The 57671-nt window shown below is 43.3% G+C and carries 48 protein-coding genes and 1 other annotated feature (1 of these 49 running past the window's edge); of the genes, 43 read left to right on the forward strand and 5 right to left on the reverse strand.

Annotated elements, in window-relative coordinates; all coding sequences use genetic code 11:
- The 5 genes from O3644_RS03485 to O3644_RS03505 form a co-directional block, all read left to right on the forward strand.
- The coding region (locus O3644_RS03485) for an SHIRT domain-containing protein (RefSeq protein ID WP_371595076.1) at positions 1-516 on the forward strand (516 nt) is incomplete at its 5' end.
- A gap of 185 nt (positions 517-701) precedes the next feature.
- Positions 702-1535 carry a DegV family protein gene (locus O3644_RS03490; RefSeq protein ID WP_371595077.1) on the forward strand — a complete coding sequence of 278 codons (834 nt, stop codon included), beginning with the start codon at positions 702-704 and terminating at the stop codon, positions 1533-1535.
- A 110-nt stretch (positions 1536-1645) separates the two neighbouring features.
- The gene (locus tag O3644_RS03495) at positions 1646-1921 is read left to right on the forward strand and encodes an HU family DNA-binding protein (protein WP_005589527.1); all 276 of its coding nucleotides are present in this window, start codon (positions 1646-1648) and stop codon (positions 1919-1921) included.
- A gap of 199 nt (positions 1922-2120) precedes the next feature.
- Positions 2121-2822 (forward strand): DUF4947 domain-containing protein, encoded by a 702-nt coding sequence (locus O3644_RS03500; protein WP_048766325.1) that lies wholly within the window; start codon positions 2121-2123, stop codon positions 2820-2822.
- 70 nt (positions 2823-2892) lie between these two features.
- Positions 2893-4164, forward strand: a complete 1272-nt coding sequence (locus O3644_RS03505) for a TRZ/ATZ family protein (RefSeq protein ID WP_371595078.1) — start codon at positions 2893-2895, stop codon at positions 4162-4164.
- A gap of 119 nt (positions 4165-4283) precedes the next feature.
- Here the strand turns inward: O3644_RS03505 and O3644_RS03510 are convergent, their stop codons facing one another.
- Complete coding sequence (locus tag O3644_RS03510; protein ID WP_371595079.1) at positions 4284-5477, reverse strand: OFA family MFS transporter; 1194 nt, start codon at positions 5475-5477, stop codon at positions 4284-4286.
- Between the two features lie 341 nt (positions 5478-5818).
- Here O3644_RS03510 and O3644_RS03515 point away from each other — a divergent pair, with 341 nt between their 5' ends.
- The 18 genes from O3644_RS03515 to O3644_RS03600 all read left to right on the forward strand — a co-directional run bounded on the left by O3644_RS03515 (position 5819) and on the right by O3644_RS03600 (position 24252).
- Positions 5819-6271 (forward strand): Fur family transcriptional regulator, encoded by a 453-nt coding sequence (locus O3644_RS03515; RefSeq protein WP_048766318.1) that lies wholly within the window; start codon positions 5819-5821, stop codon positions 6269-6271.
- A 152-nt stretch (positions 6272-6423) separates the two neighbouring features.
- Positions 6424-7116 (forward strand): phosphoglycerate mutase, encoded by a 693-nt coding sequence (locus O3644_RS03520; RefSeq protein WP_006596758.1) that lies wholly within the window; start codon positions 6424-6426, stop codon positions 7114-7116.
- A 129-nt stretch (positions 7117-7245) separates the two neighbouring features.
- Positions 7246-9303 (forward strand): penicillin-binding protein PBP2B, encoded by a 2058-nt coding sequence (gene pbp2b, locus O3644_RS03525; RefSeq protein ID WP_371595080.1) that lies wholly within the window; start codon positions 7246-7248, stop codon positions 9301-9303.
- A 53-nt stretch (positions 9304-9356) separates the two neighbouring features.
- On the forward strand, positions 9357-9953 hold the full coding sequence (recR, locus tag O3644_RS03530) for a recombination mediator RecR (RefSeq protein ID WP_045496451.1): 597 nt from the start codon (positions 9357-9359) through the stop codon (positions 9951-9953).
- A 148-nt stretch (positions 9954-10101) separates the two neighbouring features.
- A complete protein-coding gene (locus tag O3644_RS03535) occupies positions 10102-11148 on the forward strand; it encodes a D-alanine--D-alanine ligase (RefSeq protein WP_371595081.1) in 1047 nt (348 codons plus the stop codon).
- A gap of 104 nt (positions 11149-11252) precedes the next feature.
- Positions 11253-12626 (forward strand): UDP-N-acetylmuramoyl-tripeptide--D-alanyl-D-alanine ligase, encoded by a 1374-nt coding sequence (gene murF, locus O3644_RS03540; RefSeq protein ID WP_048766304.1) that lies wholly within the window; start codon positions 11253-11255, stop codon positions 12624-12626.
- Positions 12613-13224, forward strand: a complete 612-nt coding sequence (locus O3644_RS03545) for an NUDIX hydrolase N-terminal domain-containing protein (RefSeq protein WP_048766302.1) — start codon at positions 12613-12615, stop codon at positions 13222-13224. The genes murF and O3644_RS03545 overlap by 14 nt, the downstream gene beginning before the upstream one ends.
- Positions 13225-13416: 192 nt before the next feature.
- Positions 13417-14109, forward strand: a complete 693-nt coding sequence (locus O3644_RS03550) for a TIGR02206 family membrane protein (protein ID WP_048766299.1) — start codon at positions 13417-13419, stop codon at positions 14107-14109.
- Between the two features lie 108 nt (positions 14110-14217).
- Positions 14218-14898, forward strand: coding sequence for a TIGR02206 family membrane protein (locus O3644_RS03555; RefSeq protein ID WP_048766297.1), 681 nt, complete (start codon positions 14218-14220; stop codon positions 14896-14898).
- 450 nt (positions 14899-15348) lie between these two features.
- Positions 15349-16893, forward strand: a complete 1545-nt coding sequence (locus O3644_RS03560; RefSeq protein WP_048764804.1) for a peptide chain release factor 3 — start codon at positions 15349-15351, stop codon at positions 16891-16893.
- Between the two features lie 471 nt (positions 16894-17364).
- Positions 17365-18276: a magnesium transporter CorA family protein gene (locus O3644_RS03565; RefSeq protein ID WP_048764808.1), complete on the forward strand. Its 912-nt coding sequence runs from the start codon at positions 17365-17367 to the stop codon at positions 18274-18276.
- A gap of 180 nt (positions 18277-18456) precedes the next feature.
- Positions 18457-19350 carry an ABC transporter ATP-binding protein gene (locus O3644_RS03570; protein WP_048764812.1) on the forward strand — a complete coding sequence of 298 codons (894 nt, stop codon included), beginning with the start codon at positions 18457-18459 and terminating at the stop codon, positions 19348-19350.
- Complete coding sequence (locus tag O3644_RS03575) at positions 19347-20561, forward strand: ABC transporter permease (protein WP_048764815.1); 1215 nt, start codon at positions 19347-19349, stop codon at positions 20559-20561. Before O3644_RS03570 ends, O3644_RS03575 begins: the two co-directional genes overlap by 4 nt.
- Before the next feature lie 129 nt (positions 20562-20690).
- Complete coding sequence (pyrH, locus tag O3644_RS03580; RefSeq protein WP_005589574.1) at positions 20691-21416, forward strand: UMP kinase; 726 nt, start codon at positions 20691-20693, stop codon at positions 21414-21416.
- Between the two features lie 19 nt (positions 21417-21435).
- Positions 21436-21993, forward strand: coding sequence for a ribosome recycling factor (gene frr / locus O3644_RS03585; RefSeq protein ID WP_048764819.1), 558 nt, complete (start codon positions 21436-21438; stop codon positions 21991-21993).
- 99 nt (positions 21994-22092) lie between these two features.
- Positions 22093-22947 (forward strand): RNA-binding virulence regulatory protein CvfB, encoded by an 855-nt coding sequence (gene cvfB / locus O3644_RS03590; RefSeq protein WP_125373533.1) that lies wholly within the window; start codon positions 22093-22095, stop codon positions 22945-22947.
- Complete coding sequence (locus O3644_RS03595; RefSeq protein ID WP_371595082.1) at positions 22948-23163, forward strand: YozE family protein; 216 nt, start codon at positions 22948-22950, stop codon at positions 23161-23163.
- A gap of 90 nt (positions 23164-23253) precedes the next feature.
- Positions 23254-24252 (forward strand): PhoH family protein, encoded by a 999-nt coding sequence (locus O3644_RS03600; protein ID WP_371595083.1) that lies wholly within the window; start codon positions 23254-23256, stop codon positions 24250-24252.
- 53 nt (positions 24253-24305) lie between these two features.
- On the opposite strand, the gene nrdF is transcribed toward O3644_RS03600, so the two are convergent.
- The 3 genes from nrdF to nrdH all read right to left on the reverse strand — a co-directional run bounded on the left by nrdF (position 24306) and on the right by nrdH (position 27878).
- Positions 24306-25271 carry a class 1b ribonucleoside-diphosphate reductase subunit beta gene (nrdF, locus tag O3644_RS03605; protein ID WP_062004188.1) on the reverse strand — a complete coding sequence of 322 codons (966 nt, stop codon included), beginning with the start codon at positions 25269-25271 and terminating at the stop codon, positions 24306-24308.
- Positions 25272-25405: 134 nt separating this feature from the next.
- Positions 25406-27565 (reverse strand): class 1b ribonucleoside-diphosphate reductase subunit alpha, encoded by a 2160-nt coding sequence (gene nrdE / locus O3644_RS03610; protein WP_048764827.1) that lies wholly within the window; start codon positions 27563-27565, stop codon positions 25406-25408.
- Positions 27566-27659: 94 nt separating this feature from the next.
- On the reverse strand, positions 27660-27878 hold the full coding sequence (gene nrdH, locus O3644_RS03615) for a glutaredoxin-like protein NrdH (protein ID WP_048764828.1): 219 nt from the start codon (positions 27876-27878) through the stop codon (positions 27660-27662).
- 442 nt (positions 27879-28320) lie between these two features.
- Here nrdH and O3644_RS03620 point away from each other — a divergent pair, with 442 nt between their 5' ends.
- The 15 genes from O3644_RS03620 (at position 28321) to budA (ending at position 47123) form a co-directional block, all read left to right on the forward strand.
- Positions 28321-28584, forward strand: coding sequence for a phosphocarrier protein HPr (locus tag O3644_RS03620; RefSeq protein ID WP_005589589.1), 264 nt, complete (start codon positions 28321-28323; stop codon positions 28582-28584).
- A gap of 4 nt (positions 28585-28588) precedes the next feature.
- Complete coding sequence (ptsP, locus tag O3644_RS03625) at positions 28589-30322, forward strand: phosphoenolpyruvate--protein phosphotransferase (RefSeq protein WP_048764830.1); 1734 nt, start codon at positions 28589-28591, stop codon at positions 30320-30322.
- Positions 30323-30557: 235 nt separating this feature from the next.
- The gene (locus O3644_RS03630; RefSeq protein WP_371595085.1) at positions 30558-31982 is read left to right on the forward strand and encodes an NADP-dependent glyceraldehyde-3-phosphate dehydrogenase; all 1425 of its coding nucleotides are present in this window, start codon (positions 30558-30560) and stop codon (positions 31980-31982) included.
- A gap of 378 nt (positions 31983-32360) precedes the next feature.
- Positions 32361-34274, forward strand: a complete 1914-nt coding sequence (gene glgB / locus O3644_RS03635; RefSeq protein WP_371595086.1) for a 1,4-alpha-glucan branching protein GlgB — start codon at positions 32361-32363, stop codon at positions 34272-34274.
- Positions 34275-34277: 3 nt separating this feature from the next.
- Complete coding sequence (locus O3644_RS03640) at positions 34278-35420, forward strand: glucose-1-phosphate adenylyltransferase (RefSeq protein ID WP_005589595.1); 1143 nt, start codon at positions 34278-34280, stop codon at positions 35418-35420.
- Positions 35410-36549 (forward strand): glucose-1-phosphate adenylyltransferase subunit GlgD, encoded by a 1140-nt coding sequence (gene glgD, locus O3644_RS03645; RefSeq protein WP_045496500.1) that lies wholly within the window; start codon positions 35410-35412, stop codon positions 36547-36549. Before O3644_RS03640 ends, glgD begins: the two co-directional genes overlap by 11 nt.
- Positions 36546-37976 (forward strand): glycogen synthase GlgA, encoded by a 1431-nt coding sequence (glgA, locus tag O3644_RS03650; RefSeq protein ID WP_371595087.1) that lies wholly within the window; start codon positions 36546-36548, stop codon positions 37974-37976. The genes glgD and glgA overlap by 4 nt, the downstream gene beginning before the upstream one ends.
- Before the next feature lie 133 nt (positions 37977-38109).
- Positions 38110-40506 (forward strand): glycogen/starch/alpha-glucan phosphorylase, encoded by a 2397-nt coding sequence (locus tag O3644_RS03655; protein ID WP_048764842.1) that lies wholly within the window; start codon positions 38110-38112, stop codon positions 40504-40506.
- A 142-nt stretch (positions 40507-40648) separates the two neighbouring features.
- Positions 40649-41149: a phosphatase PAP2 family protein gene (locus O3644_RS03660; protein WP_048764844.1), complete on the forward strand. Its 501-nt coding sequence runs from the start codon at positions 40649-40651 to the stop codon at positions 41147-41149.
- A gap of 149 nt (positions 41150-41298) precedes the next feature.
- The gene (gene manA, locus O3644_RS03665) at positions 41299-42240 is read left to right on the forward strand and encodes a mannose-6-phosphate isomerase, class I (RefSeq protein ID WP_048764847.1); all 942 of its coding nucleotides are present in this window, start codon (positions 41299-41301) and stop codon (positions 42238-42240) included.
- A gap of 342 nt (positions 42241-42582) precedes the next feature.
- Positions 42583-43752 carry an AI-2E family transporter gene (locus O3644_RS03670; RefSeq protein ID WP_247951188.1) on the forward strand — a complete coding sequence of 390 codons (1170 nt, stop codon included), beginning with the start codon at positions 42583-42585 and terminating at the stop codon, positions 43750-43752.
- Positions 43745-44974, forward strand: a complete 1230-nt coding sequence (locus O3644_RS03675; protein WP_371595088.1) for a tetratricopeptide repeat protein — start codon at positions 43745-43747, stop codon at positions 44972-44974. The genes O3644_RS03670 and O3644_RS03675 overlap by 8 nt, the downstream gene beginning before the upstream one ends.
- Positions 44975-45075: 101 nt before the next feature.
- The gene (locus tag O3644_RS03680; RefSeq protein ID WP_125388064.1) at positions 45076-45381 is read left to right on the forward strand and encodes a DUF4298 domain-containing protein; all 306 of its coding nucleotides are present in this window, start codon (positions 45076-45078) and stop codon (positions 45379-45381) included.
- 158 nt (positions 45382-45539) lie between these two features.
- Positions 45540-46289: a PHP domain-containing protein gene (locus tag O3644_RS03685; RefSeq protein WP_048764592.1), complete on the forward strand. Its 750-nt coding sequence runs from the start codon at positions 45540-45542 to the stop codon at positions 46287-46289.
- A gap of 114 nt (positions 46290-46403) precedes the next feature.
- Positions 46404-47123 (forward strand): acetolactate decarboxylase, encoded by a 720-nt coding sequence (gene budA, locus O3644_RS03690; protein ID WP_048764600.1) that lies wholly within the window; start codon positions 46404-46406, stop codon positions 47121-47123.
- Positions 47124-47289: 166 nt separating this feature from the next.
- On the opposite strand, the gene fbpA is transcribed toward budA, so the two are convergent.
- A complete protein-coding gene (gene fbpA / locus O3644_RS03695) occupies positions 47290-48939 on the reverse strand; it encodes an Rqc2 family fibronectin-binding protein FbpA (protein ID WP_371595089.1) in 1650 nt (549 codons plus the stop codon).
- A gap of 171 nt (positions 48940-49110) precedes the next feature.
- Positions 49111-49346: a binding site (T-box leader), on the forward strand.
- A 125-nt stretch (positions 49347-49471) separates the two neighbouring features.
- Here fbpA and trpX point away from each other — a divergent pair.
- The 5 genes from trpX to cas9 form a co-directional block, all read left to right on the forward strand.
- Entirely contained in the window at positions 49472-50479 is a 1008-nt protein-coding gene (gene trpX / locus O3644_RS03700) for a tryptophan ABC transporter substrate-binding protein (protein ID WP_371595090.1), read from the forward strand.
- Between the two features lie 312 nt (positions 50480-50791).
- On the forward strand, positions 50792-51838 hold the full coding sequence (gene pheS, locus O3644_RS03705; protein ID WP_048764605.1) for a phenylalanine--tRNA ligase subunit alpha: 1047 nt from the start codon (positions 50792-50794) through the stop codon (positions 51836-51838).
- Positions 51839-52006: 168 nt separating this feature from the next.
- Positions 52007-52519, forward strand: coding sequence for a GNAT family N-acetyltransferase (locus tag O3644_RS03710; RefSeq protein ID WP_371595091.1), 513 nt, complete (start codon positions 52007-52009; stop codon positions 52517-52519).
- A gap of 99 nt (positions 52520-52618) precedes the next feature.
- Positions 52619-55066 (forward strand): phenylalanine--tRNA ligase subunit beta, encoded by a 2448-nt coding sequence (pheT, locus tag O3644_RS03715; RefSeq protein ID WP_371595131.1) that lies wholly within the window; start codon positions 52619-52621, stop codon positions 55064-55066.
- 153 nt (positions 55067-55219) lie between these two features.
- On the forward strand, positions 55220-57671 hold the 5' portion of the coding sequence (gene cas9 / locus O3644_RS03720; protein ID WP_048764610.1) for a type II CRISPR RNA-guided endonuclease Cas9. Its footprint extends 917 nt past the window's final position; the window shows 2452 of its 3369 coding nt (coding positions 1-2452); its start codon is at positions 55220-55222; its stop codon lies off the right edge, out of view.

The following is a 57671-nucleotide window of genomic DNA, read 5'->3' on the forward strand; positions in this document are numbered from 1 at the left end:
CAAACCACTTACACAGACGCAGTGAACGATGGTACCTGGACCTTCAAGGGTTATGACGCAGCTAGCGCCGTTGTTAACAAGGCTGATGTAGAGTTTGTAGGTAAATGGGCCTTTGAAGCGCAGCAAGTTCCTAGTCCTCAACCACAACCGGAACCAGCACCGCAGCCGAAACCAGAACCTAAACCAGAACTAGCGCCACAACCGCAACCGGTTCCGAAACCAGAACCTCAGCCAAGTCCGGTTCCACCAGTGACTCCAGAAGTGAAGCAGGCTCAAGAGACTGATTCAGCAGCTAAAGTTCGAACGGATCAGTTAGAGAAGAAGCCTGAAAGCAAACCTGTTCCAAATGCTAAGCCAGCTGTTCCAACTCCTGCAGGAGATAAGGCCAAACAAACGGCCTTACCAAATACAGGTAGCACTGCTCCAGTTTCAATCGCGGGAGCGACGACAAGTGCTCTTCTTGCGGGTCTAGGATTCATGATTCTTGGTCGCAAGCGAAAAGATGATGAGGCTTAAAAGAGCATCTCTTTGTGTAAGCTTTGGCTAGTGCCTCAATCAAATCATTAAGAGTCTTCTAAGTAGTGTTTGACTTAGAAGGCTCTTATTTTTCTGAGATTTATGGATTAAGCTAAGATTGATTCACAAAAACTTAGGATTTTTTGGTATAATAGACTCAATAACAGGATAAAAGTAGGGAAAATATGGCAAAAATTAAAGTTGTGACAGACTCTTCGATTACGATTGAGCCTGAACTAGCAAAAGATTTGAATATTACAATAGTTCCTTTGACAGTCATGATTGACGGTGTAGTCTACTCGGATTCCAATTTGAAGGAGGGAGAATTCCTTCAGTTGATGAAGTCTAGTAAAAATCTACCTAAGACCAGCCAGCCACCGGTTGGAGTATTTGCAGAAGTTTTCGAAGATTTGTCAGCAGAAGATGTCCAAATTATCTCAATTCACATGTCTCATGCTTTATCTGGCACCGTAGAGGCAGCTCGTCAGGGTGCTACCTTGGCCAAGGCTGATGTAACGGTTGTCGATAGTTCTTTCACGGACCAAGCGATGAAATTCCAAGTCGTTGAGGCTGCTAAGATGGCAAAAGCTGGAGCGACTTTGGAGGAGATTTTAGAAAAACTTGAGGAAGTCAAAGCTAAGACGGAGCTATACATCGGTGTATCAACCTTGGAAAATTTGGTCAAAGGTGGTCGTATCGGCCGTGTGACTGGTCTGATTAGCTCGCTTTTAAATATTCGTGTCGTCATGCAGATGACAAATCATACCTTGACTCCTATTGTCAAAGGCCGGGGCGCTAAAACCTTTAAGAAATGGCTGGATGATTTGAAAGAGTCTCTGAAAGAGAAGGAAATTGAAGAAATCGGAATTTCCTATGCGGGTGGACCAGAATTTGCCAATCAAATGAAGGTAGAGCTGCAGGAGTTTGTTGAAAAACCAATCCCTGTCTTAGAAACAGGTTCCATCATCCAAACTCACACTGGGGAAAATGCATGGGCTGTTCTAGTTCGCTATAAATAGAGTAAATTATTTGTAAAATGTCTGCTTAAGACTTGACCTAGACGCTTTTTTTAGATATGATAATATTTGTTAGGGTTATTAACCCAGAAAAAAATTGGAGGATTTGTTAAATGGCTAACAAACAAGATTTGATCGCAAAAGTGGCAGAAGCTACAGAATTGACTAAAAAAGATTCAGCAGCAGCAGTTGACGCTGTATTTGCAGCAGTTACAGAATACCTTTCAAAAGGTGAAAAAGTTCAATTGATCGGTTTTGGTAACTTTGAAGTTCGTGAGCGTGCAGCACGTAAAGGTCGCAACCCACAAACTGGTAAAGAAATCACAATCGCAGCTTCTAAAGTTCCAGCTTTCAAAGCAGGTAAAGCTCTTAAAGACGCTGTTAAATAAGACAAAAATCAAAAGCCTACTGTATCAGCTTCCTAGCTTGTGCAGTAGGTTTTTTCTTATGTTTTGGCATAACATCAATCATTTTTCCTAAGCTTCTAGAAGACGCAGTATTTGTTTGTTAGAGAAGGCAGCAAAAATCAGGATGCTCCTCCTGCTCAACTTAAAATATGATATAATGTAGCTAAGAAATGGAGGTACTATGTATTTTAAAAGAATAATCAGCTTTTTAACCATGCTTGTGGCTGTTATGGCTTTGACAGCTTGCTATTATCCAAGGAAAAGAGTTCCTAGGTCTGAAGCCTCTTCTGTCCAAAAGGTGAAAATACCAAAGAAATCAGAATCGACGAAGGCTACAAGCTCTAGTCAGCAAGAAAGATCAAAGAGTAGCCAGACCTCATCATCTAGTGCTCCAGCTTCTGAGAGTAAGGCGACAAGTTCGCCAGATGAAGTAACGGATGGCTTGCCTCAAGATGCACAGTCTGCCAATAAAGACAAGATCTATGCAACAGGCAATGCCAAGGTGTATTATCGCTCTTTTGAAGGAGGATTTAGTGCTCAAACGCCTGATTTCAAAGGCTATACAGAGGAGCAAGTCAAAAAGGTTCTTGGCGAGCCAGAGGCCGTCATAAAGGATCCGAACTACATTAAGGACACTTTTAAAGCTCAGGAGTTAGAAAATATAAAAGAGCTCTATCGGGGTCAGCATGTGACGGAAGAGCAGGCAAAGGCTTTCTATGTAACAGCAGTGGATATTTCACAGGCAGCTAGCTTGAACCAAGACTATCAGTTGGAGAGTGACTATATTTTATATAGCTATAAGCAACATAAAATTAATCTGATTTTCTCTAAAGGAGAGTTGTACTATATGACTCCCAATCCTGATTATCTTTATTTTAAATAATCTTGGAGAATTCTTGCGCTAGTTTACTAGGCTTGCTATAATAGCTAAAACGAAATGAGAAGGAGCAAGGATGAAAGCTTATACAAATGTCAATCTGGTGACCTGTGACAGCGCATTTCATGTTTATCGGGAAGGTTTGCTTGTGGTTGAGGATGAACGCATTGCCTACTGTGGTCCCTATGACGAGGCTTGGCTAGAACAGTGCAGCGAGTTGGTGGATTATGAAGGAGCTTGGATTATGCCAGGGCTGGTCAACTGCCATACGCACTCTGCCATGACCTTGTTGCGCGGGATTCGTGATGACAGCAATCTGCATGAATGGCTGGAGGACTATATTTGGCCAGCAGAAAGCCAATTCACATCGGATCTAACAACCAAAGCTGTCCTGCTGGCTCTGGCTGAAATGCTGTTGTCAGGCACAACGACTTTTAACGACATGTATAATCCTCAGGGAGTGGAGATTGACCGGATCTATGAGACTGTGCGGCAGTCTGGTATGCACTGCTATTTCTCACCAACCCTCTTTAGCTCAGAGGCGGAAACAGCCGAAGAGACTCTGGCTCGTACTCGTGCCATTATTGAGAAAATTCGCTCCTATGATGATGAAGATTTTCAGGTTATGGTGGCGCCTCATTCGCCTTATGCCTGTGACGAAGAGTTGCTCAAGGGCAGTCTTGAGCTAGCGCGTGAACTGGATTTGAAGCTTCATATCCATGTGGCGGAGACACAGGATGAAAATAAAATCATACTGGAGCGCTATGGCAAACGGCCTCTGGCTTTCTTAAAGGGTTTGGGTTACTTGGAGCAGCCAGCCATTTTTGCTCACGGAGTTGAACTGAATCCGTCAGAGATTGCGGATTTGGCGGCTTCACCAGTCAGCATCGCCCACAATCCTATCAGCAACCTCAAGCTGGCTTCCGGTGTAGCTCCGGTGACGGATTTACTGTCCGCTGGGGTGACCGTTGGCCTGGCAACAGACTCTGTCGCTTCTAACAATAATCTGGATATGTTTGAAGAAGGTCGGACAGCAGCCCTCCTTCAGAAGATGCGAGCAGGTGATGCAACCCAGTTTACGATCGGGCAGGCCTTGAAAGCTTTGACCATTGAAGGAGCTAAAGCTCTAGGATTAGAGAAGAAAATCGGCAGTCTGGAAGCGGGCAAACAAGCCGATTTCATTGCCATTCAGCCTAAGGGACGACTTCACCTCTATCCTTTGGAAAATATGCTGTCGCACCTAGTGTACGCAGTCAAGGGCAGCGATGTTCAGGATGTCTACATTGCAGGGCAGCAGGTCGTTCGAGATGGTCAGGTACTGACAGTTGATCTAGAATCATTCAATTAAAAAGAAAAGCCGAGTTTGTCTCGGCTTTTATGTTGGTCAGGAGAGCTCTTGTCAATTTTTGCTGGCTAACATATTCTTTGTCAAAAAAACTCTGGGTCACCCCAGAGTTAATATTAGTTTTAAGCTTTCTTTGATTTAGAAATATAGAATAATTGTAGGACGATACCAAGGAGTGCCATACCAATAACGATGTAGAAGGCCATTGAATAGTCTCCCTTGTTTGCTTGAGCAAGTCGAGCTCCTAACTGTGGTCCGGCAATAGCTGCAACACCATAGGCCGTGAACATCCAGCCGTAGTTTGTGCCGACATTGGCCACGCCCCAATTTTCGGCTGTAATACCTGGGAAAGATCCAAGGAAGCCACCGAAGGACAGGGCGACAAGCATGACGCCTAAGATTGCAAGGATGCTTCCCTCCCCTTTAAAGAGGGCGGTCAGTGCCAAGCCACCAGCAACAGCGCCAAACATGGCGATTACAGTAGGGTAACGGCCGATTTTGTCCGATACAGCTCCCCAGAAGATTCGTCCAAAAGTATTGGCAATAGAAACCAGCATAACGAATAGAGTGGCTTCTCCAACTAGTTTATATTGGTCGGAGATAGACGCTGCTGAACCGATGATCATCATACCACCAGTAGCACCTAAAATGTAGATGAGCCACAGCAACCAGAAGTTGCCTTCGCGTAGCATTTCTTTGTGAGTTTTTCCTGTCGGTGCAGAACCTCCTGCTGCTGGAGCAGCTGCTGGAGCTTTTTCCATGACAAGAGAAGAGCAGCAGATAACGACAAGTAGGGCAATTCCCAGAACTTTAAATGTAGAATAAACGCCCATTGAAGCGATGAGAGTTTTGGCAAGTGGTCCGATGATTAGTGGTCCAAGTCCAAAGCCAGCTGCGGTTAAACCACCCGCGAGACCTTTTTTATCAGGGAACCATTTGGTAGCGACAGAAGTTGAAGCGCCATAGGCTGAACCGATACCGAGACCAAGGACAACCCCGTAGGTCAAGTAGAGTACAGGAAGAGAAGTTGCAAATCCTGTAGCAAACATACCCGCACCAAAGAGAATGCCTCCTAGAAAGACAAATTTCTTAGGGCCTAATGAATCGACTTTAGGTCCGAAAAGAATCATGCCGATTGGCACCATTGCAAAAGAGATACTGAAGGCTAGAGAGGTTTGAGCTTGCACCCATCCTTGGCTAGCATTGGCTTCCAGTAGCGCTTTTTGAAAAACAGACCAGGCGTATCCAGCACCTAAAGAAAGGTTGGTTAAGATAGCTGCTGCTAAAATGAACCAGCGATTTGGTGTTTTTTTCATAATGATATCCTCATTTATATATTTTTTCTAAAAAGTGATAGAAAACCAGCTGTACCCAAATAGTTGTCCTGCATGTTTCCTGCAAGGCAGGTAAAATAGCAGAAGCTTGGCTACAGAATTTGTTACTATAAAACCGATATATCAAAATTAAGCGCTTACATATTTGTTAACATCTCTATCATATCGTGCTTTGAGGCAAAAATCTACTTAATTAAAATGAATAGGTCTATTAGGCAGATTAATATTTTTCCTTATTTACAATCATTCTTAATAGAAAATCTATGTTTGTCATGATATAATAGAAATAAGGCAGAATTGAATGTAGATGGAGTATAGAGAAGATGAATGAAGAGTATGAAAAGAATTACCAGGAAGTAATTGAACATCTGAGGCTGAAAGGTGTTCGAATCACAGAGACGAGAAAGGCCGTGATTGCTTTTATCATCAGCAGTCATGACCATCCTAGTGCAGAGATGATTTACCAAGCCCTCTTGCCTGAATTTCCCAATATGAGCTTGGCGACTGTTTATAACAACCTAAAAGTGTTGATTGATGAGGGCTTTGTATCTGAGCTCAAAGTCCGAAATGACACGACGACCTATTATGATTTTATGGGACATCAGCACCTCAATGTTATTTGTGAAAAATGTGGTCGAATTGCAGATATGGACTTGGATTTGCCAGACGTTCAGCAGGAAGCGGCAGAGCAGACTGGCTATCAAATCACCAAGAGCCAGATGGTCGTTTATGGCATTTGTCCAGAGTGCGTCCAGCAAGAACAAGTGGCTAGCTAGAAGTCTTGAGTGGAGAATTGATTTTCTTAAAAGTCCGAGCAAGTGGAAAATCTCACAAATATCTCACTGAGACTAGATTTTTGAGAGAAAATTTTGTAAAATAGAATAGATAAACGGGGTAAACCCCGGAAAATAAAAGGAGAATCCATCTAATGGTAAAATTGGTTTTTGCTCGCCATGGTGAGTCTGAATGGAATAAAGCTAACCTTTTCACTGGTTGGGCTGATGTAGATCTTTCTGAAAAAGGTACACAACAAGCAATCGACGCTGGTAAATTGATCAAAGAAGCTGGTATCGAATTTGACCAAGCTTATACTTCAGTTTTGAAACGTGCGATCAAAACAACAAACTTGGCGCTTGAAGCTGCTGATCAACTCTGGGTTCCAGTTGAAAAATCATGGCGCTTGAACGAACGTCACTACGGTGGTTTGACTGGTAAAAACAAGGCTGAAGCAGCTGAGCAATTTGGTGATGAGCAAGTTCACATTTGGCGTCGTTCATACGATGTATTGCCTCCGGCAATGGATCGTGATGATGAGCATTCAGCTCACACTGATCGTCGTTACGCTTCACTTGACGACTCAGTTATCCCAGATGCTGAAAACTTGAAAGTGACTTTGGAACGTGCCCTTCCATTCTGGGAAGACAAAATCGCTCCAGCACTTAAAGATGGTAAAAATGTATTCGTAGGAGCTCACGGTAACTCAATCCGTGCCCTTGTAAAACACATCAAACAATTGTCAGATGACGAAATCATGGACGTGGAAATCCCTAACTTCCCACCATTGGTATTCGAATTTGACGAAAAATTGAACGTTGTTTCTGAATACTACCTTGGGAAATAATTGGTGATAAAGCTCTGCTTAGCAGGGCTTTTTCTCATTATTGGAGAAAAATTCTTTTTCGATCCTTTTAGATTTCCATGCTTCATTGCTGGGGAAATGTGGTAAAATAAAAGATAGATTTTTACGAGGATGAGAGAAGAAATGTCTAAGAGAAAATTTGATAGCCATTCTATCACGGGCCGACTCTACCTTCTATTTGGGATAGTCGGGGTCTTATTTTTGGTGCTGATCGCTCGTCTGGGCTATATGCAGGTCGTCAATCAAGAATTTTATACAGATAAATTAGCTAAAGCAAGTAAAACAAAGATAAAATCGAGTTCGGTTCGTGGGCAAATCTATGACGCTTCGGGCAAGCCCTTGGTGGAGAACACAACCAAGCAAGTGGTGACCTTTACACGAGATAATAAACTGACAGCAGAAGAAATCCGTGAAACGGCACAAAAATTACTGCAGTATGTGTCAGTGTCTGATCTAAAGGTGACCGAGCGCCAAGAAGTTGACTATTATCTAGCGGATAATAAAGTTTACCGAGAAGTGGTTGAAAAATTACCCAAGGAAGAAAAATTTGATACGGATGGCAATCGTTTGCCTGAAGCCAAGATCTATAAGGCAGCGGCGGAGAGTATTGATCCAAGTCAGCTAGGCTATACAGATGAGGAAAAGAGGATTATCGCTCTATTTAGCCAGATGAATGCCGTTCCAAACTTTTCAACAGGGACGATTCAGACGGATGATTTGACAACGGAGCAGGTCGCTACGATTGCGTCCATCGGCAAAGAGCTTCGGGGTATTAGTATTTCAACTAGCTGGAACCGGAAGGTTTTGGAAACATCGTTGGCTTCAATTGTTGGTCAAATTTCAACCGAAAAAACAGGTCTGCCAGCTGAGGAAGCGGATGACTATGTCAAGAAGGGCTATTCTCTGAATGACCGAGTGGGAATTTCTTATCTGGAAAAAGAGTATGAGTCTGTTTTACAAGGAAAACGAGCAGAAAAAGAAATTCGGCTGGACAAAAATGGCAACATGGAGAGCGTTGAGACCATTTCCGAGGGAAGCAAAGGGAACAACCTGAAGCTAACCGTAGATCTGACCTTCCAGCAGGGAGTTGAGGATGTTCTCAGAAATGCCTTTAATATGGAGCTAGCCAAAGGTAATGCCACCTATTCAGAAGGTGTCTATGCCGTGGCTATGGATCCCAATACGGGGTCAATCTTGGCCCTGGCTGGTGTCAAGCATGATCTGGAAACTGGCGATATTTCGGCGGATGCGCTTGGTACCATTACAAATGTCTTCGTTCCAGGTTCTGTCGTCAAGGCGGCTACCTTAACCGCTGGTTGGCAGTACGGAGCCATTTCAGGAAATCAATCCTTGGTCGATCAGCCGATTCTTTTTGCGGGTTCTGCTCCTATCAATTCTTGGTTTACGGCCTATGGTTCACGCTCTATCACAGCGGTGGAGGCTCTGGAATATTCGTCTAATACCTATATGGTTCAGGTGGCCCTAAATATGCTGGGGACTCCGTATAGCCCAAATATGGCCTTAGGAACCAACAACGTCGATGCTTCAATGAAAAAACTCCGTTCGACTTTTGCAGAATATGGTCTAGGGACTGAGACAGGAATTGATTTGCCGACAGAATCTACAGGCTATATTCCCAAAAACTTCACAGTTAGCAATTATATTACGGATGCTTTTGGTCAGTTTGATAACTACACACCACTTCAGTTGGCTCAATATGCGTCGACAGTAGCCAATAACGGCAAACGGGTAGCTCCACATCTGGTTGAAGGCATTTACGCCAACAACGACCAAGGTGGACTGGGAGACTTGATTGAGAAGAAGGAAACAAAAGAATTAAATCAGGTCAATATTTCTGAGGAAAATATGGCTCTGATAAAACAAGGTTTCTATCAGGTGGTCAATGGATGGAGTGGCTTTACAACTGGACGGACGATTGCGCAGGGCGCTATGGTTTCGATCAGTGCCAAAACAGGTACTGCCGAAACCTTTGTCAACGGTGGCACATCTGCTATCAACACCAATGTTGTATCCTATGCCCCAAGCAATAATCCTAAAATAGCTGTGGCGGTGGTCTTTCCGCACAATACTGACCTTTCCTCAACGGTCAGCCACAGTATTACCCGTGATATTATCAACCTTTATAATCAACAGCACCCTATGAATTAGAAAGGAAAGGCAGTAGAATCAGATCAAGATTTTACTGCTCAACGATTACTATAATGCTTTATCCAACTCCTATCGCCAAATTGATTGATAGCTTTTCCAAACTGCCGGGTATCGGCATCAAGACAGCTACTCGTCTGGCCTTTTATACCATCGGGATGAGTGACGATGATGTCAATGAATTTGCCAAAAATCTACTAGCTGCCAAGCGTGAGCTGACTTACTGCTCTATCTGTGGCAATCTGACGGACGATGATCCTTGTGCTATTTGTACGGATCAAACGCGCGATCAGACTGTGATTCTGATCGTTGAGGATAGTCGCGATGTGTCTGCTATGGAAAATATCCAAGAATACCATGGCCTTTATCATGTCCTTCACGGCCTCATCTCCCCCATGAACGGTGTAGGACCAGATGATATCAATCTCAAGAGTCTCCTGACTCGCTTGATGGACAGCCAAGTGACGGAAGTGATTGTGGCTACCAATGCAACAGCTGACGGAGAAGCTACTTCTATGTATATTTCGCGGGTGCTCAAGCCTGCAGGTATCAAGGTGACTCGACTGGCCCGCGGATTGGCTGTCGGCGCTGATATCGAATATGCAGACGAAGTGACCCTGCTCCGAGCCATTGAAAATCGGACAGAATTGTAAGATGAAAGAAAGATTTCCTGCTGAAAAACAGCTTTGGAAGTCTTTTTTCTATTCAAAAATGCGGGGAAATATGATATACTGAAACAGTCTAAAAAGAAGATGGGGCAACCCAAAATGGACTTATAGCTAGAAATGTTAGGATAAGATAATGGTCAAACAAACCTTGATTTTACTATACGGTGGCCGCAGTGCTGAGCGAGAAGTTTCAGTCTTGTCGGCTGAGAGTGTCATGCGAGCTATCAACTATGACAAATTTTCTGTCAAGACTTATTTCATCACAAAAGCTGGCGATTTTATCAAAACGCAGGAATTTACAGAAAAGCCGTCTGCAGATGAAAAGCTCATGACCAATGCAACGGTTGATCTTTCACAGCAAGTCAAACCGAGTGATATTTATGAGGAGAATGCAGTTGTCTTTCCTGTCCTTCATGGACCGATGGGCGAGGATGGCTCTATCCAAGGCTTTCTTGAAGTGCTGCGCCTTCCTTATGTGGGCTGCAATATCTTGTCTTCAAGTGTTGCCATGGACAAAATTACCACCAAACGTATTCTGGAATCTGCTGGAATCCCACAGGTGCCTTATGTAGCGGTGATTGAGGGTGAAAATCTGGAAGAAAAAATTGCCGAAATCGAAGAAAAATTAACTTATCCGATTTTTACCAAACCGTCTAATATGGGCTCTAGTGTCGGTATTTCTAAGTCTGAGAATCAAGAGGAGTTGCGAGCGGCATTGGATTTGGCCTTCAAGTACGACAGCCGTGTCTTGGTTGAGCAGGGAGTCAATGCGCGTGAGATTGAAGTTGGTCTCTTAGGAAATTATGACGTTAAGAGTACCTTGCCGGGCGAAGTGGTCAAAGATGTGGCTTTCTACGACTATGAAGCCAAGTATATTGACAATAAGATTACCATGGATATTCCTGCGAAAATCTCAGACGAGGTTATTTCAGTCATGCGTACGAATGCTGAGACAGCCTTTCGTGCCTTGGGCGGACAGGGATTGGCTCGCTGTGATTTCTTCTACACTGAAGAGGGTGACATTTTCCTCAATGAGCTTAATACCATGCCAGGCTTTACCCAATGGTCTATGTATCCCTTGCTCTGGGAAAATATGGGACTGCCTTATTCCGAGTTGATTGAGAAATTGGTAAATCTAGCTGAAGAGGCCTTCGCTCAGAGAGAAGCGCATCTTTTATAAATATGATATAATAGAGGGACTGAGATGACAGGCTGAATATTTACTATTTAGTCTGGTCTCAATCCCTTCTTTTTTGGGAAAAAGTGGAAAAATGAGTTAAAAATATGAAATTAGATTTATATGAAATAGCAGAAGTCTTGGCTGCCAAAAATGATGTCAGTCAGTTTGAAAATGTGACTTTTAGAAATGCTGAATTTGACAGCCGTTTGATTGAGACGGGAGATCTTTTTATCCCGCTTAAGGGCGCGCGTGACGGTCATGACTTTATCGCGATAGCCTTCGCTCAGGGAGCTGCAGCGACCTTGTCTGAGCATCCAGTAGCAGAAGGACCTTATGTCTTGGTCGATGATGTACTAGCGGCCTTTCAAGGCTTGGCTCAATACTATCTGGAAAAGACAGGTGTAGATGTGCTCGCTGTGACAGGCTCCAATGGCAAGACTACAACCAAGGATATGCTGGCTCACCTACTGGCTACTAGCTACAAAACCTATAAAACTCAAGGCAACTATAATAATGAAATCGGTCTGCCCTACACGGTGCTCCACATGCCGGACGGCACAGAAAAGCTAGTTTTAGAAATGGGACAGGATCATTTGGGAGATATCCATCTTCTGTCTGAAATTGCCAAGCCTAAAACGGGCATTGTGACCTTGATTGGCGAAGCTCACTTAGCATTTTTTGGAAGCCGTGCGGAAATTGCTAAAGGAAAGATGCAGATTGCGGATGGCATGAAGAAAGGTGGCTTACTCTTGGCTCCAGCAGACAAGATTGTCAATGACTTTCTGCCAGATCAGCAAAAAGTAGTCCGCTTTGGTCCCGATGCAGATATTTACTTGACTCGCTTGGAAGAGCGCAAAGACAGCTTGACCTTTGAAGCGAATTTTCTGGAGCAGGCGATTGACTTGCCCGTGACTGGCAAATACAATGCAACCAACGCCATGATCGCTTCTTACGTAGCCTTGCAGGAGGGTGTCAGTGAGTCGGCGATCCGTCAGGCCTTTGCCCAGCTGGAATTGACCCGCAATCGAACCGAGTGGAAGAAGGCGGCTAATGGGGCCGATATCCTGTCAGATGTCTACAATGCCAATCCAACAGCTATGCGCTTGATTCTTGAAACCTTCTCAGCGATTCCAGCCAGTCAGGGCGGCCGCAAGGCTGCAGTATTAGCCGATATGAAAGAGCTGGGAGCTGACTCCAAGCTGATGCACGGAGCTATGATTACCAGTCTCAATCCAGAGATTATCACCGATCTTTTCCTTTATGGAGAGGACATGGAAGCCCTCTACGTCTATGCTCGGGAAATCTACCCACCAAATCGGGTGCATTATTTTGTTAAAAATGCTGACAAAGATCAGTTTGAAGATTTGACCAAGACCGTTAAGACTTGGTTGCAATCCTCCGACCAAATCTTGCTCAAGGGTAGTAATTCGATGAAGTTGGATAAACTAGTGGAGGTCTTGGAGCATGGGGACAAGTGATACAGCTTTAATTTTGCAACGACTGCTGGCTATAACGGATACAGGTTTGTCTTTTGCAGCCAGTGACTTTGATCGAGAACGCTATGCGGATATCAGAGGAAATCTGAATCAGTTGCTCAGCGAGACCAGTCATCTGGAACCGGATGAGCTGTCTGACTTACTCCGGCCGACAGATTTTTATGCGACTCCTTTGGTCGATGTCCGAGCTTTTATCGTTCAGCAGGGCAAGATTTGTCTAGTACGAGGACAGCAAGAGGAGACATGGGCTCTGCCGGGTGGTTTCTGCGAAGTAGGCTTATCTCCCAAAGAAAATATAGTAAAAGAAATTCAGGAAGAAACGGGATTTCAAGCTAGCGTAGTACGCTTGCTGTCTGTCTTTGATAGCAATAAATTTCAGCCACAAAGTAAGCAGTATGTCAAGCTCGTGTTTGAGTGCCAGCTGAAAGAGGGAGATTTTCAGCCAAATTTAGAAATCGCCGAGCTGAGTTTCTTTGCCCCACAGGATTTGCCCCTTTTATCCGAGAAAAGGATAACAAAAGAGCAGATGCAGCTTCTATGGAATATTTATCAGAATCAGCAAGAACAATATATAGACTAGATTGAAGTTGATGCTGACTGGATGCTTATATCTAGTAGCCCAGATAATCTAGCTCAATCTGTCCAGAGTTATAAGGGCCAGAAGCTATTACTCTAGAAAGTTGAAAAACTTTTTGAAAAAAATTAAGGACTTTGCTAGGAAGAGCAAGCCCAGTGTCCTTAAAAATTATTTATTAGGATGAAAATTTGAAAGATGAATTTACTAGATTTTTTTACTAGTCACAAAACAGAACCGCCTGTGATGACGCCTTTTGCTTATATTCTGCTCTTGATGAGCCTAGTGTCTGTCATCTATGTTGCCAGTCGTTTTTTTGAGCGAAAGAAAGTACAGACTTTTTTTAGAGTTGCCCAAATCGTGCAATTAGTCTCTTTGTATGGCTGGTACTTGGTTATTCAGGAGCCTTTGTCGGAGAGTCTCCCCTTGTACCATTGCCGAGTCGCTATGTTTGCTGTCTTGCTACTGCCAGATAAAGTAGCTTATAAGCAATATTTCGCCTTATTGGGAGTATTTGGACCGATTTGCGCTATTGTCTATCCGATTTTAGATCCCTATTCATTTCCGCATATAACCCTATTTTCGTTTTTCATCGGTCATTTGGCCCTGTTAGGCAATTCGATTATCTACCTGATGAAGCATTATGATAGACTTAATTTGTCCTATCGCCGTATCGTAGAAATTACCTTTGGCTTAGACTTCCTCATCTTGCTTGGAAATATTGCATTCGGGGGCAACTACGGTTTCTTAAAGGATCCGCCTCTGGTAGGAGATCATGGTATGCTTGGGAATTATATGATCGTGTCTGTGGTCTTAGCGACGGCCTTGCTTCTATTTTCTTACTTGTTCAAAGAAATGAAGGAAAGACAGGCAGAGCGATTGACCCAATAAAGATTGGAAGAGGAAATGATTTCTCTAGCAACTAGGAAAATTCTGCCTAGATCTTCAATCTGCCTGCGAGTTTGAACTTACAGATTTTAAAAGTAGAAAGGAAACTGGATGCATCATTTTTTGACTACCAACCAAACTGAACCACCCTTTGTTTCAGCTTTGGCCTACTCTTTGATGATAGCATTGCTTTTGCTGTCTGTCTACGCATCGATAAAATACCATAAGAATCCTAGCTTTATCAAAAGCATGAAAATTCTTCAATTGTGCCAACTGGCAATTCTTTATAGCTGGTATGTAGGTTTTCAGCTTCCTCTGGCAAATAGTCTGCCTTTGTACCATTGCCGTTTGGCCATGTTTGCGGTGGTCTTTCTGCCAGATAAATGGCCCAGCAAGCAGTATTTTGCTCTTCTAGGAGCCAGCGGAGCAGTCTTTGCCCTCGGCTATCCAGTCTTTGATCCTTATGATTTTCCGCATATTACCAGCTTCTCTTTCCTGATTGGTCACTATGCCCTCTTGGTTAATTCCCTGATTTATCTGATGAATCACTACGATAAGACCCAGCTCAAGAAATACATGATTGTCCTCTATACTTTTGTGCTCGATGCCTTTCTTGTCGGTATTAATCAAGTGACGGGTGGAAATTACGGTCTGCTAAAAAGCCCGCCTTTTATCAGCCAGCACAATCTTTTAGTAAAATATTTAGCTGTGTCAATTATCTTGTCCGCTGCCCTGCTTCTTTTTGATGAAATATTTAAGAAACGGTGGAAAAAGCAGCTAGAAATTGTTTAATATTGCATTTTATAGCTCCTGTCAAGTTTAGTTGGCAGGGGTTTTCTTAAATCTGATTTTAATCTTAATCTTTGCAATTTTCCTCTTTAGCAATGTCATTGTCAGATTTTAAGATAAGTTAGCCAAATATAAAGAATAGGAGAGTGGGACAGAAATCGGTAATTCGTTAGAATTCGATTTCGTCGTCCCACCTCCGCACAGTTGAGTAGGGCTGTAAAAGCTGATGAAATCAGCGTAGTAGAGCCCACTCAACCACTGCGTCTTGCTCGACAACCCAAAGACAATTGAGAGGCTAGGACTTTTGTCCCAGCCTCTTTATATTCTTCAGATAATTGAAAAAAAGCGCTAAATCCGCTATAATAGGTAGGTTGAAAGGATTAGAATATTCCAATGTAAAATATAAAAATACTGACATTCACCATTATCCTAAAATGAAAGAAAGAGAAGAAAATGACTTTACAAGAAGAAATCAAGAAACGCCGTACCTTTGCCATTATTTCCCACCCGGACGCAGGGAAAACGACCATCACTGAGCAGTTGCTCTACTTTGGGGGCGAAATTCGTGAGGCTGGTACTGTAAAAGGTAAGAAAACAGGAAATTTTGCCAAGTCTGACTGGATGGATATCGAGAAACAACGTGGGATTTCGGTAACCTCATCCGTTATGCAGTTTGACTATGATGGTAAACGTGTTAATATCCTAGACACACCAGGGCACGAGGACTTCTCAGAAGATACCTATCGGACCTTGATGGCGGTGGATGCTGCGGTCATGGTCGTGGACTCTGCCAAGGGTATCGAGGCCCAAACCAAGAAATTGTTTGAGGTTGTTAAACATCGTGGAATCCCGGTCTTTACCTTTATGAACAAGCTGGACCGTGACGGTCGTGAGCCACTGGACCTCTTGCAAGAATTGGAAGAAGTCTTGGGTATCGCTAGCTACCCTATGAACTGGCCAATCGGGATGGGGAAAGCCTTTGAGGGCTTGTATGACCTCTATAATCAGCGTCTGGAACTCTATAAAGGAGATGAGCGTTTTGCCAGTCTAGAAGAAGGGGACAAACTTTTTGCCAGCAATCCTTTCTATGAGCAAGTTAAGGATGACATTGAGCTCCTGAAGGAAGCAGGAAATGAGTTCTCAGAGGAAGCTATTTTAGCTGGTGAGCTAACTCCAGTCTTCTTCGGTTCAGCCCTGACCAACTTTGGGGTGCAGACCTTCCTTGAAACTTTCTTGAAATTTGCTCCAGAACCACACGGACACAAGAAGACAGACGGGGAAATTGTGGATCCTTATGACAAGGATTTCTCAGGATTCGTCTTTAAAATCCAAGCCAATATGGACCCTCGTCACCGTGACCGTATCGCCTTTGTTCGGATCGTATCGGGCGAATTTGAGCGTGGCATGAGTGTCAATTTGCCTCGTACTGGGAAGACTGCCAAGCTTTCTAATGTCACCCAGTTTATGGCGGAAAGTCGTGAGAATGTGACCAACGCTGTTGCAGGAGATATCATCGGAGTTTACGATACCGGTACTTATCAGGTTGGAGACACCTTGACGGTTGGAAAAAACAAGTTTGAATTTGAACCATTGCCAACCTTTACACCTGAAATTTTCATGAAAGTTTCTGCTAAGAATGTCATGAAGCAAAAATCCTTCCACAAGGGAATCGAGCAATTGGTGCAAGAAGGAGCCATTCAGCTTTATAAGAACTACCAAACAGGCGAGTACATGCTAGGTGCTGTTGGACAACTCCAGTTTGAAGTCTTTAAGCACCGCATGGAAGGCGAATACAATGCGGAAGTAGTCATGAGCCCGATGGGTAAAAAGACCGTTCGTTGGATCAAGCCTGAGGACTTGGATGAACGGATGTCCTCAAGCCGCAATATCTTGGCCAAAGACCGTTTTGACCAACCAGTCTTCCTCTTTGAAAATGACTTTGCCCTTCGCTGGTTTGCGGACAAGTATCCAGACGTAGAGTTGGAGGAGAAGATGTAAATCGTTACAAATGACTAGCAACAGAGAGTTGCTGTCATTTGACGGTAACCGCTATGGCGGTTTACCTAAACGCTTCACTAGTAAAGTTATACGAATAGTATCGATTCGTATAACTTTACGTCGTCGCAGTCAAGCTATCTAACTACATTTGGCAAATGAAATCGATTTGCCAAACTCCGTGTCGTGGTGTAAAAATCGGTAACCGCTATGGCGCTTACCTAAACACTTCACTAGGAAATAAGCGCAGTGCCTAACTGCCTCACTAACTCATCGGCGAAAAAAGACCTTTTTCGTCTCTTCGTGTCGTAGCTAGTGACTTGATTTAGCTAACTTCCTTACAAGCTATATTTAAAAGATGATATTGACTTGCTGGCTTTCTTGTCAGGACATAGGAGCTTTGGCTATGAGGCTAAGTGTGGGCATTATGTATGAGCTATTAGACAATCATTCTAGATCCCAGAAAGGAGTTCTATGTTTCTGGAAAGAAAACTAAAAGACCAATCTGTCTGGATCAACATTGATTCAGATGATGTTAAAAAGAATGGACAGATTTATCAGGATTATAATATCGACCTTGAAACCATCGAGTATGCGCTGGATAAAAACGAGCGAGCTCACATGGACTACAATCGCGAGAATGGGACGGTTCTTTTTATCTATAATGTGCTGAATCTAGCGACAGAGAAGGACTACTATGAGACCATTCCGATGACTTTCGTGGTGCAGCAGGATCGTCTCATCACCATCAGCAATCAAGACAATGCCTATGTGGTTGATATCATGAAGGCTTACACGGAGCACCATGAGCCCGTGTCAGTCTATAAGTTTCTTTTTGCCAGTTTAGAGTTGATCTCCAATTCCTACTATCCGGTCATTGAGCAGATGGATAAGCGCAAGGATGAGCTTAACCGACTTTTGCGTCAGAAAACTACTAAAAAGCACTTGTTTGCCCTCTCCGACTTGGAAACCTCTATGGTCTATCTGGTAGCGGCATCCAAGCAAAATAGTATACTTTTAGAGCACATCAAGAGCCATGCTGTTTATCGTAGCTTTGATGAACTAGAGACCGAGCAATTTGAAGATGCCATGATTGAAGCACGTCAGCTGGTTTCAATGACGGATTTGATTGCTCAGGTTCTTAGCCAGCTTTCGGGCTCCTACAATAACATCCTGAACAACAATCTGAATGATAATTTGACTGTCTTGACTATTATTTCGGTTCTTCTGGCAGTCCTAGCAGTCATCACTGGCTTCTTCGGTATGAATGTACCCCTGCCTTTGTCAGATGATAAAAATGCTTGGCTTTATATTATCATCATTAGCTTTGTTCTCTGGACTCTTTTGACCAAGCTCCTCAACTGGGTGGTCAATAAAGAGCGATGAATAAAATACATTAAACGAATGAGGTTTTCGAGCCTCATTTTTTTGTGGTATTACTTGGAGCGAATTTCATATTCTATTTATGAAAAATAGATAGAAAATTTCTTGTATAGTAGGACAAAAAGATGAAAAACTGCTTTCAAAGTAGTATAATAATCTTAGTATTATAATAGGAGGTTTCATATGCTTCATGTAGAAAAACTAGAAAAAAGTTTTGGGCAAAAGCAAGTGTTGTTCGGTATTGACTTTGAAGCCCAGCCGGGGCATATCCTTGGTTTGATTGGGAAAAACGGTGCTGGGAAAACAACGATTTTTCACAGTATTTTACGCTTCCTAGACTATAGTGGAGAGATTCGTTTCAAAGGGCAACCTATCAAGCAGGAGACCTATAGCAGGATTGGCTATCTGCCTGAGGAAAGAAGCCTGATGCCCAAGCTGACGGTCTTTGAACAAGTGCGCTATCTGGCAAATCTAAAGGGTGTGCCGACAGCTGTTGTCAAAGAAAAACTGCCCCAGTGGATGGAAAAGCTTCAGGTCAAGGGAAAATTAACCGACAAAATCAAGAGTTTGTCTAAGGGGAACCAGCAAAAGGTTCAGCTGATAATCACGCTCCTGCATGAGCCAGACTTGATTATTTTAGACGAGCCCTTCAGCGGTCTGGATCCTGTCAATACAGAAATCCTGAAAGAAGTCATTATTGAAGAGAAAAAACGCGGAGCGACGATTATCTTCTCGGATCATGTCATGACAAATGTGGAAGAGTTGTGCGATGATGTCCTGATGATTCGTGACGGGCAAGTGGTCCTAAATGGGGAGGTACAAGCAGTTCGCAACCAATATGGCAAAACTCGTCTTTTCGTTTCAAGTGACCTGTCTCAGGCTGAATTAGAAGCTCTGCCTCATGTTGTCAAGGTGATGCAGACCAAGCAAGGCATCTGGAAATTGATTTTGGATGACGAAACAGCTGGTCCTGAATTGTTTGATCGCTTGACTCAGGGAAGTTATGTGGCAACTTTCGACCAGCAGGCACCGACAATTGATGAAATTTTCAAATTAGAATCAGGGGTGGAAGTATGAAACAAATGTTAATCGTAATCAAAGAAACCTACCTGCGTCATGTCAAGTCTTGGAGTTTTGTCTTTATGGTCTTGTCTCCTTTTCTCTTTCTTGGATTGAGCTTGGGGATTGGTTATCTGCAAGGAAGCTCGATGGCCTCTTCAAAAAAAGTAGCAGTGCTGCCCCAGCTTGATTCTGTCCGAGAAGTATTAAGAGATGAAGATCAGCTGAGCTTTCAGTACAAAGATGAAGCAGCAGCCAAGCAGGCTGTAAAAGATAAGAAAATCGCAGGATATCTGACGGTTGAGGAAAAAGACGGACAGCTATCTGCCACCTACTATGCAGAAACCAGCATGAACGCTGCAACGAAAATGGCTCTGTCCAATTCCCTTATCCAGGTCCAGCAGGCTTTAAACTTGGCTCAGGCCAATTTATCAGCTGAGCAGAGTCAGATTCTTGCGCGGACAGTCCAGTTTGAAGAAAAAATCGATGAAAATAAAGAAAGCAAGAAGATGGTTCAGACCTTTGCTGCAATGGGGCTGGGCCTACTGCTCTATATGATTTTGATTACTTATGCCAGCATTACTGCTCAAGACGTGGCCAGTGAAAAAGGCACCAAAATCATGGAAGTTATCTTCTCCAGCATTAAGGCGACCGATTATTTCTATGCTCGTATGATTGGGATTTTTTCAGTGATTCTTAGCCATCTGGGCATTTATGTGCTTGGTGGACTGGCGGCCTTTCTCTTTGCGGACAGCATTCCTCTTGTATCCCAAGTCTTGAAGAGCAATCCAGCCATTCAGCAGTATATCGGAGAAGCTGTTTCTTTGAATACCCTAGCTTTTGTAGCCGTTAGTATCTTTATGTATGTTGTCTTGTCAGCCTTTCTTGGTTCAATGGTGGCACGAGCAGAAGATGCAGGAAAAGTCCTTTCGCCCGTTATCATGCTGATTTTAGTTGGCTTTATGGGAGTTTCTTCAATAGGGGCTGCAGGAGACAATGTGATTTTGAAAGTTGGTTCTTATCTTCCGTTCATCTCGACCTTCTTCATGCCATTCCGAGCTATTAATGGTTATGCGAGCAGTTTAGAGGCTTGGATTTCTTTAGGAATTACAGCTGCTTTTGCGGTGATGATGACCGTTTTCATTGCACGAATCTACTCCAGTCTTGTTCTACAAACAGATGATTTGGGAGCTTGGAAGACCTTCAAACGTGCTTTAAAATATAAATAAATCACAACTTCACTGGAGTCATCTGGTGAAGTTTTCTTTTTGTATTTTAATTTAATATTTTGAATAATAGGGCTAGGTAAAAAGTGGAATTTATGGTAAAATAGTACAGATAAAACAAGGAGTGGAAAAATGGTAGAACCTAAATATAAGCGTATTTTGATTAAACTATCTGGAGAAGCTTTGGCTGGCGAAAAAGGTGTGGGTATCAATATCGCCACTGTTCAAAAAATGGCTGAAGAAATCAAGGAAGTCCATGAACTGGGCATTCAAATTGCCTTGGTTATCGGTGGTGGTAATCTTTGGCGAGGCGAGCCAGCAGCAGAAGCAGGTATGGATCGCGTTCAAGCGGACTATACTGGCATGTTGGGGACAGTCATGAATGCACTTGTAATGGCAGATTCCTTGCAGCAAGTGGGCGTTGACACCCGCGTTCAGACAGCGATTGCGATGCAGCAGGTGGCTGAGCCTTATATTCGTGGACGTGCTCTTCGTCACTTGGAAAAAGGTCGGATCGTTATTTTCGGTGCTGGTATTGGTTCACCATATTTCTCAACAGATACGACAGCTGCTCTGCGGGCTGCAGAAATTGAAGCAGACGCTATCCTCATGGCTAAAAATGGTGTGGATGGGGTCTATAATGCCGATCCAAACAAGGATAAAACAGCTGTGAAGTTTGATGAATTGACCCACCGTGACGTTATTAATAAAGGCTTGCGCATCATGGACTCGACTGCTTCTACCCTTTCTATGGACAATGACATTGACCTAGTTGTCTTTAATATGAATGAACCTGGCAATATCAAACGAGTAGTCTTTGGCGAGCAAATTGGGACAACTGTCTCAAATAATTTATAAAAATCAGGGAGAAAAGAAAATGGCAAATGCAATTGTAGAAAAAGCAAAAGAAAGAATGACCCAGTCGCACCAAAGTCTGGCGCGTGAGTTTGGTAGCATCCGTGCAGGTCGCGCCAATGCTAGCCTTTTGGATCGCATCCATGTAGAATACTACGGAGTAGAAACACCGCTTAACCAGCTTTCTTCTATTACGATTCCAGAAGCGCGTGTGCTTTTGGTGACGCCTTTTGATAAGTCTTCTATCAAGGATATCGAGCGTGCGATCAATGCATCTGACTTAGGTATTACCCCATCTAGCGACGGCTCTGTCATTCGTTTGGTTATTCCAGCCTTGACTGAGGAAACTCGTCGCGACTTGGCTAAAGAAGTGAAAAAAGTCGGTGAAAATGCTAAGATTGCGATTCGTAACATCCGCCGTGATGCGATGGACGAAGCTAAGAAGCAGGAGAAAGCCAAAGAAATCACTGAAGATGAATTGAAGGTTCTTGAAAAAGATATCCAAAAAGTCACTGATGATGCTGTCAAACATATTGATGATATGACAGCGAATAAGGAAAAAGAACTTCTAGAAGTTTAATATTTTAGCAGAATCAAAACTCAGTTGGCTTTGGCTGACTGAGTTGTTTTAACATTAAAATCCTTGCGGTTTGAAGAAGCAAGGTAGAAATAGGACTATATGAATACAAATCTTGCTAGCTTCATCGTGGGGATTATCACAGATGAAAACGATCGGTTTTACTTTGTTCAGAAGGACGGACAGACTTATGCGCTTTCTAAGGAAGAGGGACCGCATGAGCTCGGTCAATCTGTCAAGGGCTTTGCTTACAGCGATATGAAGCAGAAGCTTCGCCTAACGACTCTTGAAGTCACAGCGACCCAAGAACAGTTTGGTTGGGGAACAGTGACGGAGGTTCGCAAGGATCTGGGCGTCTTTGTCGATACCGGTTTGCCAGATAAGCAAATCGTGGTGTCACTAGACATCTTGCCAGAAATCAAGGAACTCTGGCCAAAAAAGGGCGACCGCCTCTATATTCGTCTGGATGTGGATAAGAAAGACCGCATCTGGGGCCAGCTGGCCTATCAGGAGGACTTCCAGCGCTTGGCTCGTCCTGCCTACAATAACATGCAGAATCAAAATTGGCCAGCCATCGTTTATCGCCTCAAGCTTTCTGGCACCTTCGTCTATCTGCCAGAGAATAATATGCTGGGCTTTATCCATCCGAGCGAGCGCTATGCAGAGCCACGTCTGGGGCAGGTCTTGGACGCACGGGTAATTGGCTTCCGTGAAGTAGACCGCACCCTTAACCTCTCCCTCAAGCCTCGCTCCTTTGAAATGCTGGAAAACGATGCTCAGATGATCTTGACATATCTGGAGAGCAATGGCGGCTTCATGACTTTGAACGATAAATCTTCACCAGACGACATCAAGGCCACTTTTGGTATTTCCAAAGGCCAGTTTAAAAAAGCCCTGGGCGGTCTCATGAAAGCTGGTAAAATCAAGCAGGACCCGACTGGAACGGAGTTGATTTAAATGAGAAAATCTTTTTACAGCTGGCTGATGACAGAGCGCAATCCTAAAAGTAATAAGCCCAAAGCTATTTTGGCAGATTTGGCTTTTCAGGACACGGCCTTTCCTAAGCATACGGATGATTTTGATGTGGTCAGCCGTTTTCTAGAGGAACATGCAAATTTTTCCTTTAACTTGGGTGAGTTCGATGCGATTTGGGAAGAGTATCAGGCTCATTAAGTGGATAATGGCTAGGGATAGTCATTTTCTGCTTGCTTTGATATAATAAAGGTAATTCATTCAATAAATTAAAATAGAGAGGTTCTTTGTTTGCAGGAACATTCAGTAGAATTGAAACTGGGCCATCCAGATGATGCCTTTCATCTCTTTGGCTCTAATGAACGCCATCTGCGCTTGATGGAGCAGGAATTGAAGGTCACCATTCATGCCCGAACCGAGATTGTGCAGATTTTAGGTACGGAGGCTGCCTGCGAGGAGGCCAGACAGGTCATTCAGGCTCTCTTGGTCTTGGTCAATCGTGGCATGACCATCGGTACTCCCGATGTTGTGACAGCCATTACCATGGTCAAAAATGATGAAATTGATAAGTTTGTAGCTCTTTACGAAGAAGAGATTATCAAGGACAGCTATGGTAAGCCGATTCGGGTCAAGACACTTGGCCAGAAAATCTATGTGGACAGTGTTAAAAATCACGATATCGTCTTTGGGATTGGGCCAGCTGGAACAGGGAAGACTTTTCTGGCGGTGACCTTGGCCGTGACAGCTCTCAAGCGTGGGCAGGTCAAACGAATCATCTTGACGCGACCAGCGGTAGAAGCTGGTGAGAGTCTGGGCTTCCTGCCGGGAGACCTTAAAGAAAAGGTGGATCCTTATCTGCGTCCAGTCTATGATGCCTTGTATCAGATTTTGGGCAAGGACCAGACGACGCGCCTGATGGAGCGAGAAATCATTGAGATTGCACCTTTAGCCTATATGCGGGGGCGGACGCTGGATGATGCCTTTGTCATTCTGGATGAAGCTCAGAATACCACCATCATGCAGATGAAGATGTTTCTGACACGTCTGGGCTTCCAGTCCAAGATGATTGTCAATGGAGACATCAGCCAGATTGACCTGCCTCGTAATGTCAAATCTGGCCTCATAGACGCTCAGGAGAAATTGAAGAACATCTCCCAGATTGATTTTGTCCATTTCTCAGCCAAGGACGTGGTCCGCCATCCAGTGGTGGCACAGATTATCCGTGCCTATGAACCGCCAGCTCCTAAGAAAGAGGATAGTGAAATAGCTGAGGACGAAAGCACTAGCTGATAAAAAAACGACTAACTTGATAAGCAAGTTAGTCGTTTTCTAGTGTCTGAAAATTATTTGGTTAAACCGTAGTTGTAGTCATCATCTTGCATGGCTTCAACTTCACCAAGAAGGTAACCATTTCCGACTTGAGAGAAGAAGTCGTGGTTAGATGTTCCTGTTGAGATCCCGTTCATGACGATTGGGTTGACATCGTCCGCTGAATCTGGGAAGAGTGGATCTTGTCCTAGGTTCATGAGAGCCTTATTAGCATTGTAACGAAGGAAGGTCTTCACTTCTTCGGTCCAGCCAACACCGTCATAGAGGCTTTCTGTATAGCCCTCTTCGTTCTCGTAGAGGGTATAGAGAAGGTCGTACATCCATTCTTTGAGTTTCTCTTGCTCTTCTTCAGGCAATTCATTGAAACCAAGTTGGAATTTGTAACCAATGTAAGTCCCGTGGACAGACTCATCACGGATGATTAGTTTGATGATTTCCGCAACGTTGGCTAGTTTGTTGTTACCGAGATAGTAGAGGGGTGTAAAGAAACCAGAGTAGAAGAGGAAGGTTTCAAGGAAGACGCTGGCAACTTTCTTTTCAAGGGGGCTACCATTGAGGTAGATTTCATTGATAATTTCAGCTTTTCTTTGTAGGTAGGGATTAGTGTTAGTCCATTCAAAGATTTCTTCGATTTCAGCCTTGGTATTCAAGGTAGAAAAGATAGAAGAATAAGATTTTGCGTGGACAGATTCCATAAATTGGATGTTATTGAAAACAGCTTCCTCATGCGGTGTACGGATGTCTGAGCGAAGAGCTTGTACACCAGTTTCAGATTGCATGGTATCAAGAAGGGTCAACCCACCAAAGACTTTTCCTACCAAGTCTTTTTCTTTGTTTGAAAGTTTTCTCCAGTCGTCTAGGTCATTTGACAGAGGGATACGAGTATCGAGCCAGAATTGCTCTGTCAGCTTTTCCCAAGTTGATTTGTCGATGACATCTTCGATGGCATTCCAGTTTATGGCTTTATAGTAAGTTTCCATGATAATCTCGCTTTAAATTTTTAATACTTGCTTATGTCGTGAGGGAAACGATTTCCTTCAGCAACATTGCGATAAGTGTTTTTTTATACTTTATTTTGTTGAATTTAAATGGTGTAATTGTAAATTGTTACTTACTAGATCACACAGCTTTCACATTGGTTAGCGCCTACTTCGCCGCCATCGTCAGTAAAGGTGCGGACGTAGTAGATGGACTTGATTCCCTTGTTGAAGGCGTAGTTACGCAGGATAGAAAGGTCGCGGGTTGTTTGCTTGCTTTCTTTTTTCCATTCGTAGAGGCCTTTTGGAATATCACTGCGCATAAAGAGAGTCAGAGATAGACCTTGGTCCACGTGCTCAGTTGCAGCGGCGTAAACATCAATTACCTTGCGCATGTCCATGTCATAGGCACTGGTGTAGTAAGGAATGGTCTCAGTTGACAAACCTGCCGCAGGATAGTAAATCTTACCGATTTTCTTTTCCTGACGTTCTTCGATCCGCTGAGTGATTGGATGGATTGAAGCAGAAACATCATTGATATAGCTGATAGAGCCATTTGGTGCAACAGCTAGGCGATTTTGATGGTAGAGACCGTCCGCTTTTATCTTGTCACGAAGTTCTGCCCAATCCTCTGCAGATGGGATAAAGATGTCTTTGAAAAGTTCCTTCACACGTTCAGACTTAGGTACAAATTCACCCGTCAGGTATTTGTCAAAGTAAGTGCCGTTAGCATAGTCAGATTTTTCAAAGTTATGGAAGGTTACACCGCGCTCGCGAGCGATATTGTTAGACTCAACTAAAGTCCAGTAGTTCATGAGCATAAAATAGATGCTGGTGAACTCGACAGCTTCCGCTGATCCATAATCGATCAGCTGCTGTGCCAAGTAGCTGTGCAGTCCCATAGCTCCTAGTCCAAAGGTGTGCGCCAGACTGTTACCGTGGTCAATCGAAGGAACAGCCGTAATATGCGAGCTGTCTGTAACAAAGGTTAAAGCGCGTGTCATAGTCCGGATGGATTTTCCGAAGTCAGGCGAAGTCATCATGTTGACAACGTTGGTAGAGCCTAAGTTACATGATACATCTGTTCCCAGGTGGAGATACTCTTGTGCGTCATTCAAGAGACTAGGCTCTTGTACTTGCAGGATTTCAGAGCAAAGGTTGCTCATGATGATTTTACCGTCAATTGGATTTGAACGGTTGGCCGTATCAATGTTTACGATATATGGATAGCCAGACTCTTGTTGCAATTTAGAAATCTCTGTTTCCAAATCACGAGCCTTGATCTTAGTCTTGGTGATCTTAGGATTGGCAACTAGCTCATCGTATTTCTCTGTAATATCGATATAGGCAAATGGTACACCGTATTCACGTTCGATTGAGTAAGGGCTGAAGAGGTACATTTCTTCGTTCTTACGCGCTAATTCGTAGAATTTATCTGGAATGACAACACCGAGTGAGAGGGTTTTTACACGAACTTTTTCGTCAGCATTTTCTTTTTTGGTAGAAAGGAAAGCGATAATATCTGGGTGGAAGACATTGAGATAAACAACCCCAGCTCCCTGACGTTGCCCCAGCTGGTTAGAGTAAGAGAAGCTGTCCTCAAAGAGTTTCATAACAGGCACAACGCCAGATGCAGCTCCTTCATAACCCTTGATAGGCGCTCCAGCTTCCCGCAGATTGCTGAGGGAAATACCGACCCCACCTCCGATACGAGAGAGCTGCAGGGCGGAGTTGATGGAGCGGCCGATTGAGTTCATGTCATCTGTTACTTGGATGAGGAAGCAGGAAACCAATTCGCCACGACGAGCTCGACCAGCGTTGAGGAAGCTTGGTGTAGCCGGTTGATAGCGCTGGTGGATGATTTCATTTGCAATATCCTTGGCAATGGCTTCATCTCCGTTGGCAAAGTAGAGAGCATTAAAGAGCACCCGATCTTCCATGCTTTCCAGATAGTATTCACCATCATTTGTCTTCAGTGCATACTGGTTATAGAATTTATAGGCAGCCATGAAAGATTTGAACTTGAAATCTTGAGCATGGATAAAAGCAGACAACTCTTCAATATATTCAGGAGAATAGAGTTGGATAAATTCTTTTTCCAAGTAGTTTTCTTCGATTAAATATTGAATTTTTTCAGTAATAGAAGCAAACTTCATCGTGTTTGGTTCAACATTTTCTTTAAAGAAGGCTTCCAAAGCTTCCTTGTCTTTGTGAAGCATGATTTGCCCATTGACTGGACGGTTAATTTCGTTATTTAGACGGAAGTAAGTCACATCTTCTAAGTGTTTGAGTCCCATAATTTTCCTTTTTCTAAAATGTCTTTTGCTTTTACAAAATAAACGGCTCCTACGAATGATAGGAGCGGCAACAAAGCTCTAAATACTGGCGAGATTATGATAATTTTTTGAGTTTACCAGGCTGGAAACCAGAAAATGCTTCAGTTGACGTTTGAATAACAGGCGCTGCATTGAAACCGAGGCTTTTAACATGGTCGATGTATTCTGGTTGCTCATCAAGATTGATTTCGCGATATTCCACATTGTTGGTATCAAGAAAACGCTTGGTCATCTTGCATTGAACACAATCATTTTTAGAGTAAATAGTTACCATTAGATGATTCCTCTATACTTTCATTTTCTTAAATTTAAATCTGAAACTAGTATATCTAAAAGCGAATTCGATGTCAACAGTTTTGAACTAAATATTGTATGATATTTTCTTATAGCAACTATTGAGATACAATATATAGTGTGTAAAACATCGAAATAAAGAGAAATAACCACAAGGAGTCACAGCGCTTACTGTACTTTAAGCGAAGCTAGACCAAGACGAATTCATTATAGGGAAGAAAGCCTTGAAACTATTTCGGAAAGAGAGGGAGTTGACGATTGAATCTACTATTTTAAAACAGAATTCATTTTCAAACTCTAACGAAATATTTTGTAAGCGGGCTATAAAATTCTTGAAAAAGATTTCAAAAAGTGATATAATATCAACTTGTAAGGGTTATCACTTTAACTCAAAAAGAATTATTTTAAAGGAGAGTCTAACTATGGCTTCTAAAGATTTCCACATTGTGGCAGAAACAGGTATTCACGCGCGTCCAGCAACATTGTTGGTACAAACAGCTAGCAAATTTGCTTCAGATATCACTCTTGAGTACAAAGGTAAATCAGTAAACCTTAAATCAATCATGGGTGTTATGAGTCTTGGTGTTGGCCAAGGTGCTGACGTTACAATCTCAGCTGAAGGTGCAGACGCGGATGATGCTATCGCTGCTATCTCAGAAACAATGGAAAAAGAAGGATTGGCATAAGAAAATGACAGAAATGCTTAAAGGAATTGCAGCATCTGACGGTGTTGCCGTTGCTAAGGCATATCTATTAGTTCAACCGGATTTGTCATTTGAGACTGTTTCAGTCGATGATACGAATGCAGAAGAGGCTCGTTTGGATGCAGCTCTTGAAGCTTCACAGAACGAGCTTTCTGTTATCCGTGAGAAAGCAGTAGATAGCCTTGGTGAGGAAGCGGCTCAAGTATTTGACGCTCACTTAATGGTACTCGCTGACCCTGAAATGGTTGGTCAAATCAAAGAAACGATCCGTACTAAGAAAGTAAATGCGGAAGCTGGTCTGAAAGAAGTTACAGACATGTTTATCGCTATTTTTGAAGGTATGGAAGACAATCCATACATGCAAGAACGTGCGGCAGACATTCGTGACGTAACGAAGCGTGTTTTGGCAAACCTTTTGGGCAAGAAATTACCAAATCCAGCTTCTATCAATGAAGAATCAGTTGTGATTGCACATGACTTGACTCCTTCTGATACGGCTCAATTAGACAAGAAATTTGTTAAAGCGTTTGTAACCAATATCGGTGGACGAACAAGCCACTCTGCGATTATGGCGCGTACGCTTGAAATCGCAGCGGTATTGGGAACCAATAATATTACTGAACTCGTTAAAGACGGCGATATCATTGCAGCAAATGGTATCACTGGTGAAGTTATCATTAACCCAACTGAAGAGCAGGCAGCAGCATTCAAGGTAGCTGGTGAAGCTTATGCGAAGCAAAAAGCTGAATGGGCTCTCTTGAAAGATGCTCAAACAGTGACTGCCGATGGCAAACACTTTGAACTCGCTGCTAACATTGGTACACCAAAAGACGTTGAAGGTGTCAATGCAAATGGTGCTGAAGCCGTAGGTCTTTACCGTACAGAATTCCTTTACATGGATTCACAAGACTTCCCAACAGAAGACGAGCAATACGAAGCTTACAAGGCTGTCTTGGAAGGCATGAATGGAAAACCAGTGGTTGTCCGTACGATGGACATCGGTGGAGATAAGGAGCTTCCTTACTTCGATATGCCGCATGAAATGAATCCATTCCTTGGTTTCCGTGCATTGCGTATCTCTATCTCTGAAACTGGTGACGCTATGTTCCGTACACAGATCCGCGCTCTCTTGCGTGCTTCTGTACATGGACAATTGCGTATCATGTTCCCAATGGTTGCTCTCTTGACAGAATTCCGTAAAGCTAAAGCAGTTTACGAAGAAGAAAAAGCGAAATTGCAAGCTGAAGGTGTTGCTGTAGCGGACAATATTCAAGTAGGTATCATGATTGAAATTCCGGCAGCAGCAATGCTAGCTGATCAATTTGCCAAAGAAGTTGATTTCTTCTCTATCGGTACTAACGACTTGATCCAATACACAATGGCAGCTGACCGTATGAACGAACAAGTTTCATACCTCTACCAACCATACAATCCATCAATCCTTCGCTTGATCAACAATGTTATCAAGGCAGCTCATGCTGAAGGCAAATGGGCAGGTATGTGTGGAGAAATGGCCGGTGACCAAACAGCTGTGCCGCTTCTTGTCGGAATGGGCTTGGATGAATTCTCTATGAGTGCCACTTCTGTCCTTCGGACTCGTAGCCTTATGAAGAAATTGGATACGAAGAAGATGGAAGAACTTGCACAACGCGCATTGACTGAATGTGCAACGATGGAAGAAGTTCTTGAACTTGAAAAAGAATATCTTGACTTCGATTAATCTGAAAATTAAGATCAGGAAATTTTCCTGGTCTTTTTTAGTTTTCTTCAGCGTCATAGTAGACCTAGTGTAGAAAGTGAGAATTGATAAAAAAGAGAGAAATACAGAGAGTTAATATGAGCAAAAGAAGATGATTCATGAAATTTGTGAAAAATTTCTTTAAATTTCTAAAATTTAGTTGAAATTTTCAGAAAATTTGATAAAATGATACTTAATAACATTTTGGAGGGGACACGTGACACAATATAAGAACTATATAAATGGAGAGTGGAGAGCTTCTGAAAATGAAATCACCATCTCATCTCCTATCAATAATGAGATTTTAGGAACTGTTCCTGCCATGAGTCAGGCAGAGGTTGATTATGCGATGGCGAGCGCTCGGGCGGCTTTGCCAGCTTGGCGATCTCTTTCAGCAGTCGAACGTGCAGCTTATCTGCATAAGGCTGCGGATATTTTGGAGCGCGATCAGGAGAAGATTGGCGAAATTCTTGCAAAAGAAGTTGCCAAGGGTATCAAAGCGGCAGTCGGAGAGGTAGTCCGGACAGCAGACTTGATTCGTTATGCAGCTGAAGAGGGCATTCGTATTCATGGCCAGGTTATGGAAGGGGGCGGCTTTGAAGCTGCCAGCAAGAAAAAACTGGCTATGGTCCGTCGTGAGCCTGTAGGAGTTGTACTGGCCATTGCGCCATTTAACTACCCAGTCAACCTATCTGGTTCTAAGATTGCTCCTGCCCTTATCGGCGGAAATGTTGTGATGTTTAAGCCACCTACACAAGGTTCAATCTCTGGTTTGCTCTTGGCTCAGGCTTTTGCTGAGGCAGGTCTGCCTGCCGGTGTTTTCAATACCATTACTGGTCGTGGTTCAGAAATCGGAGACTACATCATTGAGCATAAGGAAGTAAACTACATTAACTTTACTGGCTCCACTCCAATCGGTGAGCGCATCGGTAAGTTGGCTGGTATGCGTCCAATTATGCTTGAATTGGGTGGTAAGGATGCTGCAGTTGTGCTGGAAGATGCTGACTTGGAGCATGCAGCTAAGCAGATTGTTGGCGGGGCATACTGTTATTCCGGCCAGCGCTGTACGGCCATTAAACGTGTCATTGTCATGGAGAGCGTAGCAGATAAATTGGCAGCGTTGCTTCAGGCAGAGGTAGAGAAACTGACGGTTGGTGATCCCTTTGATAATGCGGATATCACACCAGTCATTGATCATGCATCAGCAGATTTCATCTGGGGGTTGATTGAAGACGCTCAGGAAAAGGGAGCGTCAGCCTTGACAGAAATCAAACGTGAAGCAAATCTCATCTGGCCTGCCTTGTTTGACCATGTGACACTGGATATGAAATTAGCTTGGGAAGAGCCATTTGGTCCTGTTCTTCCGATTATTCGTGTGACTTCCGTTGAAGAGGCTATTCAGATCTGTAACCAGTCAGAATTTGGTCTTCAATCTTCAGTCTTTACAAATGATTTCCCGAAAGCATTTGAAATTGCTGAGAAACTGGAAGTGGGTACTGTACACATCAATAATAAGACACAACGTGGTCCAGATAACTTCCCATTCCTTGGTGTTAAGGGATCTGGAGCCGGAGTGCAAGGGATTCGTTACAGTATCGAAGCGATGACACAAGTGAAATCCATCGTGTTTGATGTGAAATAATGAGAAAGGCGGCTTTGTGCGGCCTTTTTTCTTACCATAATGCACTTGCAAATCTAACATGTGATCGGACAATTTGAAAAGAAATAAGTATTTATATTTTTGATTACTTATCATTTTAAAATGTAAATTTACATATTGGTCTATACAAATTTTAACCATTTTATCTCTAATTTTATATCAAATAATTCAAGTAAAAGCCTGTAGAATCAGTATTTTATGAGATCTTCTTCAACGATCTATTGATATAGCAACTCATTCTTGTAAAGAAATTGGGCTTTTGAAATTTTTGAGATGGTTTTTGGAAATTTACTTGAAAAATATAAGAAAATGGGGTAAAATAGAAACATAGAAAACGCTTACAAATAGAAAGGTGACTAAATGGACAAAAAAGAAGCATTAAGAACCTTTACAACAGGTGAAAACTTTCATTTGCAGCATTATTTGGGAGTGCATCAGGATGTGGTGGATGGCAAGGCTGGCTACACCTTTAGAGTCTGGGCTCCAAATGCGCAGAATGTGCATCTGATTGGAGATTTCACCAATTGGTATGGAGAGCAGATTCCTATGACTCGCAATGAAGGCGGTGTCTGGGAAGTCTTCACGGATTTGCCTAAGGAAGGAGATATTTACAAGTACAATATCAAACGCAGTAGTGGTCAGGAAATCTTGAAAATTGATCCGCTGGCTATCTATTTGGAAGAGCGTCCAGGTACGGGAGCTATTGTTCGGACTATTCCAGAGAAGAAGTGGCAAGATGGACTTTGGCTGGCTCGGAGAAAGCGTTGGGGCTTTTTCTCAAGACCGGTCAATATCTATGAAGTGCATGCTGGATCTTGGAAACGTAATCCTGACGGCAGTCCATATTCTATGGCTCAGCTTAAGGAGGAGTTGATTCCTTATCTGGTAGAAATGAACTACACGCACGTTGAGTTCATGCCGCTTATGGCCCATCCTTTGGGACTCAGCTGGGGCTACCAGCTCATGGGTTACTTTGCCTTTGAACATACTTATGGAACGCCAGAGGAATTTCAGGACTTTGTCGAAGAATGTCACTTGAATAATATTGGTGTCATTGTGGACTGGGTTCCAGGTCACTTTACCATCAATGACGATGCCTTGGCCTACTATGATGGAACACCAACCTTTGAGTATCAGGATCATGACCGAGCTCACAACTATGGCTGGGGTGCCTTGAATTTTGACTTGGGAAAAAATGAAGTGCAATCTTTCTTGATTTCTAGTATCAAGTTCTGGATTGATTTCTACCATCTAGATGGGGTTCGTGTGGATGCGGTTAGCAACATGCTCTATCTAGACTACGATAGTGGTCCTTGGCAGCCAAACAAGGACGGCGGTAATCGTAACTATGAAGGCTACTATTTCTTGCAGCGCTTGAATACGGTCATCAAGCTAGCTCATCCTGATGTCATGATGATTGCTGAAGAGAGCTCGTCCGAAACCAAGATTACGGGCATGAGAGAGATGGGTGGTTTGGGCTTTGACTTCAAGTGGAATATGGGCTGGATGAATGATATTCTCCGTTTCTACGAAGAAGACCCGATTTACCGCAAGTACGATTTTAATCTGGTGACCTTCAGCTTTATGTATGTTTTTTCTGAAAACTTCCTCTTGCCTTTCTCTCACGACGAAGTCGTTCATGGTAAGAAGAGCATGATGCATAAGATGTGGGGTGACCGCTACAATCAATTTGCTGGTCTACGCAACCTCTTGACCTATCAAATCTGCCATCCAGGCAAGAAATTGCTCTTTATGGGTTCAGAATTTGGTCAATTCCTAGAGTGGAAGTCAGAAGAGCAGCTGGAATGGTCAAATCTGGACGATCAGATGAACAAGCAGATGCAGAGCTTCACTTCGGCCCTCAACGCCTTTTATCGAGATAATCGTCCGCTTTGGGAGATTGATCTTAGCTACGATGGCATCGAAATCATTGATGCCGACAATACCGATCAGAGTGTCCTTTCCTTTATCCGTAAGACGGAAAAAGGAGATATGTTAGTCTGTGTATTCAATATGGTGCCAGTAGAGCGCAAAAACTTTACCATTGGTGTGCCAGTGGAAGCCATTTATGAAGAAGTATGGAATACTGAATTAGAGAAATGGGGAGGTGTTTGGAAGGAACACAACGAAACAGTTCAGTCTCAAGAGGGACTATGGAAAGATTATCCGCAGACCTTGACCTTTACGCTACCAGCTTTGGGAGCAAGTATTTGGAAAATCAAGCGTCGTGTGAATGTTCGTAAAAATGCTAAAAAAGATTCCACAAAGGAGTAGGATATGAAGAATGAAATGCTAGCTTTGATTCTTGCCGGTGGGCAAGGAACTCGTCTTGGAAAGCTCACACAAAGTATTGCAAAACCAGCAGTACAGTTTGGTGGTCGTTATCGTATTATTGATTTCGCGCTGTCAAACTGTGCCAACTCTGGGATTAATAATGTCGGTGTGATTACCCAGTACCAACCACTTGCTTTGAACAGCCATATCGGGAACGGTTCAAGCTGGGGCTTGGATGGTATCAATACAGGTGTATCCATTCTTCAGCCTTACTCTGCCAGTGAAGGAAATCGTTGGTTTGAGGGAACAAGCCACGCTATTTTCCAAAATATTGACTATATCGATAGTATCAATCCTGAATATGTTTTAATCCTATCTGGTGATCATATCTACAAGATGGACTATGATGATATGCTCCAATCCCACAAGGATAACAGCGCTAGTTTGACGGTTGCTGTCTTAGATGTGCCTCTCAAGGAAGCTAGCCGTTTTGGTATTATGAATACCGATGCCAATAACCGGATCGTTGAATTTGAAGAAAAACCAGAAAATCCTAAATCTACCAAGGCTTCTATGGGAATCTATATCTTTGACTGGCAACGTCTCCGCAATATGTTGATTGCTGCTGAAAAGAGCAATGTCGATATGTCCGACTTTGGTAAAAATGTTATCCCTAACTATCTTGAATCTGGCGAAAGCGTTTATGCTTACGAATTTAACGGCTACTGGAAAGACGTTGGTACGATTGAGTCACTTTGGGAAGCGAACATGGAATACATTAGTCCAGAAAATGCTTTAGACAGTCGTGATCGTCAGTGGAAAATTTACTCACGTAACTTGATTTCACCACCAAACTACCTTGGTGCAAATGCTCATGTTGAAGATTCTTTGGTAGTTGATGGCTGTTTCGTAGATGGAACTGTTAAGCATTCTATTCTTTCAACGGGCGCTCAAGTTCGTGAGGGTGCAGAAGTTATTGATTCTGTCATTATGAGTGGCGCTATTATTGGCCAAGGAGCTAAGATTAAACGTGCGATCATTGGTGAGGGCGCTGTTATTTCTGATGGTGTAGAGATTGACGGAACAGATGAAGTGCAAGTAGTCGGATATAATGAAAAAGTGGGGGTACCAACAGATGAAGATTGATAAATATTCAGCGATTTTAGGAAATACGGTCGGTTTCCACGACATGTCAACCTTAACAGAACATCGTCCAGTTGCTAGTTTGCCATTTGGAGGGAAATACCGTTTGATTGACTTCCCACTGTCTAGTCTTGCTAATGCTGGTGTTCGTAGCGTCTTTGGTATCTTCCAACAAGACAATATCAGCTCTGTCTTTGACCATATTCGTTCAGGTCGTGAGTGGGGCTTGTCTACACTTTTGAGTCACTACTATCTAGGAATTTACAATACCCGTGTAGAAAGTAGCACAGTTGGTAAGGAATATTATGAACAGTTACTGACTTATCTGAAGCGCTCAGGCTCTAACCAAACTGTAGCCCTGAACTGTGATGTGTTGATCAACATTGACCTTAATCAGGTCTTCCACTTACATAACACGACCCAGCAACCGATGACGGTGGTTTACAAGAAATTGCCATCTAAAGATATTTCAGATGTAAATGCAGTTCTGCAAGTCAGCGAAACGGACCATGTCCTAGGACATAAGCTGCATAGTGATAGAGACGAGGGCGAGCTCTTCAATATGTCCACTGATATTTTTGTAGTAGATACGCCGTGGTTGATTGAAAAATTGGAAGAAGAAGCCCAAAAAGAATTCCCACAAAAATTACGCTATGTTCTTCGGGACTTGGCAGCTGAAGTTGGAGCTTTTGCTTACGAGTACACAGGCTATCTGGCAAATATCTACTCTGTTGAATCATACTATAAGGCCAATAAAGATATGCTTGATCGGCAGAAATTCTACTCTCTCTTCTCACCAAATCAAAAGATTTATACAAAGGTGAAAAACGAAGAGCCGACTTACTATGCAACAGGATCGAAGGTAAATCGCTCTCAGTTTGCCTCAGGTAGTATTGTAGAAGGTGAAGTTGTAAACTCTGTTATCTCGCGGAATACAAGAATTTTAGCGGGTAGCAGTGTCAAAGACAGTCTCCTCTTTCCACGCGTTGTCGTTGGAAAAAATGCAGTGGTAGAATATGCAATTGTGGACAAGGGCGTTGAGATTGCTGAAGGAGTAGTCGTTCGAGGTACAGCTGAACATCCAGTTGTACTGAAGAAAGGTCAAAAAGTTACAGAGGACATCGTTTCATGAAAATTTTATTTGTAGCAGCAGAAGGGGCACCTTTTTCCAAGACGGGTGGTTTGGGGGACGTTATCGGCGCCCTCCCCAAATCCTTGGTCAAAGCTGGTCATGAAGTTGGGGTTATTCTGCCATATTATGACATGACGGATGCTAAATTTGGTGATCAAGTTGAAGACCTCTTCTCCTTTGAAGTCAGTGTCGGCTGGCGTCGGGAGTATGTCGGCGTCAAAAAGATTGAGTTGGAAGGTGTGAACTTCTACTTTATCGACAATCAGCATTATTTCTTCCGTGGACATGTCTATGGTGATTTTGATGACGGCGAACGTTTTGCCTATTTCCAATTAGCAGCAATCGAGCTGATGGAGCGCATTGACTTTATTCCAGATGTTCTCCATGCGCACGACTACCATACGGCTATGATTCCTTTCTTGGTCAAGGAAAAATACCGCTGGATTCAGGCCTATAATAACATCAAGACAGTGCTGACGATTCACAACTTAGAGTTTCAGGGACAATTTCCGGATAGTATGCTTTGGGAACTCTTTGGTGTCGGCTATGAACGTTATGCGGATGGCACTCTCCGTTGGAATGACTGCCTCAACTGGATGAAAGCGGGCATTCTCTATGCGGATCGCGTGACAACTGTTTCACCGAGCTATGCCAACGAAATTCGGACAGCTGAGTTTGGCTGCGGTCTGGATCAGGTTCTTCGGATGGAGTCTGGCAAGCTGGTCGGTATTGTCAATGGTATTGATACAGATATCTATAATCCAGAAACAGATAAATTGCTGGCTCACCACTTTAATAAAGATGATTTGACTGGGAAATTGGAAAATAAACGAGCTCTTCAAGCAAAAGTAGGCTTGCCAGTTCGAGATGATGTTCCTGTCGTTGGTATCGTCTCTCGTTTGACTCGTCAAAAAGGTTTTGATTTGGTGGTGGAAGAGCTGCATAATCTGCTTCAGGAAGATGTGCAAATTGTGCTACTTGGAACAGGAGACCCTGCATTTGAACGGGCCTTCGCTTGGTTTGGCCAGGCTTATCCTGAAAAATTATCCGCTAATATCCTTTTTGATGTTACTTTGGCTCAGGAAATCTATGCAGCTAGTGATATTTTCCTTATGCCGAGTCGCTTTGAACCTTGCGGTCTGTCTCAGATGATGTCCATGCGCTACGGGACACTGCCACTTGTTCACGAAGTTGGTGGTTTGCGCGATACGGTTGAACCTTTCAATGTCTATAGTGGACAGGGAACAGGCTTTAGCTTCAATAACTTCTCTGGTTATTGGCTAACATGGACTTTCAAAGAAGCCCTAAATCTTTACTGGCATGACCAAGAAGCTTGGCATAGTCTGCAAATACAGGCGATGGAAAGAGATTTCTCTTGGGATACAGCCAGTCGAGCATACAGTGATTTATATGAGTCACTACTATAGTATATTGCAATAGAACAGCAATCCTCTCTTGTTTCTGACAAGAGAGGATTTGTCGGGTAAGTGCTCTTTCTCATGTTGACATCTTATCCAGACGGATGCTTTTCCCAAAAAGAAAGGAAGTTGATTGGTAAAAATGGAATTAAATAAAGAACAGTTTATCCGAGATTTCAAGGATACTTTGCACGAACGACAGCTGATTAAGATTGCGGATGCTACGCCTGCCGAGCTTTTTCAAGCTCTCGCTAGCACCATTCGTAAATATATTACGCCACTGTGGCTGGAGCGCCGCAATAAGCTCGTGGAACAGCAGCAAAAGACAGCCTATTATTTCTCAATTGAGTTTCTGCCGGGACGTATGCTGGAAACTAACCTACTCAATTTAGGTATTCTTGACACGGTCAAGGAAAGCTTTGCTGAGCTCGGAGTTGACTTTGAAGATGTAAAAAATGCTGAGCACGATATGGCTTTGGGAAATGGGGGCCTTGGTCGTTTGGCAGCAGCCTTCATGGACTCGCTAGCTACAACGGGCTATCCAGGTTTTGGGAATGGGATTCGCTATCGCTACGGTCTTTTCAAGCAGAGAATCGTAGATGGCTATCAGGTGGAAATTCCAGACGATTGGTTTGGCAGTCTGGGCAATGTCTGGGAAACCCGTAAGGATCACGGCATTGTGGATGTTAAAATCTTTGGCAATGTTTACCTCCGTGCTAATGAAGAAGGCCGCATTGTGCCGGTTTATGAGCATTCTAAAACCTTGCGGGCCGTTCCTTATGACGTGCCTCAGATTGGCTTTGGCAATGACAATATCAACAATCTCCGTCTATGGGATGTTGAAATCCCAGAAGAATACGAACTGGACTATCCAACTATTGAAGCCCGTCGACGGGTGCAGGATATTACAGCCATTCTCTATCCAGACGATTTTAGCTACGAAGGAAAAGAACTGCGCCTGATTCAGGAATACTTCATGACCAGCGCAGGGCTGCAAACCATTATCAAATCCTACCTCAAGCAAGGTCGTCCGCTCAAGGATATTCATGAGAAGGTTTCTGTCCATATCAACGATACCCACCCAGCAGTTGCGCCAGCTGAGTTTATGCGTCTTTTGCTGGATGACTATGGTCTCGAGTGGGCAGATGCTTGGAATGCTACGGTTAAAACCATGAGCTACACCAACCATACCATTTTGTCTGAAGCCTTGGAAAAATGGGATGCAGAGCTCTTTAAGAATGTCCTGCCGCGGGTTTATCAGATTATCTTAGAGATTGACAATCGCTATGTAGCTGAAATGGCTGGGCGTGGCCTTGATCCGCAAGTAATCGAAAACACTCGGATTGTCAAGGACAATCAAATCCACATGGCCCACTTGGCTATCATTGGCGGTCATTCAATCAATGGTGTTGCCAAACTCCACACCGAACTGCTTAAAGAAGATACTTTACGTGATTTTTACAGCATTTACCCAGAGAAGTTTAACAACAAGACCAATGGGATTATCCAGCGCCGCTGGCTGCAGATTGCGGACCAGCCTCTGTCAGCTGAGATTGATAAGTTGATTGGCAAGGGTTGGAGAAGTGATATTCACGAGCTGCGCAAGCTTTTGGAATTTCAAGACGATCAGCAAGTGCTGGCTGATTTCTACCGAGTGAAGCAAGAAGCCAAGGCTCGCCTGGCTAACTTCATCAAGGAATCAACAGGAGTAGAAGTCTCTACAGAAGCTATCTTTGATGTGCAGGTGAAACGCCTCCACGCTTATAAGCGTCAGCTGCTTAACCTACTTCATATCATCAAGCTTTACTGGGACCTCAAGGACAATCCTGATAAGGATATGGTGCCGCGCGTCTTTATCTTCGGTGCCAAGGCTGCTCCAGGCTACCACTTTGCCAAGTCGGTTATCAAGCTGATCAATGAAGTAGCTAATCTGGTCAACAAGGATGAAAGTCTGCAAGGCAAACTCAAGGTTGTTTTCCTAGAAAACTACCGGGTCAGCCTGGCTGAGCTCATCATTCCTGCTGCGGATGTGTCAGAACAAATTTCTCTGGCTTCCAAAGAAGCTTCTGGTACTTCCAACATGAAGTTCATGATGACAGGTGCCATTACCCTAGCCACTCTGGACGGAGCCAATATCGAAATTAAGGACGAGGTCGGTGACGACAACATTGTCATCTTCGGGATGGACAAGGATCAAGTTTACGAGCACTATGCCCGCCATGATTATTACTCACGCGGTGTCTATGAGAGCAATCCAGACATTCGTCGAGTGGTCGACACCTTTGTCAACGGTACTATTCCAAACGTTCGTGAAGAAGGATCTGAAATCTACGAAGCCCTCATCACACACAATGATGAATACTTCCTCTTGGAAGACTTTCATGCCTATGTAGAAGCTCAAGAGAAGATTGATGTTCTCTATCGTGACAAAGAAAAATGGGCCCGCATGAGCTTGATCAACATCGCAACATCCGACAAGTTCACTTCAGATGATACCATTGAGCAATATGCCAAGGAAATCTGGAATTTGGAGAAATAATACTCTTCAGAAAACATCAACAAAAAGAGATTGGGGCCTGGGTCTCAGTCTCTTTTACTATCCATCTACCATCTTGTTGAGAAATATGCTATAGTAGAGAAAGTATGAGAGTCCAACTTTTAGAAAAGCAGGGTAAGCAAGCATGAAAGACTACACGATTTTTTATCAACAATTAACAGCTCCTTTTCTCAGCCGCCCTAGGATAGTGAAAGGGATGGCCTATTTTAATAGGGGGATGACTGTTTTTATGCCTCTGGTGTATGGCTTGGTCTTGATTGATGCCTTTCTGATAGAGGGTTGGAAAGGGCTGCTTGCTTTTTTTCTCCTCCCAGCTATTGGATTTGGTCTCTTGTCATCGATTCGTAAACGGCTGAATCAAGCACGCCCCTACGAGAAATGGGCTATTCAACCCTTGCTGGCCAAGGATACATCAGGCAAGTCCATGCCCAGCCGCCATGTCTTTTCGGCGACAGTGATTTCCATGAGCTTGCTTTACTTTTTCTGGATGCCGGGGCTTATCTGCCTCTTGCTTTCAGCAGGGCTGGCTCTAGTGCGCGTGATTGGCGGAGTCCACTATCCAAAGGATGTAGTGATAGGATACCTTTGCGGAATTTGCTGGGGAGCTTTACTCTTTTTATTATAAAAGTCTGGCGAGAGCCAGATTTTTCTTTGTAAAGTAAGTTGAGGAGTAGACAAAGTGCCCGAGTCTATATTATAATGTAAGCAGTACCAAACTTTTATCATCAAGGAATGCCTGATTTTGGAAGATGAAAAATATGTAAGGAGACTATTATGTCAGAACCGTTATTTCTAGAGTCTGTGATGCAGGAGAAAATTTGGGGTGGCACCAAGCTGCATGATGTCTTTGGCTATGAAATTCCCAGTGACCATGTGGGAGAGTATTGGGCAATTTCGGCTCATCCGAACGGTGTCTCAACCGTCAAGAATGGCCGTTTTGCAGGTCAGAATCTAGATGCGCTCTATGCCGAGCACCGTGAGCTTTTTGGCAATCGTCCAGAGCCTGTCTTTCCGCTTTTGACGAAGATTTTGGATGCCAATGACTGGCTCAGCGTTCAGGTCCATCCAGATGATGCCTATGGACTAGAGCACGAAGGTGAGCTTGGCAAGACAGAATGCTGGTATGTCATCGCTGCAGACGAAGGGGCAGAGATTATATACGGTCACAATGCCAAGAGCAAGGAAGAGCTGCGCCAGCAAATCGAGAGCAAGGACTGGGATCATCTTTTGACCAAAATTCCAGTCAAGGCTGGTGATTTCTTCTATGTGCCAAGTGGCACCATGCATGCTATTGGCTCAGGGATTCTGATTTTAGAAACTCAGCAGTCTAGCGATACTACTTATCGGGTTTATGACTTTGATCGTAAGGACGACGCTGGCAATTTGCGCGAGTTGCATTTGGAGCAGTCTATTGATGTTCTGACTATCGGCGAGCCTGCTAATAGCCGTCCCGTTACCATTCAGGCAGACGATTTGATCTCTACTCTTTTGGTGGCCAATGACTTCTTTGCTGTTTACAAGTGGGACATTGCTGGTTCTGTTGAGTTTAAAAAGACAGCAGATTACAGTCTGTTTAGCGTTTTGGAGGGTGCTGGAGAGTTGACAGTGGATGGACTAGTGTATCCTATCGAAAAAGGCTCTCATTTCATCCTGCCGAGCGATGTCACAGAATGGACCTTGTCTGGCGACTTACAACTGATTGTCAGCCATCCATAGTGAAAAAACAAATGAGAGTGGGACAGAAATCGGTAATTCGTTAGAATTCGATTTCGTCGTCCCACCTCCGCACAGTTGAGTAGGGCTGTGAAAGCTGATGAAATCAGCGTAGTAGAGCCCACTCAACCACTGCGTCTTGCTCGACAATACAAAGACAATTGAGAGGCTAGGACTTTTGTCCCAGCCTCATTTTTCTTTATTTTCGCAGAATTAATAGAGAAAACAGGACTTTAACTTCAATCGGTGAAAAAGTCCAATAAATAAGGCATTTCATCATGGTTGCTTGAAGATATTTTTTCTGAAAAATGTTACAATGAAAAGGAATATCCAAAGGAGTCGAATATGGAACACAAAGAAAAAGATTTTAGTTTGTCCTGGTTTTTTAGATGGTTCTTGGATAACAAAGCCATTACCGTATTTTTGGTGACCTTGCTCATCGGTTTGAACATTTTTATTCTTAGCAAAATTAGCTTTATTTTTACACCAGTGATTGAGTTTATTGGTGTCATCATGTTGCCAGTGATTTTGGCTGGGCTGCTTTACTATCTGCTCAATCCCATTGTCGACTGGATGGAAAAGCGCAAGATTAACCGTGTGGCTGGGATTACAATTGTCTTTGTCTTGATTGGTGTTTTGATTGTGTGGGGCTTGGCGGTTGCTATTCCTAACTTGCAGCACCAGGTAGTAAGTTTTTCAAAAAATGTTCCCGCCTATCTCAAGCAAGCCAATAAAATGATTGATGATGTTTTGACCAATCATATTTCAGATGATTTGAAGCCACAAATTGAGCAAGTTACGAATAAGCTTTCGACTCAGATCACTTCATGGGCCAGCAATTTTTCATCTAAAGCAGTTAATTGGGCTAGCAATTTGATTAGTACGGCTTCGCAAATCATTGTGGCTATTATCATCATGCCTTTTATTCTTTTCTATTTGCTGCGTGATGGGAAAAATCTCAAAGGCTATGTGGTTCAGTTCTTGCCAACGAAATTCCGCGAGTCATTTGGTCAGGTCATGACAGATGTCAATACCCAGTTGGCCAATTATGTTCGTGGTCAGGTGACCGTAGCAATCATTGTGGCCCTTATGTTTATGATTTTTTTCAAGATCATCGGCTTGCGGTACGGTGTGACTCTAGCCGTTGTGGCAGGAGTTTTGAACTTGGTGCCTTATCTGGGAAGCTTCCTTGCCATGTTGCCGGCTTTGGTTCTTGGATTGATTGCTGGTCCGATCATGCTGTTGAAAGTCATTATCGTCTTTATCGTGGAGCAGACCATTGAGGGGCGCTTCGTGTCTCCGCTGATTTTGGGAAGCCAATTAAGCATCCATCCGATTACGATTTTATTTGTTTTGCTGACTTCAGGAGCCATGTTTGGTATCTGGGGTGTCTTGCTAGGAATTCCAGCTTATGCGTCAGCCAAGGTTGCCATCACAGCGCTCTTTAAGTGGTACAAGAAGGTCAGCGGTTTGTATGAAGAAAGTGTTCAAGAATTAGGAGAAGGCAGTGAGTAAGAGTGAACAAATGTTAACGGCCTTGCAAAATCAGGATTTAGCACAGGCTGAAAAGTATTTTGAAGAGGCTTTGATCCAAGATACCGATCAAGAGTTGTTAGAATTAGCCGATTACTTAGAAAGTATCGGCTTTTTCCCTCAAGCCAAGCGAATTTATGGAAAATTAGCTCCGCTTTTCCCCGAGTCCTATATCAGTCTGGCAACGATTGCTGCTGACGATGGTGACTTGGAAGAAGCTTTTGCCCATCTAGAGGAAATTGACTCAGAAAGTGAATGGTATGTGGCCGCTCTCTTGGCAAAAGCTGACCTCTATCAGCTAGAAGGATTGCCAGATGTGGCACGGGAGAAATTGCTGGAAGCTGCCAAACTGTCGGACGAACCTTTGGTGACTTTTGGTTTAGCAGAAATTGAGTTTGAATTGGAAAATTTTGCCCAGGCCATCAAGGAATATGCTCAGCTAGATAATCGCTCTATCTACGAGCAGACAGGCGTGTCCACCTACCAGCGTATTGGCCTTTGCTATGCTAGTCTGGGGAAAATCGAAGCAGCTATTGAATTTTTGGAAAAGGATGTGGAGCTGGAGTACGACGAAGAGACGGTCTATGAATTGGCAGCTATCTTGTATGAACAAGAGGAGTATCAAAAAGCTAATCTGTACTTCAAGCAGCTGGATACGATTTCGCCAGATTTTGAAGGCTATGAGTATGCCTACGCGCAGTCTCTCCATGCGGAGCATAAGACGGAGGAGGCCTTGGAAATGGCAGAGCAAGGCTTGACCAAAAATCCTTTCGAGACTCGCCTTTTGCTCCTCGCTTCGCAACTATCTTACGAACTGCATGATGTGGAAAAATCTGAAAACTACTTGCTGGCAGCTCAGGAAAATGCAGATGATTTAGAGGAAATTGCTCTACGCCTGACCAATCTCTATCTGGAGCAGGAACGCTACGATGAGGTTTTAGCTTTTGAGGAACAAGATCTAGACAATGTCTTGACGCGCTGGAATCTGGCGCGTGCTTATCAGGCCTTGGAAAATCTAGAAAAAGCTGGGGAGCTTTATCAGGAACTGGCAGTTGACTTGCAGGAAAATCCTGAATTTCTGGAAGAATATGTTTATTTATTGCGTGAATTAGGGCGTGTGGAAGAAGCAAAAATACAGGCTGGCAAATATCTGCGTTTGGTTCCAGATGACACTGCTATGGCAGATTTGTACGAAAGTTTGTAAAGTTCTCTTGAAAAATCTCTTGCCTTGCTAGTTTTCGATTATATTAGGAAGAGGCTTGTTTTTGCTGACACGATAGTTTGATTAAAGAAGGAGTAGAGATATTGTCCCAACTGAAACGAATCCAAGAAATGGAAGAGCATTTGAATAAATATTCTCAGGTCTTAGCGAAAGCTCAATCAGCTTTGGCTGAGCTGGAGGCCAGCCAGAAGAATTATATCCAGCTCCGAGATTATTACACCAGCCAGGTTTTCTTTGACGATTTGGAATTTTCCAATCGACCAGACTTTCCTGAGGATGTGGCCTGCGGTGTTCTGAGCGAAGATGCTGTCTACGATCTCATGGGAGAGCACTTTGAGACGGCGCTGCAGCTGCTAGACCTATCCAGTGCTATGCTGAAAGAAAGGTAGAGGCCTAGGAGGATTTTTGAAATAAAATGGCTTCTGTCGAAAGGCTAGAGCATGGACAACGTCAACGAAAGGATCGGAAATGTGGGAAATCTAAAACAAAGGCCGACCAACCGTTGACATTATTAAAGGAACATAAGATTTGCAGAAAGGCGGCAAGCATGCGCGACAACCATCTTCATACCTATTTTTCCTATGATTCTGAGGCGGATTTTTCTGACTATCTGGACCATTACGAGGGCGAGATTGTCACTACCGAGCACTATGACCTGTCCAATCCCTACCCTTACCAAGCTACCTCGCCCCATGATGATGTGCCTGACTATGCGGCCTATTCGGCAAAAATTGCAGAGCTGAACCAGCAATATGGCAACCGCATCAAAAAGGGGATTGAAATTGGTTACTATGCTCCGCGTAAGGCTGATATTTTATCATTCCTAGCCGATAAGGAATACGATCTGAAACTCCTATCTGTCCACCACAATGGTAGTTTTGACTATCTGGAAGAGCCTGTCTTGCAGCTGGATAAGATGGAGTTAATTCCCCGCTACCTGAGAGAGCTAGAGGAGGCAATCGAGGCTGTTCCGGCGGATGTCCTAGCCCACTTTGACTATGGCTTTCGGAAATTCGACCTTACCGTAGAGGAGTTAAAAACCTTTGAACCGCAGCTGCGACAGCTTTTTCAAAAGATGAGTGATCATGGTTTGGCCTTTGAACTCAACTGCAAGTCTATGTATCTCTACGGTCATGAAGATCTCTATATCTACGCTCTTGGTCTGGTCAAGGAGCTGGGTAGTCAGCGCTTTTCAGTTGGCTCCGATGGTCACAAGCTGGAGCATTTTCGACTTAAGTTTGACCGTGTGGCTCAAATCCTAGCTGATGCCGGTATTGAGGAAAGTCAGCTGATTTAGGTATCCCGTGCGGTTTTTCAAACTTCCATTAAACGATTTTTTTGAATTTCGACCAGAATATGATATACTTAATTATCTTAGAAAATACAGAAGTTTATTGATATAGGAGAAAAAATGGCAGAGCCAGTGAAATTATTTCAGTATAACACCCTAGGAGCTTTGATGGCTGGACTTTATGGTGGTAGCATGACGATTGGGGAGCTCCTGAAATACGGCGATTTGGGGATTGGTACACTGGATTCCATTGATGGGGAGTTGATTGTTCTTGATGGTAAGGCCTATCAGGCCAAGGGATCTGGCGATGTGCCTGAAGTTGTAGAAGTTTCAGATGATGTAACGGTGCCATACGCTGCGGTTGTTCCCCACCAAGCAGAGGTCATTTTCCGGCAGCGCTTCGAAATGACAGATGAAGAGCTGGAAAAGCGAATTGAATCCTATTACGATGGGGAAAATCTATTTCGCTCCATCAAGATTCATGGAGAATTTTCCCACATGCATGTGCGAATGATTCCAAAATCGACTTCAGAGAAGAAGTTTGCTGAAGTAGCCGTAAGTCAGCCTGAGTACCATGCTGATAATGTCTCCGGCACCATTGTTGGTTTTTGGACACCCGAAATTTTCCACGGAGTCAGTGTAGCCGGCTATCATCTTCACTTTATTTCAGACGACCATACCTTTGGTGGTCACGTTATGGACTTTGTTATCAAGGAAGGGATTGTGGAGCTAGGTGCTGTCGATCAGTTGGATCAACGTTTCCCAGTTCAAGACCGTAAGTTCCTCTTTGCAAAATTTAATGTCGATGAAGTAAGATCGGACATGGACAAGGTTGAGTAGCTAATTGCTGTGACAATTGTCTACTTCTGAAAAAAAAGAGGCTAGGACTCTGCTGTCCCAACCTCTGAAAGATAACTAGATTTTTAAATTTAGTAAGTTTGAGGAGCCGAGGCTCCTCTTTTATTTTTCAATATCCGCCAAATCCATATTTTAGAAACGGATTAGTTTACATTTTCATGCTTTTGATTTTTTCTTCGTCTGGTGTGACGCGCAGGGTTTTCTGGCCCGTATAGGTGACAAATCCGGGCTTGCCGCCAGTTGGTTTGTTGAGTTTTCTGACTTCAATCATGTCCACTTGGACAAGGTTTGAGAGTCTAGCTTTGGAAAAGTAAGCAGCTAGCTCGGCAGCATCTGTCTTGACTTCATCGCTGGGTTGAAGATTACCGGTGATGACCACATGGCTACCCGGAATATCCTTGGCGTGGAACCAAAGCTCGTCCTTCTTAGCCATCTTAAACGTCAGTTCGTCATTTTGTAGGTTGTTGCGGCCGACGAGGATAATGGTTTGACCGTCAGTTGCCAGATATTTCTCTGGTTTCTGTCTTTTCTGGATTTTCTCTCTTTGGCGTCGGCGGATAAAGCCAGTTTGGATCAGTTCTTCTCGAATTTCGGCAATTTCAGTTAGGCTGGCCTGAGCAAGGGCGGTTTCCACGCTCTCTAGGTAGAGAATCGTAGCCCGAGTCTCCTCAATCAAACTGGTCAGATGTTTGACGGCTTCCTTGAGCTTCTGGTAGCGTTTAAAATAGCGCTGGGCATTTTGGTTGGGAGTCAGGGCCTTGTCAAGTGAGATGATAATCTTCTCACCTGTGTAGTAGTTATCCAGTTCCACTTGGTCCTGATCATTGGGCACCTGATGGAGGAAGGTGGTCAAGAGTTCCCCTTTTTGGCGGAATTCTTCTGCATTCTCCGTTGCTAGGACCTCTTCCTCCTGCTTGCCCAACTTTTTCCGGTTCTTTTCCAACTCATTTTCTACTCGGCGGATGAGCTCGCTGGCCTGCTGGTTAACCCGATCGCGCTCAGCCTTGTCTTTATAGAAAGTATCTAAAAGCTCGGATAACGTGGACATTTGGGTCTTACTGTCGGAAAATAGCAGAGCAGAAAAGGATTTTTCAGTCAGGCTTGGCTGAGTCGGACTGGCAAAGAAGGCTCGGAAAGTTTTGAGCTTGTCAGCTGTCAGACGACCACTGAGTTCAGTAGCCGTATCCCGACCCAAGCCCTGAAAAATTTGCTGCAGGCGTTTGGGCTCTAAATCCTCAGTATGTAGGATTTGGAAGAGTTTTTCATCGCCTACAGTGAAAGGATTGAGACTGCCAGTCTGAGGCGGAGCAACATAAGTTGAACCCGGCAGGATGGTTCGATAGCTATTTTGTGAAAATCCGACGTGTTTGATAGCTTCAATAATCTTGCCGCTAGCCTTGTCTAAGAGGATAATGTTGCTGTGCTTGCCCATGATTTCGATGACCAGAGTCACAGCCACGCTGTCGCCGATTTCGTTCTTATTGGAGACACTGATTTCCAAAATCCGGTCATTCTCCACTTGCTGGATCGCTTCAATGACAGCACCCTGTAGGTATTTTCGCATGACCATGATAAAGGTATTGGGCACTGCTGGATTTTCAAACGTGGTATCTGTCAGCTGGACGCGCCCAAAGACCGAGTGGGCTGATAGGAGCAGCTTGTGGCTTTTACGGTTGCTGCGAATCTGTAAAACCAGCTCTTGTTCAAAAGGTTGATTAATCTTTTGGATGCGGCCGCCCAGCAATTCGCGGCGCAGCTCCTCTGTCATGTGGTGTAAAAAAAATCCGTCGAAAGACATGCTTTTCTCCTTGAAAGTTGCTACAGAAAATTATAACAAAAAACCAAGCCAAAAGCTTCTAAAGTCTCATCAAAAAGAAATTTATTTTTGTCAATGATTATCGCTATAAACAAAAACCGAACATTTTATAAAAAATTTCAAAAAGGTCTTGACATCTTTTCAGGAAAAATTTACAATATAGGAAATTAGAAAAGTAGTAGATGCATTTGTTTTTAGCGAGCTTGTGGTTGGTGGAAACGAGCAACAAATCTTTACGAAATTGGGCTAATTAATAAAATGAATTTGAAACAATAAGAATTCGGTGCGCACACCTTACAGTGCAGCTTGTTTGATGACAAGACAGAGATATGGAGAAAGACTAGCTGTTTTTCCATAATTGAGGTGGCACCGCGATTTACGCCCTCACACAGAATACCTGTGTGAGGTTTTTTGTTGCTTATTATAAAAAAACAAGGAGAATGCCTATGTTTAAGCGATGGCGTCCCTAGGGATTGAATAGCAAAAAAATGAAATAAAGAAATGGAGAAAAAATATGAAAAATAAACGTTTAATGACTATTTTGGGCCTCTTGGCTATTTTGGTAATCGGTGGGATGGCTTATTCCAGCTTGAGCGGAAAGAGCAACGGATCTAAGACTGGCGACGATAGTAAGACAGTCAAGGTTGGTGTCTTGCAGTATGTCAGCCACCCTTCGCTTGATTTGATTTACAAGGGGATTCAGGACGGTCTAGCTGAGGAAGGCTATAAGGGCGACAAGATTAAGATTGATTTTATGAATGCTGAAGGCGATCAGAGTAAGGTCTCTACTATGAGCAAACAGCTGGTTTCCAATGACAACGATGTGCTGATTGGGATTGCAACTCCGTCTGCCCAAGGACTGGCTGCAGCTACTAAGGACAAGCCTATTGTCATGGGAGCTATCACAGATCCAGTCGGAGCAAACCTAGTGAAAAATCTGGACAAGCCAGGTGGCAATATCACGGGTGTCTCTGACCACAATCCAGCTAAGCAACAGTTAGATCTGATTAAAAAATTGACTCCAGATGTAAAAACTATCGGTGCGCTCTACTCTAGCAGCGAAGACAACTCCAAAGCTCAGGTGGAAGAGTTCAAAAAATTGGCTGAAGAGGCAGGCTACAAGGTAGAGGAATACTCTGTTCCTTCAACCAATGAAATTGCATCAACCATGAATGTCATGACTGGTAAGGTTGATGCTATCTGGATTCCAATTGACAATACTATTGCGTCAGCATTTGCGACAGTTGTGTCCAGCAATAAAGAAGCTAAGAAACCGATTTATCCAAGTGCGACGGCCATGGTAGAAGAAGGCGGTCTTGCCTCTGTCGTTGTAGACCAGTATGACCTCGGTGTTGCGACAGGTAAAATGGCTGCTAAAGTCCTTAAAGGTGCTAAACCAGCTGACACTGCAGTAGATATTTTTGATAAAGGTAAATCTGTTATCAATACTAAAAATGCCAAAGAACTCGGTATCACTGTACCAGAAGATGCTCTCAAAGAAGCAGGACAAGTGATTAAATAGAAAGAAGGAAGTCTGTTGCTCAACGGACTTCTTTTCCTTCTTGTAAATTCTATAACTGAGCTTGCGAAATGTTTAGAAATCTGTTAGAATGAATTATAATTGAATAGCAATCCGCAAGACCAGTAACCTAGGGGAAGTTTGACAGGGAGGGGAGCCAGCGACTGAGAGCTCTCTAGATGAAAGCTAGGCGAATTCACTTGCTTTGGGATTGGTAATTAAGGTCTGGCTTGCCAGATAAAAAACGGATGGTACCGCGTGTCAACGCTCCGCTTCGGTGTGAGTGAGACCGCGGTTTTTATTTTTGGAGGAACTATGTCAACAATTGAAGAACGATTGCAGAGTCTGCGTGAGGAAACTTTAGCCCAATTGCAGACCATTACTCTGGAAAATGCTAAGGATATGCAGGAGCTGAAAGTATCTGTCCTAGGGAAAAAAGGAAGTCTTACTGAGATTCTCAAAGGGATGAAGGATGTTTCCGCTGAGATGCGTCCTATTATCGGGAAGCACGTCAATGAGGCACGAGATGTGCTGAATGCGGCCTTTGAAGAAGCAGCTCAAATCTTGGAAGAGCAGAAAGTCGCAGCCCAGTTGGCCAATGATGCTTTGGATGTGACCCTGCCTGGACGTAAGATTCCGGCTGGAAATCGCCATATCTTGACCCAAACGAGTGAAGAAATCGAAGATATCTTTATCGGTATGGGCTATCAGGTTGTGGATGGTTTCGAGGTTGAGTCAGACTACTACAACTTTGAGCGCATGAACCTACCTAAAGACCACCCTGCGCGGGATATGCAGGATACCTTCTACATCACAGAAGAGATCCTCTTACGTACTCACACTTCTCCTGTTCAGGCTCGTGCCATGGATGCCCATGACTTTAGCCAAGGACCGCTCAAGATGATCTCTCCGGGACGTGTCTTCCGTCGTGATACAGACGATGCGACTCACTCTCACCAGTTTCATCAGATTGAAGGTCTGGTCGTAGGGGAAAATATCTCTATGGCTGACTTGCAAGGAACCTTGCAGTTGATTGTGCAAAAAATGTTTGGTGCGGATCGTAAGATTCGTCTGCGCCCATCTTACTTCCCATTCACAGAGCCATCTGTCGAAGTGGACGTCTCTTGCTTTAAGTGTGGTGGTGCCGGCTGTAATGTCTGCAAGAAGACTGGCTGGATCGAAATCATGGGAGCTGGAATGGTGCACCCAAGTGTCTTGGAAATGAGTGGCATCGATTCAGAGAAATATTCTGGCTTTGCCTTTGGGCTTGGTCAAGAGCGGGTGGCTATGCTTCGCTACGGTATCAATGATATTCGTGGCTTTTACCAAGGCGATGTGCGTTTTTCACAGCAGTTTAAGTAAGAAGTCAGTAGAATAGAACTTATTTTGAACAATTCCACCACGACAAGCCTGATTAGCAATAATTGCGAGCTTGAAATGCGTGGAAATGGTGTTCATCAGTTTAGCTGCCTATAATACAATTTTAGCTGGGAATATCGCTCACAGCCGCTTCTGAGAAAGGAGTGCCCTATGTTAGTTAGAGTTCGGCCAGAGGATCTGGATATTTTGCGGGACTTGGAAGTGCAGACCTACCAAGAAACTTTTGGTCCTTTCATCAAGCAAGAAGATTTGGAACATTATTTTTCCCATGAGCTGGCGCGTGAAAGGCTGGCGCGGGAGTTGGCTAATTCTGAGTCTGAGCATTATTTTGTACTGGACAAGGAGCAAAAGATCGCTGGTTTTCTCAAGTGTAACTGGGGGCAGGCTCAGACAGAGCAGGAGTTGGAAGATTCCTTTGAAATTCAACGAATTTATGTGCTTGCCTCCCATCAGGGCCTCGGCTTGGGCAAGGAAATGTTTGAATTTGCCCTAGAAGAGGCTGAGAAACGTGGCTTTAGCTGGGTTTGGCTAGGCGTTTGGGAAAGAAATTTCAAGGCGCAGAACTTTTACTTTAAATATGGCTTTGAAAGATTTAGCCAGCATGAATATATCACTGGTGATACGGTCGATATTGACTGGCTTTTAAGGAAGAAATTAAACTAAAAAGACGATAACAGCGCTGTCTATTGGGCTTTTAGTAAAAACAGAAATTTATAGAGAGGAATCAAATACGACCGAAAATTGAATGGACTGGCTTTGTCTATGAAGTCAGAGTTGGTTCTGGTCGGTCGTAAAATCATAAATATGTTAGTTAGTTATAAATGGTTAAAAGAACTGGTTGATTTGGATGTGACGAGCGCCGAGCTGGCGGAGAAAATGTCCACAACCGGTATTGAAGTAGAAGGAGTCAGCTCGCCAGCTGAAGGCCTTTCGAAAATTGTTGTCGGAGAAGTTCTGAGCTGTGAGGATGTACCTGAAACCCACCTGCACCTCTGTCAAGTCAATGTTGGTGAAGACGAGCCTCGTCAGATTGTCTGTGGTGCACCGAATGTTCGCGCTGGGATCAAAGTTATGGTGGCTGTACCAGGCGCTCGCATTGCGGACAATTATAAGATTAAAAAAGGGAAAATCCGTGGCTTGGAGTCACTGGGCATGATCTGCTCTCTCGGTGAGCTGGGAATTTCGGATTCTGTCGTGCCAAAGGAATTTGCGGATGGTATCCAAATTTTGCCAGATAGTGCTGTACCAGGAGATGAGGTTTTCCCTTATCTAGACCTGGACGATGAGATTATCGAGCTTTCTATCACGCCAAACCGGGCTGACGCTTTGTCTATGCGTGGGGTAGCGCACGAAGTAGCAGCTATCTACGATAAGCCTGTTCATTTTAAAGAATTTCCTTTAACTGAAGGGGATAAAGAGGCTGCGGCTAGCTTGTCTGTTGCCATTGAAAGCGAAAAAGCGCCGTTTTATGCAGCTCGCATTTTGGACAATGTGACCATTGCTCCGAGTCCTCAGTGGCTGCAAAATCTCCTCATGAATGAAGGGATTCGTCCGATTAACAATGTAGTGGATGTAACCAACTATATCTTGCTCTACTTTGGTCAGCCCATGCATGCCTTTGATCTGGATACATTTGAGGGTGATCAGATTGTCGTGCGGGAAGCGCGTGCTGGTGAAAAACTGGTGACGCTGGATGGCGAAGAGCGAGAACTGGAAGTCGGCGACTTAGTCATTACTGTGGCAGAAAAGCCAGTAGCCCTTGCAGGTGTCATGGGCGGAGCAGCCACCGAAATCTCTGGCAAATCGACTCGTGTCGTTCTGGAAGCAGCTGTTTTCAATGGCAAGTCAATCCGTAAGACAAGCAGCCGTCTGGGCTTGCGTTCTGAGTCTTCTTCGCGCTTTGAAAAAGGGATTAACCTTGCTACGGTAACTGAAGCTCTAGATGCTGCTGCAAGCATGATTGCTGACTTGGCTGGTGCTAATGTTCATGCCGGCATTGTCCAAGCAGGACGGTTAGATACGGCTGACAAGCAGGTTTCGACTAGTCTATCAGATGTCAACCGAGTTCTGGGAACAGATTTGACTTATGCAGATATTGAAGATATTTTCCGTCGTCTAGGTTTTGGCCTCAGCGGTTCTGCGGACTTCTTCACAGTCAGCGTGCCTGCTCGTCGTTGGGATATTAGTATTCCAGCAGATCTTTACGAGGAAATTGCTCGTATTTATGGCTACGACCGCCTGCCAGTTTCCCTGCCTCAAGATGCTGGAACGGCTGGCGAATTGACGGCCACTCAGAAGCTACGTCGCAAGGTTCGGACGGTGGCTGAAGGAGCAGGTCTGACCGAGATTATTTCCTATGCCTTGACCACGCCAGAAAAAGCTGTCGAATTTACGCTTAATCCTACAAATCTGACTGAGCTTATGTGGCCTATGACAAGGGAGCGCAGTGTTCTCCGCCAAAATATGCTCTCAGGCATGTTGGATACTGTCAGCTACAATGTTGCTCGTAAACATAAGGATTTGGCCCTTTATGAAATTGGGAAAATCTTTGAACAAACAGGCAATCCGAAGGAAGAATTGCCTAATGAAATCAATAGCTTTGCCTTTGCCCTAACTGGCTTGGTAAGTGAGAAAGATTTCCAGACGCCAGCGACTCCTGTGGACTTCTTCTACGCTAAGGGTGTGGTTGAAGCGCTCTTTGATCGCTTGGGATTAGATGCTGATTATCAAGCAACTGACCAGCTTAAGAGTCTGCATCCAGGTCGGACAGCGCTGATTTCGATCAAAGGTCAACCAGTGGGCTATGTTGGGCAGGTTCATCCAGTGACGGCCAAGGCTTATGACATCCCAGAAACCTATGTGGCAGAGCTCAATCTGACGGCTATTGAAGCGAGTCTTGAGCCAGAACAGCCTTTTGTAGAAATCACCAAATTCCCAGCTGTTACTCGCGATGTGGCCTTGTTGCTCAAAGCAGAGATCAGCCACAGACAGGTTGTTGAAGCGATTCAAGCTGCCGGAGTGAAACGTTTGACGGATATCAAGCTCTTCGATATCTTCTCTGGTGAAAAGCTGGGTGTTGGTCTCAAGTCTATGGCCTACACACTGACCTTCCAAAATCCAGAAGACAGCCTAACCGATGATGAAGTGGCTAAATATATGGATAAAATCCAAAAATCCTTGGAAGAAAACGTCGGAGCAGAAGTAAGGTAGTAAACGATTCCCCAGTCTTTTGGCTGGGGATAATTTTATGTTAAAGTAAAAGTCAGTTTTATAATTATAGATTGTCAAAATTATATTATTTCTTGAGTTTTTAAACATTTAGAGTTACAATGATATTAATATAATATTCAACGAGGTGAACATATGAACGGAAAAATATTAGGGCTTGATATCGGTGTGGCTTCTGTTGGTGTTGGAATCTTAGACAAAGAAACTGGTGAAATTAGTCATGCTAGTTCTCGGATTTTCCCAGCGGCTACTGCTGACAGTAATGTCGAGAGACGAGAATTTCGCCAAGGGCGGAGATTAGGACGCAGAAAGAAGCATCGAAAAGTGCGTCTAGCCGATTTATTTAGTGATACGGGGCTTGTAACAGACTTTTCCCAAGTATCTATCAATTTAAATCCATACGAACTGCGCGTTAAGGGATTAAATGAAAAATTAACTAATGAAGAATTATTCATTGCTTTGAAAAATATTGTCAAAAGGAGAGGGATTAGCTATCTTGACGATGCTAACGAAGATAGTGAGTTTTCTTCTTCAGACTATGGCAAGGCTGTTGAAGAAAATAGAAAGCTTCTAGCAAATAAAACACCGGGACAGATTCAGCTAGAACGTTTTGAGAAATACGGACAGGTTCGAGGTGATTTTACTGTTGAAGAAAATGGAGAAAAACACCGTCTGCTTAATGTGTTTTCGACTTCAGCTTATAAAAAAGAAGCAGAGCGAATCTTGACAAAGCAGCAATACTATAATCAAGATATCACTGATGAATTTATTCAGGCTTATTTAACGATTTTAACTGGAAAACGTAAGTATTACCATGGACCGGGGAATGAAAAGTCTCGGACGGATTATGGACGCTTCAGAACAGATGGAACAACTTTGGATAATATTTTTGGTATTTTGATTGGAAAATGTACTTTTTATCCAGAGGAATACAGAGCTGCTAAAGCTTCTTATACGGCACAAGAATTTAACTTACTCAATGATTTGAACAATCTGATTGTTCCAACAGAAACTAAGAAGCTTAGTGAGGAGCAGAAGAGACAGATTATTGAGTATGCAAAAGGAGCTAAAACTTTAGGTGCTGCTACTTTGTTGAAGTATATAGCAAAATTGATTGACGCGTCAGTGGACGATATTAAGGGCTATCGGATTGATAAAAGTGAAAAACCAGAAATGCATACTTTTGATATTTATCGAAAAATGCAAACATTGGAAACGGTTGACGTTGAGCAACTATCTAGAGAGGTTTTAGATGAGCTGGCTCATATTCTTACACTCAATACAGAACGTGAAGGAATCGAAGAAGCGATTAAAGCATCATTTATTAAAGGAGAATTTGAGCAAGATCAGATTGCTGAATTAGTCTCATTTAGAAAGTCTAATAGCTCCTTGTTTGGAAAAGGCTGGCATAATTTTTCAATCAAATTGATGATAGAGTTGATTCCAGAGCTTTATGAAACATCTGAAGAGCAGATGACAATCCTTACACGATTGGGTAAACAAAAGACAAAGGCAAAATCTAAACGAACCAAGTATATTGATGAGAAGGAATTGACCGAAGAAATTTACAATCCAGTAGTTGCTAAGTCAGTCAGACAAGCAATTAAAATCATAAATCTTGCTACAAAGAAATATGGTATCTTTGATAATATCGTTATTGAAATGGCCCGTGAAAATAATGAAGAGGATGCAAAGAAAGATTATGTGAAGCGTCAAAAAGCCAATGAAGATGAGAAAAATGCTGCAATGGAAAAAGCAGCTCATCAATATAATGGTAAAAAAGAACTGCCAGACAATATTTTTCACGGGCATAAGGAATTGGCGACAAAGATTCGACTCTGGCATCAGCAGGGAGAAAAATGTTTATACACTGGAAAAAATATTCCAATCAGTGATTTAATTCATAATCAATATAAATATGAGATTGATCATATTTTGCCACTATCTCTTTCATTTGATGATAGTTTAGCAAATAAGGTACTAGTTTTAGCAACAGCCAATCAAGAGAAAGGACAGCGTACACCATTTCAAGCTCTTGATGGTATGGATGATTCTTGGTCATATAGAGAATTTAAATCTTATGTCAAAGCCTCTAAGGCACTTAGTAATAAAAAGAAAGATTACTTGCTCAATGAGGAAGACATTAACAAAATTGAAGTCAAACAAAAATTTATTGAGCGTAATCTAGTTGATACTCGCTATTCTTCTCGAGTAGTTCTAAATGCTCTTCAGGATTTTTATAAGTTAAATGATTTTGATACCAAGATTTCAGTGGTGCGCGGACAATTTACTTCTCAACTGAGAAGAAAGTGGCGGATTGGCAAATCGCGTGAAACTTATCACCATCATGCAGTCGATGCATTAATTATCGCGGCCTCCAGTCAATTAAGACTTTGGAAAAAGCGGAATAATCCTCTGATTTCTTACAAGGATAACCAATTTGTGGATTCTGAAACAGGAGAGATTATTACATTGACTGATGATGAGTATAAAGAATTAGTATTTAGAGCTCCTTATGATCATTTTGTTGATACGCTAAGCAGTAAAAAATTCGAAGATAGTATTTTATTTTCCTATCAAGTGGATT

Source organism: Streptococcus sp. 27098_8_113 (assembly GCF_041432545.1).
Classification (GTDB): domain Bacteria; phylum Bacillota; class Bacilli; order Lactobacillales; family Streptococcaceae; genus Streptococcus.

Excerpts from the sequence above, each read along its gene's own strand:
- O3644_RS03490 (WP_371595077.1), top strand. The coding sequence starts at position 702 with ATGGCAAAAATTAAAGTTGTGACAGACTCTTCGATTACGATTGAGCCT.
- O3644_RS03495 (WP_005589527.1), top strand. The coding sequence starts at position 1,646 with ATGGCTAACAAACAAGATTTGATCGCAAAAGTGGCAGAAGCTACAGAA.
- O3644_RS03500 (WP_048766325.1), top strand. The coding sequence starts at position 2,121 with ATGTATTTTAAAAGAATAATCAGCTTTTTAACCATGCTTGTGGCTGTT.
- O3644_RS03505 (WP_371595078.1), top strand. The coding sequence starts at position 2,893 with ATGAAAGCTTATACAAATGTCAATCTGGTGACCTGTGACAGCGCATTT.
- O3644_RS03510 (WP_371595079.1), bottom strand. The coding sequence starts at position 5,477 with ATGAAAAAAACACCAAATCGCTGGTTCATTTTAGCAGCAGCTATCTTA.
- O3644_RS03515 (WP_048766318.1), top strand. The coding sequence starts at position 5,819 with ATGAATGAAGAGTATGAAAAGAATTACCAGGAAGTAATTGAACATCTG.
- O3644_RS03520 (WP_006596758.1), top strand. The coding sequence starts at position 6,424 with ATGGTAAAATTGGTTTTTGCTCGCCATGGTGAGTCTGAATGGAATAAA.
- pbp2b (WP_371595080.1), top strand. The coding sequence starts at position 7,246 with ATGAGAGAAGAAATGTCTAAGAGAAAATTTGATAGCCATTCTATCACG.
- recR (WP_045496451.1), top strand. The coding sequence starts at position 9,357 with ATGCTTTATCCAACTCCTATCGCCAAATTGATTGATAGCTTTTCCAAA.
- O3644_RS03535 (WP_371595081.1), top strand. The coding sequence starts at position 10,102 with ATGGTCAAACAAACCTTGATTTTACTATACGGTGGCCGCAGTGCTGAG.
- murF (WP_048766304.1), top strand. The coding sequence starts at position 11,253 with ATGAAATTAGATTTATATGAAATAGCAGAAGTCTTGGCTGCCAAAAAT.
- O3644_RS03545 (WP_048766302.1), top strand. The coding sequence starts at position 12,613 with ATGGGGACAAGTGATACAGCTTTAATTTTGCAACGACTGCTGGCTATA.
- O3644_RS03550 (WP_048766299.1), top strand. The coding sequence starts at position 13,417 with ATGAATTTACTAGATTTTTTTACTAGTCACAAAACAGAACCGCCTGTG.
- O3644_RS03555 (WP_048766297.1), top strand. The coding sequence starts at position 14,218 with ATGCATCATTTTTTGACTACCAACCAAACTGAACCACCCTTTGTTTCA.
- O3644_RS03560 (WP_048764804.1), top strand. The coding sequence starts at position 15,349 with ATGACTTTACAAGAAGAAATCAAGAAACGCCGTACCTTTGCCATTATT.
- O3644_RS03565 (WP_048764808.1), top strand. The coding sequence starts at position 17,365 with ATGTTTCTGGAAAGAAAACTAAAAGACCAATCTGTCTGGATCAACATT.
- O3644_RS03570 (WP_048764812.1), top strand. The coding sequence starts at position 18,457 with ATGCTTCATGTAGAAAAACTAGAAAAAAGTTTTGGGCAAAAGCAAGTG.
- O3644_RS03575 (WP_048764815.1), top strand. The coding sequence starts at position 19,347 with ATGAAACAAATGTTAATCGTAATCAAAGAAACCTACCTGCGTCATGTC.
- pyrH (WP_005589574.1), top strand. The coding sequence starts at position 20,691 with ATGGTAGAACCTAAATATAAGCGTATTTTGATTAAACTATCTGGAGAA.
- frr (WP_048764819.1), top strand. The coding sequence starts at position 21,436 with ATGGCAAATGCAATTGTAGAAAAAGCAAAAGAAAGAATGACCCAGTCG.
- cvfB (WP_125373533.1), top strand. The coding sequence starts at position 22,093 with ATGAATACAAATCTTGCTAGCTTCATCGTGGGGATTATCACAGATGAA.
- O3644_RS03595 (WP_371595082.1), top strand. The coding sequence starts at position 22,948 with ATGAGAAAATCTTTTTACAGCTGGCTGATGACAGAGCGCAATCCTAAA.
- nrdF (WP_062004188.1), bottom strand. The coding sequence starts at position 25,271 with ATGGAAACTTACTATAAAGCCATAAACTGGAATGCCATCGAAGATGTC.
- nrdE (WP_048764827.1), bottom strand. The coding sequence starts at position 27,565 with ATGGGACTCAAACACTTAGAAGATGTGACTTACTTCCGTCTAAATAAC.
- nrdH (WP_048764828.1), bottom strand. The coding sequence starts at position 27,878 with ATGGTAACTATTTACTCTAAAAATGATTGTGTTCAATGCAAGATGACC.
- O3644_RS03620 (WP_005589589.1), top strand. The coding sequence starts at position 28,321 with ATGGCTTCTAAAGATTTCCACATTGTGGCAGAAACAGGTATTCACGCG.
- ptsP (WP_048764830.1), top strand. The coding sequence starts at position 28,589 with ATGACAGAAATGCTTAAAGGAATTGCAGCATCTGACGGTGTTGCCGTT.
- glgB (WP_371595086.1), top strand. The coding sequence starts at position 32,361 with ATGGACAAAAAAGAAGCATTAAGAACCTTTACAACAGGTGAAAACTTT.
- O3644_RS03640 (WP_005589595.1), top strand. The coding sequence starts at position 34,278 with ATGAAGAATGAAATGCTAGCTTTGATTCTTGCCGGTGGGCAAGGAACT.
- glgD (WP_045496500.1), top strand. The coding sequence starts at position 35,410 with ATGAAGATTGATAAATATTCAGCGATTTTAGGAAATACGGTCGGTTTC.
- glgA (WP_371595087.1), top strand. The coding sequence starts at position 36,546 with ATGAAAATTTTATTTGTAGCAGCAGAAGGGGCACCTTTTTCCAAGACG.
- O3644_RS03655 (WP_048764842.1), top strand. The coding sequence starts at position 38,110 with ATGGAATTAAATAAAGAACAGTTTATCCGAGATTTCAAGGATACTTTG.
- O3644_RS03660 (WP_048764844.1), top strand. The coding sequence starts at position 40,649 with ATGAAAGACTACACGATTTTTTATCAACAATTAACAGCTCCTTTTCTC.
- manA (WP_048764847.1), top strand. The coding sequence starts at position 41,299 with ATGTCAGAACCGTTATTTCTAGAGTCTGTGATGCAGGAGAAAATTTGG.
- O3644_RS03670 (WP_247951188.1), top strand. The coding sequence starts at position 42,583 with ATGGAACACAAAGAAAAAGATTTTAGTTTGTCCTGGTTTTTTAGATGG.
- O3644_RS03685 (WP_048764592.1), top strand. The coding sequence starts at position 45,540 with ATGCGCGACAACCATCTTCATACCTATTTTTCCTATGATTCTGAGGCG.
- budA (WP_048764600.1), top strand. The coding sequence starts at position 46,404 with ATGGCAGAGCCAGTGAAATTATTTCAGTATAACACCCTAGGAGCTTTG.
- fbpA (WP_371595089.1), bottom strand. The coding sequence starts at position 48,939 with ATGTCTTTCGACGGATTTTTTTTACACCACATGACAGAGGAGCTGCGC.
- trpX (WP_371595090.1), top strand. The coding sequence starts at position 49,472 with ATGAAAAATAAACGTTTAATGACTATTTTGGGCCTCTTGGCTATTTTG.
- pheS (WP_048764605.1), top strand. The coding sequence starts at position 50,792 with ATGTCAACAATTGAAGAACGATTGCAGAGTCTGCGTGAGGAAACTTTA.
- O3644_RS03710 (WP_371595091.1), top strand. The coding sequence starts at position 52,007 with ATGTTAGTTAGAGTTCGGCCAGAGGATCTGGATATTTTGCGGGACTTG.
- pheT (WP_371595131.1), top strand. The coding sequence starts at position 52,619 with ATGAAGTCAGAGTTGGTTCTGGTCGGTCGTAAAATCATAAATATGTTA.